This is a genomic window from Streptomyces caatingaensis (assembly GCF_001187435.1).
GTDB classification, from domain to species: Bacteria; Actinomycetota; Actinomycetes; order Streptomycetales; family Streptomycetaceae; genus Streptomyces; species Streptomyces caatingaensis.
Genome location: NZ_LFXA01000008.1, coordinates 1 through 56311, shown reverse-complemented (window position 1 = coordinate 56311; position 56311 = coordinate 1). Strand labels below are relative to the sequence as shown.

Sequence of the window (56311 nt, the reverse complement as noted above, 5' to 3'; positions counted from 1 at the left end):
TTCCACGGCCTAGGCTGGTCGGCATGAGGAGCTTGCACGGTCGCGTCGGTCCCGTCGGTCTGCCGGAGTGGGGCCGCTGCGCGGTGATGGGCGTGGTCAACGTCACGCCGGATTCGTTCTCGGACGGCGGCCGCTGGTTCGGCACCGCCGCGGCCGTCAAGCGCGGTCTGGACCTCGTCGCCGGCGGTGCGGACCTGGTGGACGTGGGCGGCGAGTCCACCCGGCCGGGCGCGCTGCGGGTCGACGAGGCCGAGGAGCGCAGGCGGGTGATACCGGTGGTGCGCGAGCTGGCCGGTGAGGGCGTGGTGGTCTCCGTGGACACCATGCGGGCCTCGGTCGCCGAGGCGGCCCTGGAGGCCGGCGCGGGGCTCGTCAACGACGTCAGCGGGGGTCTCGCGGATCCGGCGATGGTGCCGATGGCGGCGCAGGCCCGGGTGCCGTTCGTGGTGATGCACTGGCGCGGTTTCAGCGAGGACATGAACAGCCGGGCGGTCTACTCGGACGTCACCGGCGAGGTCGTCGACGAGCTGCGGCGCCGGGTGGACGCGGTGGTCGCCGGCGGCGTCGAGCCGGACCGGCTGGTGGTGGACCCCGGTCTGGGCTTCGCCAAGAACGCCCAGCACGACCTCGAACTGGTCGCCCGGCTCGGCCTGCTCCGCGCCGAGCTGGGGCTGCCGCTGCTGGTGGCGGCCTCCCGCAAGCGTTTCCTGGGCCGGGTGCTCGCCCGGCAGGACGGTGCCCCGCCGCCGGCCCGCGAGCGCGACGCGGCCACGGCCGCCGTCTCCGCGCTGGCGGCGCGTGAGGGCGCGTGGGCGGTGCGCGTGCACGAGGTGGGCGCGAGCGCGGACGCGGTGCGCGTGGTGCGCGCCGTCGAGCGGGCGGCGGCCGGCGAGGAGGCGGTGTGAGCCGGGCCCGGACGGACGGCGAGCGGGTCGAGGAGGCCAACACGGCGCTGTACGAGGCGGTCGAGCGGGGCGACACCGAGGCCATGAGCCGGCTGTGGCTGGACGACCCGGACACCGAGGTCTCGTGCGTCCACCCGGGCTGGCCGGTGCTGCGCGGCCGGGGCGAGGTGCTCCGCTCGTACGCGCTGATCATGGCGAGCACCGACTACATCCAGTTCTTCCTGACCGACGTCGAGGTGTCGGTGGCCGGTGACACGGCGCTGGTGACCTGCACGGAGAACATCCTCAGCGGCGCCCCGGCGGAGGCCGAGGGCGAGCTGGGGCCGCTGGTGGGGCAGCTGGTCGTGGCGACCAACGCCTTCCGGCGGGTGGGCTCGGAGTGGAAGGTGTGGTCGCACCACGGCTCGCCCGTGCTGGCCGGCCGGGAGGACGAGGAGGAGGGGCCCGAGGGGCCGGGCGCCGCGGCGTGAGGGATTCGTGGCCGTTCGTTCGAGCCGTGCGCCGGGCGGGTATGGGTGCCCTTGCACCGGCCGGACGGACCGCGGGCGCACCCCGGACGGGCCGTCGGACGGGACCGGCCGTCGCCGGTGACCGGTCGCCCGGCACGGACCGGCACGGGCACCCGAGGACGGGTGCTGTCGGTGGTCGCAGGTAGATTCGACGTCGGGCATCCCGGTCGAAGGCCGGGGACGGGAGTTTCGTTCCTCTGCCGCCGCCCCGGCACGGGCGGTGCCCCCATCGACGACCAGCAGGAGTGATTCGTGTGGATCGTGTCGCGCTGCGCGGCCTGAAGGCTCGTGGGCACCACGGGGTCTTCCCGCGAGAACGCGAGGAGGGCCAGACCTTCATCGTGGACCTCGTGCTGGGCCTGGACACCCGGCCCGCCGCCGCCTCCGACGACCTCACGAAGACCGTGCACTACGGCGTGGTCGCCGAGGAGGTCGTGGCCGTCGTGGAGGGCGAGCCGGTCGATCTGATCGAGACGCTCGCCGAGCGGATCGCCCAGCAGTGCCTCAAGCACGACGCCGTCCGGGAGGTCGAGGTCGTCGTGCACAAGCCGGACGCCCCGATCACCGTGCCCTTCGACGACGTGACCGTCACGATCACCCGGAGCCGAGTATGAGCAGCAGCGACCCGACCGTGCAGCCGGTGCCCTCCTCCGTGACGGAGCAGGTGGACGCCGCCGATACGACGCTGAGCAATCCGCAGTGGGCCGTGCTGTCCCTCGGCAGCAACCTGGGCAACCGGCTGGAGACGCTCCAGGGCGCGGTCGACGCCCTGGAGGACACCCCCGGTGTGCGGGTCAAGGCGGTCTCCCCGGTCTACGAGACGGATCCCTGGGGGGTCGATCCGGGCTCCCAGCCCACGTATTTCAACGCGGTCGTGCTGGTGAGGACCACGCTGCCGCCGGCCTCGCTGCTGGAGCGCGGCCATGCGATCGAGGAGGCGTTCGAGCGGGTGCGCGACGAGCGCTGGGGCCCGCGGACGATCGACGTCGACATCGTCACCTACCAGGACGTGGTCTCCGACGACCCGCGGCTCACGTTGCCGCACCCGCGGGCGCACGAGCGTGCCTTCGTGCTGGTTCCGTGGTACGACGTGGATCCGGAGGCGGTTGTTCCGGGGCGCGGTCCGGTGGCCGAGCTGCTGGCCGGACTCGACCGGGCCGGTGTCCGGGCCCGGGCGGACCTGGAACTCCGGCTGCCCGAATAGGCGTTGAGGGTACGGCGTTGAGGGTACGGACGATCAGATGACGACGAGGGGCGACGGCTCGGTGAAGCAACTTCGGATCGGGGTGCTGATCGGCCTGTTCGTCGCGGCCGGGGTGCTCTCGTGGGCCGGTGCCCGGCTGTGGGACGCCTTCGGCACGCTGCCGGGTGTGCCGGTCGCCGCGCCGATCGTCCTCGCGGTCATCGCCGTCGTGCTCTTCGCGACCGCGCTCTCGATCCGGGCCCGGCTGCGGGCCCAGCGCGAGCGCCGGCCCGGCGCGAAGGGCGTCGATCCGCTGCTCGCGGCCCGGGCCGTCGTCTTCGGCCAGGCGAGCGCGCTCGTGGCGGCCCTGGTGTCGGGGGCGTACGGCGGTGTGGGCGTCTTCCTGCTGCTCGACGGGCTGGAGTCGGACGTGCGGCGGGATCAGGCGATCTACGCCGGTGCCTCCGTGCTGGCGGGGGCGTGCGTGGTGGCGGCGGCGTTCTTCATGGAGCGCGTGTGCAAGCTGCCCGAGGACGAGGACGAGGGGCCGCCCACGGCGGGGTCGGCGGCGTAGGGGTCGCTTCCCCGCCCCGCCCTCATCCGTTTGCGCGGGGGCTGCGCCCCTGGGCGCGCGGTGCGCGCCGGGACGCGGGGGCTTCGCCCGGGCGGGGGCGGGATCACCCCTTGGACGACACCGTCCGGAGATCGACGTCGGCCCGTTCCGAGCCGGCCGCGTCCGCGCCGATCGAGCGGCGCAGCGCCTCGTGGAGGCTCGCGGGTGTGAGGACGCCGAGGAAGTGGTCGGCGCGGGAGCCGTCCACGACCGCGATCCACCCCGCGTCGTGCTGCAGCATCGTGCTGAACGCCTGCTTCAGCGAGGCCCCCAGCGGCAGCCAGGCGTCCATGCGGCGGGCCCGGTCGCGGACGGTGCCCGCCCCGCCTCCCGGCCGGGCGATCGCGTCCGCCGCGACCCACCCGTGCAGCCGGTCCGCGTCGTCCAGGACGACCGCCCAGTGGGCGCGCTCGCGGGCGAGCCGCTCGGCCGCCGCGGGGAGCGGGTCGTCGAGGTGGACCACGGGCGGGAGCTCCAGGTCGCCCCGCTCGATGGGGGTGACGGACAGCCGTTTCAGGCCCCGGTCGGCCCCGACGAAGTCCGCGACGTACGGCGTGGCCGGCGCGCCCAGCACCGCCGTCGGCGCGTCGAACTGCTCGATGCGCCCGTGCCCGTAGACCGCGATGCGGTCCCCGAGCCGGACGGCCTCCTCGATGTCGTGGGTGACGAAGAGGACCGTCTTGCGCACCTGCGACTGGAGGCGCAGGAACTCGTTCTGCAGGTGCTCGCGGACCACCGGGTCGACCGCGCCGAAGGGCTCGTCCATGAGGAGCACCGGCGGGTCGGCGGCCAGGGCCCGGGCGACGCCGACGCGCTGGCGCTGGCCGCCGGAGAGCTGGCCGGGGTAGCGGTCGCCGTGGACGGCGGGGTCGAGGCCGACCAGCTCCAGCAGCTCCGCCGCCCGCGCCCGGGCCTTCTTGCGCGGCCAGCCGAGGAGGTGCGGGACGGTCGCGGTGTTGTCGAGCACCGTCCGGTGCGGGAACAGGCCGACCTGCTGGATCACGTAGCCGATGCGGCGGCGCAGGGCGACCGGGTCACCCTCCGCGATGTCCTCCCCGTCCAGCAGGATCCGGCCGCTCGTCGGCTCCTCGAGGCGGTTGACCATCTTCATGGTCGTCGTCTTCCCGCAGCCCGACGGCCCGACGAGGGTGACGATCTCACCCTCGGCGACCTCGAAGGACAGGTCGTCCACGGCGGTCGTGCCGTCGGCCCAGCGCTTGGTCACGTGCTCGAAACGGATCACGTCGTCCATTGTGCGGGTCGGGTGTGACAGGCGCGGGTCCGCCCGCGGGCGATTGTCAGTGGCCGGGGTTAGGGTCGCTGGTGACCGTCGGTGAAGGCCCAGGGGGAGGTGAGCGCACATGGCGGGGGAGACCGGCAACTGCCTGATCCGCAACGACTGGATCTGCGCCGAGTACGTGCGCACCAGAGGACAGGAGCTGACGGACGCGACGCTCCAGCACGTCGGCATCACGGTGGTGTCCGTGGCCGTCGGCCTGCTGATCGCCTTTCCGCTGGCGCTGGCCGCGCGCCGGCGGCGGGGGGTGGCGGGCCCGGTGCTCGGGCTGACGACGGTGCTCTACACGGTTCCGTCGCTGGCGATGTTCTCGCTGCTGGTGCCGGTCTTCGGGCTGTCGGCGGCGGTCGTGGTCACCGGGCTGGTGCTCTATTCGCTCACGATCCTCGTGCGCAACATCCTGGCCGGTCTGGCCGCGGTGCCCGAGGAGGCCCGGGAGGCGGCGCGGGGCATGGGCTACGGCCCGGTGCGGCTGCTGCTCACGGTGGAGCTCCCGCTCGCCCTGCCCGCGGTGATGGCCGGCGTGCGCATCGCCACGGTGTCCACCGTGTCGCTCACCACGGTGGGCGCGCTCACCGGCTACGGCGGCCTGGGCAACCTCATCTACGAGGGACTGCACAGCATCTTCAAGGCCGAGGTCCTCACCGCGTCCGTGCTGTGCGTCCTGCTGGCCGTCGTGGCCGACATGCTGCTGCTGGGCCTCCAGCGGCTGCTGACGCCGTGGACGAGGGCCGGCCGGAAGCGGAAGGCGGCGGTCGCCCGATGGACGTGATCTCCCGCACCTGGGCGTGGCTGGCCACGGGGGCGCACTGGTCCGGCCCGGACGGGGTGTGGCACCGGCTCGCCGAGCACCTGGAGCTCACCGCGGTCTGCCTGGCCCTCTCGTGCGCCGTCGCCCTGCCCCTGGCCGTCGTCCTGGGCCACACCGGCCGTGGCGGCGCCCTCGCGGTCAACCTGTCCAACGCGGGCCGGGCGGTGCCCACCTTCGCGGTGCTGGTGCTGCTCACCCTGGGGCCGCTGGGGGCGTACGAGCCGTGGCCGACCGTCCTGGCCCTCGTGCTCTTCGCGATACCCCCGCTGCTGACCAACGCCTATGTGGGCATGCGGGAGGTCGACCGCGACGTCGTCGAGGCGGCCCGGGGCATGGGCATGTCGGGCCGTCAGGTGGTCGGCCGGGTCGAACTCCCGCTGGCGCTGCCGTTGGTGATGACCGGGGTGCGGTCCGCCGCCGTCCAGGTGGTGGCCACCGTCTCCATCGCCGCGATGGTGGGCGGCGGCGGCCTCGGCCGGATCATCACGGCGGGGTTCCGGCTCACCGACACGGCGCAGGTGGTCGCCGGGGCGCTGCTCGTGGCCGCGCTGGCGCTGCTGGTCGAGGGCGTGTTCGTGGCCCTGGAGCGGTGGCTGGGCCGGGCGCGGCGGCGCCGCGGTCCGGTGGCCCCGGGCCCCGGGCCGGGGCCGGAGGAGTCCGCCGAGCGCACGTCACCCGTCCCGAACGAATGGAGCGCCGTATGACCGGCACCGTCCCGCGCCGTCCGCGCACCGCCCGCACCGTCCTGGGGCTGGCGGGAGCCGCCACCCTGACGGCCGGTCTGGCGGGCTGCGCCGGGGACAGCCTGGAGAAGTCCGGCGGGGGAGGAGGTTCGGCCGCCTCCGGCCGGGGAACGCTGGTGATCGGTTCCGCCTCGTTCACCGAGTCGAAGGTGCTCGCTGAAATATACGCGGGGCTGTTGAAGGACGCCGGATATTCCACCTCGATCAAGACCGTGGACGCCCGTGAGCTGTATGAACCGGCGCTGGAGAAGGGGCAGATCGATGTCGTGCCGGAGTATGCGGCCACCCTCGCCGAATTTCTGAACAAGAAGCAGAACGGGAAGGACGCGCCGCCCGTCGCCTCCGCCGACCCGGCCGTCACGGTGAAGGCCCTGCGGAAACTCGCCGAACCGCGCGGGCTCGCGGTGCTCGACCCCGGCCGCGCCGTCGACCAGAACGCCTTCGCCGTGACCGCGGACTTCGCCGAGGAACACCAGCTCACGACGCTTTCCGACCTCGGGAGGGCGAAGGAGCCGGTGCGGCTGGCGGCGGGTGACGAATGCCGTGCGCGGCCCTTCTGCGCACCGGGGCTGCGGAGCGTCTACGGCATCGACGTCACCGCGATAGACCCGCTGGAGGTGGGCAGCACCCAGGCCAAACAGGCGGTCAGGAACGGCAAGGACCAGATGGTCCTGACGACCACGACGGACGGCACGCTGGAGCAGTTCGGTCTGGTCGTGCTCGACGACGACAAGAACTTGCAGAACTCCGACAACGTGTTGCCGGTGGTGAATGCGCGGAAGGCCGGTTCGCGGCAGGTCGTGGAAGCGCTCGGCAAACTCAACAAGGTGCTGACCACGGACGACCTCACCGATCTCAACAAGAAGGTGGACGCCGAGCGGCTCAAGCCGGCGGATGTCGCCGCGCGGTACCTCAAGGAGAAGCGACTGCTGAGGAAGTAGGGACAACATAAGATCAAGGGAACGGTTTGGTGGTCGGGTCACACTTTCGAGGCGACGCACGGTAAGTTTCTGGCCATGCCACGAGGACGCCACCGCCATTCCACTTCCCTGCACCGGCTTCTTCCCCCCTCTCTGGTCGCCGCGACGTCCGTCGCCTGCGCGGCCGGCGCCTGGACCGTGGGCGAACCGCTCGTCATACGCGGCCTGGCCGCCGGGGCGGCCGCCGCGGCGGTGGTCGGGTCGGTCCTGATGCGCCGTTGGGACCGGTCCGCCGGCAAGCAGGTGGCCCGGCTCACCGCGGCCCGTACGCGGGACGAGTGGAAGACGGACGAGCGCCTCGCCGAGCTGGAGACGGACCTGGAGGAGACCCGCCAGGCCCGCACCCGGCTGGAGGCCAAACTGCGCGGCAAGCGCGCCGAGTTGGCGCGGCTGCGCACGGAGCACGCGGATCTGCTGCGGCGGTACGCGACGGCGGAGACGGGGCGGGCGCGCCTGCTGGAATCCGCGGCGTCGGGGGCCGCCGGGGCGGACGCGGACGGGGCCTCGTCCGCGTCCGGTGCCCGGCCCGCGCTCGCGGCCGGGGTGCCGCGGGTCGCCAAGGCGCTGGAGTCGGCGATGCAGGCGCGGGCCGAGCGGCGGGTGTCGCCGGAGGCGTATCGCAAGGCGGCCGAGGCGCTGGAGCATTTGGGACGGCGTGAGGCGGAGCCGGCGGAGACGCCGCAGGCGTCGCAGGCACCGGAGGCGCCGGAGGCCGCGGAGACCGTGGAGGCCCCCTCGACCCCCTCGGCCCCTTCGGCCGCCGAGGCCGTCGAGGCTGCTGAGGCCGCCGCTCCGGCCGCTGAAGAGAAGCCGATCGCTCCGGCCGCGCCGATCGCTCCGGCCGCGCCCGCGGCCACCGCCACGTCCGCCGAAGTGGTGCCGGCCGCGGCCTCGGCGCCGCCGGCCGGAGCCCTGCCCGTGCGGCAGCCGTCGGTGCCGGTGCCGCGGCAGCAGGGCGGCTTCGACTTCTTCGGGAACGCGAAGGGGAAGCCGGCGGCGAAGGCGGAGCCCCCGACGCCCGTCGAGGAGCAGGATCTCGCCGATGTCGTCGGCGAGGAGGCCCTCGCGGAGCGGGTCATCGACCTGACGGCGCACGACGAGACGGAGCAGATCGACGTGGCGGAGCTGCGCAGCGCGATCTAGAACTCGCGGGAGGGGGTGGGAGGCTCGCGCCCCCTCCCCGTCCTTTCACCGCCCCTCCCCGGGGCAACCCCCGTCCCCCGGCGGCTACTTGTCGATGTCGCCGACCACGAAGAACATCGAGCCCAGGATCGCCACCATGTCGGCGACCAGCGTGCCGGGCAGCAGCTCGGTCAGGGCCTGGATGTTGTTGAAGGAGGCGGAGCGGAGTTTGAGGCGGTAGGGGGTCTTCTCGCCCTTGGAGACGAGGTAGTAGCCGTTGAGGCCGAGGGGGTTCTCGGTCCAGGTGTAGGTGGCGCCCTCGGGGGCCTTGAGGACCTTGGGGAGGCGCTGGTTGACCGGGCCGGGAGGCAGGTCGGCAAGGCGGTCGAGGCACGCCGTGGCCAGGGCGAGCGAGTTGTGGGTCTGGGCCAGGAGGCACTCGAAGCGGGCCAGGCAGTCGCCCTCCTCGCGGGTGACGACCTCCAGGACGTCGCCGAGTTCGCCGTAGGCCAGGTACGGCTCGTCGCGGCGCAGGTCGAAGTCGACGCCCGAGGCCCGCGCGATGGGGCCGCTCACGCCGTACGCGTGCACCGTCTCCGGGGAGAGGACGCCGACGCCCCGGGTGCGCCCGCGGAAGATCTCGTTGCCGAGGACCAGGCGGTCGTGGACGTCCATGCGGGAGCGGACCTCGGCCACCGCCGAGCGGGCCCGGTCCAGCCAGCCGGCGGGAAGGTCCTCCTTCAGGCCGCCGACGCGGTTGAACATGTAGTGTATCCGGCCGCCGGAGACCTCCTCCAGCACCCGCTGGAGCACCTCGCGCTCGCGGAAGGCGTGGAAGACCGGGGTGATGCCGCCCAGTTCGAGGGGGTAGGAGCCGAGGAACATCAGGTGGTTGAGCACCCGGTTCAGCTCGGCCAGCAGCGTGCGCAGCCACACCGCCCGCTCGGGCACCTCCATGCCCAGCATCCGCTCGACGGCCATGACGACGCCGAGCTCGTTGGAGAAGGCGGAGAGCCAGTCGTGCCGGTTGGCGAGCATGACGATCTGCCGGTAGTCGCGCGCCTCGAAGAGCTTCTCGGCGCCCCGGTGCATGTAACCGATCACGGGCTCGGCGCTGCGCACGCGCTCGCCGTCGAGGACGAGGCGCAGCCGCAGCACCCCGTGGGTGGAGGGGTGCTGAGGGCCGATGTTGAGCACCATGTCGGTGCTCTCCGCCGCGCCGCCGATGCCGACCGTCGTCTCCGTCATGGGAACAGTTTCTCAGCCGGCGGCAGCAGGTCCGCGCACTCGTCCCCCACCGGCTGGAGCAGCCAGCCGAAGGAGCCGAGGCCGCCGGGGGCGGTCAGCTCGCCCGCCTCGCCGGCCGTGCCCAGGGCCCGGACGTACGCGGCGGGGTCGGCCGAGGCGAGGGAGAGCGGCGGGCGGCCGCCGTCCACGCCGAGGGCGCGCAGGGCGTCCCGCTGGGTCGTCAGCCGGGCGCCCGGCCCGGCGCACGCGTCGAGCGCGACGTGCGCGGTGATGTCGCACGAGCCGTCCGGCACGGGCCGCACCTCGCGGCCCTCGCGGAAGCCGGTCAGGGTGCCGAAGGGCGGGCGGGAGCCGCGTTCGTGCGCGTAGTCGACGGCCACGGCGAGGCCGGCCCGCAGGGTGCCGACCGCCGCGGCCCACGCCTCGTCCCGCGTCCGCCCGATCTCCGCCCGGGTGCCGGGCGGGGCGTCCCGCACCGGCCACCAGCGGGCGAGCCACGCGGCGTCGGCGCCGGAGACGGGGTCGCCGGGCAGCTCCTCGCCGTCCTCCTGGACGAGCACCTGCCGCGGCGTCCCCGCGCCGTCGGTCTCGACGACGTCGAGCGGGACGTTGTCGAGCCACTCGTTGGCGAAGAGCAGGCCGGTCACCCCTTCGGGTGGTGCGTCCTGCCACCGGATCCGCTCGTCGAGGCCGGCCGGGCGGGCGGCGCGCTCGACGGCGTACGGGCGCAGCCGCGCGGCCAGTCCGGGCGGGCAGTGCGCGAGGACGCCGGTGACCAGCTCGCCGCGGCCCGCGCCGAGGTCGGTGAAGGTCAGCTCCGGGGGGTGGCCGAGGGCGTCGTCGACGCGGCGGAGCAGTTCGGCGACGGCGCCCGCGTAGAGCGGGGAGGCGTGGACGGAGGTGCGGAAGTGGCCCGCGGGGCCCTCGGGGCGGTGGTAGAAGCCGCCCGGGCCGTACAGGGCGGCCTCCGCCGCCGCCCGCCAGGTGCGCGTCCCGGGAGTCGTACCGGATGTCATGTGCCCACGCTAAGCGCCCCCGGCGGTGCCGGAGCCTCCACCTTGCGGAGTAGGCGCGGTGGGGCGGGATCGATCGCCGGGCGGACCCCGGCGGGCGTCATGCGTGCCTACGCTGGGTGACGTGCACCGCCTCTACGACTTCCTCCGCAGACACCCCACAGGTGTGGACAGCTTCTGGGCCGTGTTGCTGCTGGGGCTGTGCGCCCTCACGGTGTCCGAGGAGCCGACGGCCACGGCGGCCCACCGGATCGCCGTCGTCGTGATCTCGCTCGCCCTGTGCCTGGTGCTCGCGCTGCGGCGGCGGTGGCCCGAGAAGATGCTGCTGCTGGCGGCGGCCGCGGGGCTGGCGCAGCTCGCGCTGGACGTCCAGTTCAACGTCTACGACATCCCGATGCTGGTCGTCGTCTACACGGCCGCCTCCGGGACCACCCGCTGGGCGTCCCGGTTCGCCCTGGTCGGCGGGCTGGCGGCGCCGTTCCTGTACTGGTGGCGCTGGCCGGACGTGACCAGCGACAACCTCACGCACGAGATCCTCAATCACGCCTTCGGGGCCCTGCCGTTCCTCCTCGCCTGGGTCCTCGGCGACCGGATGCGCACCCGCCGGGCCTACTGGGCCCAGCTGGAGGAGCGCGCCGAGCGGCTGGAGAAGGAGCGCGAGCAGCAGTCGAAGATGGCGGTCGCCGCGGAGCGCGCCCGCATCGCCCGCGAACTGCACGACGTCGTCGCGCACAACGTGTCCGTCATGGTCGTGCAGGCCGACGGCGCCGCGTACGTCATGGACTCCTCGCCCGAGACGGCCCGGCAGGCGCTGGAGACGATCTCCGGCACCGGGCGGCAGGCCCTCGCCGAGATGCGCCGCCTGCTGGGCGTGCTGCGCTCGGAGGAGGGCGCCCCGGCCGGCGGCGAGTACGTCCCGCAGCCGGACGTGGAGCAGATCGAGGAGCTCGTGGAGCAGGTGCGCGGGGCCGGGCTGCCGGTCGAGTACAAGATCGAGGGCAGCGCCCGGCCGCTGCCCAGCGGGGTGGAGCTGACCGCCTACCGGATCGTCCAGGAGGCGCTCACCAACACCCGCAAGCACGGCGGTCCGGACGCCGGCGCCCGCGTGCGGCTCACCTACTTCGACGACGGGCTCGGGCTGCTCGTCGAGGACGACGGCCGGGGCGCGCAGCACGAGCTCTACGAGTCGGGCGGCGCGGACGGGATGGGGCACGGCCTCATCGGGATGCGCGAGCGGGTCGGCATGGTCGGGGGCACGCTGGATGCGGGGCCGCGGCCGGGTGGTGGCTTCCGCATCAGTGTGCTGTTGCCGGCGAAGCCGGGGCGTTGACCCCGCTTGCCGCGCTTACGTTTCTGTGGATGTGTGGAAAGGGACTCTTGCATGGCGATCCGCGTGATGCTCGTCGACGACCAGGCGCTCCTGCGCACCGGTTTCCGCATGGTGCTGGCGGCCCAGCCGGACATGGAGGTCGTCGCCGAGGCGGGGGACGGCGCGGAGGCGCTGGAGGTGGTGGCCACGACGGCGGTGGACGTCGTGCTGATGGACGTCCGCATGCCGCGGCTGGACGGGGTCGAGGCGACGCGGCGCATCTGCGCCCGGGAGGACGCGCCCAAGGTGCTCATCCTGACCACCTTCGACCTGGACGAGTACGCCTTCTCCGCGCTGAAGGTCGGGGCGAGCGGCTTCATGCTCAAGGACGTGCCGCCGACGGAGCTGCTCGGCGCGATCCGCGCCGTCCACAGCGGGGACGCGGTCGTGGCCCCGAGCACGACGCGGCGGCTCCTCGACCGCTTCACCCCCATGCTGCCGGGCGCCGCCCCGTCGGCCGCCGCCGACGACCGGATCGGGCGGCTGACCGACCGGGAGCGGGAGGTGATGCTTCTGGTGGCCCAGGGGCTCTCGAACGGGGAGATCGCGGGGCGGCTGGTGCTGTCGGAGGCGACCGTGAAGACCCATGTGGGGCGGATCCTGACGAAGTTGGGGTTGCGGGATCGGGTGCAGGTGGTCGTGCTGGCGTACGAGAGCGGGCTCGTCCGGGCGGGCGGCGCCGGCCTGTAGGCCCGGCCCCCTGCCCCTGCCCCACCCCAACCCTCTTCCACAGGGGGCTCCAACCCTCTTCCACAGGGCGCTCCGCCCCTGCGCGACCCTGACGGGTGGCCGCGGCGCGCGGTCCCGGCGCGCGAGCCCGGCGCGCGAGCCCGTGTTCCGCGCGAAGGCGGGGCTCCGCCCCTGCACCCCGCCGGGGGCTGCGCCCCTGGGCCCCGCTTGGGGAAGCGTGCTCCGGTCCGTGCGTCGGGGTTGGGCTACGGGGTGGCCGCCAGGCGTCGTACCGCTGCCAGGAAGGCGTCCGTGCCGGGGTGCGTGGGGTGCGCGGGGTAGGCGAGGTGCACCGCCACGGCGGGGGCGTCCACGACGGGGACGTAGCGCACACCGGGGTGCGCATGACTCTCGACCGTCCCCGCCGACGCGACACCGACCGCCTCGCCGGTGCAGATCGCCCCGAGCCACTCGTCCACGTTCCGCACCTCCAGCAGGCGGCGCGGCCGCCGCTCCGAGGGCCACAGGTCGGGGCTTGCGGTGCTCAAGTCGCGGCAGAGGACGAGGGTTTCGCCGGTCAGGTCGGCGAGCGCGAGACGGTCGCGGGCGGCGAGGGGGTGGTCGTCGGGGAGGGCGGCGAGGCGGTCCTCCCAGTAGAGGGCCTCGGTCCGGATGCGCGGATCGCCGGGGAGGGTGCGGATCACCGCCACGTCCACGTCCCCGGCGGCCAGCCCGGCGCTGCGGTTGTCGCGCCGGCGCAACTCCAGTGGAACATGCGGGTGTTCGCGCCGCCAGGACCGCAGCAGCGGGACGGTGCGCCGGCCCAGGACGGCGCAGTTGTAGCCGACGCGCAGCGGCCGCGAGACCGCGGCGGTGTCGGCGAGCGCCGCGTCGAGGTGGGCGAGGATGGCTCGGCCGTGGTCGTGCAGGGTGCGCCCGGCGGGGGTGAGGGCCAGCCGGCGGGACGAGCGGTCCACGAGCCGGACCCCGACGCGGTGTTCGAGCTGGGCGAGGGTGCGGGAGAGCGCGGGCTGTGTCATGTGCAGCGCACCGGCCGCGGCGGTGATGGTGCCCAGGTCGGCTATGGCGACGAGGGCCTTGAGGTGGCGCAGTTCCACATCCATGCGTGCGGAGCATAGTGACTGACCAGACGGCATTTCCGCGGGAGGAGCCGGCTCCGTACGGTCGGGTGGGAACGCCCCAGCAGATCCGCAGAAAGGCTCCCGCCATGAAGATCCTCCTCGTCGGCGCGTCCGGCACCCTCGGCAGCGCGGTCGCCCAGGCGCTGGACGCGCGCGGCCACGAGCTCGTCACCGTCGGCCGCGGCAGCGGCGACGTCCGGCTCGACGTCTCCGACCCGCAGGCCGTCGGCCGCCTCTACGAGCGCGTGACCGGCCTGGACGCGGTGGCCGTCGCCGGCGGCGAGGCGGTCTTCAAGCCGCTGGACGCGCTGAGCGGGGACGACTTCACGGCGACGCTGCGGACCAAGGCGCTCAGCCAGATCGAACTCGTCCGGCAGGGCGCCCGGCACCTCGCGCCGAACGGTTCCTTCACCCTCGTCACCGGGATCCTCTCGGAGGAGCCGGTGGCCGGAGGGGCGGCGGCGTCGGCCGCCAACGGCGCGGTCGAGGCGTTCGTCCGCGCCGCCGCGATCGAACTGGCGCCGCGGCGCGTCAACGCGGTCAGCCCGACCCTGCTGACGGAGTCGGTGGAGGCGTACGGCGACATCTTCGCGGGCTACGAGCCCGTACCGGCGGCGTCGGCGGCGGCCGCGTACGTCCGCTCGGTCGAGGGGCGGCACACGGGGCGGGTCTACCGGGTCGGATTCTGACCGGCCGCTCCCGGCTGCGCCCGGCCGCCAACGGCCGCTAACGGAGCACGCCCTCCAGGAAGTCGCTCCCCAGCCGGGCCACCACCGTCAGGTCCAGCTGGTGGAGCACGTAGCGGCCGCGGCGCCGGGTGGTGAGCAGGCCCGCCTTCTTCAGCACCGCGAGGTGCCGGGACGCCTCCGGCGCGCTGATGCCGTGCTCGGTGGCCAGCTCGCCGGTCGTGCAGGCGCTGCGTGCCAGCCAGCGGCACATGCGCAGCCGCATCGGGTGGGCCAGGGCCTCCATGCGCAGCTTGATCAGGTCCAGCGAGGCCGGCTCGGGCAGGCCGGGCGTCGCGACGGGGTAGTGGATCACCGGCCGCCAGCCCGGCGCGGACAGGACGAGCAGGTGGGGCCAGCCCAGGGAGGACGGGACGAGCGTGATGCCGGGGCCCACCGCGGGATCGAGCGCCGTGGTCCGGCCGGAGGTCAGCTTGTCGACGGTGATGCGGGTCCCGCGGTCGTCCACCGACACCGCGGGCGACACCTCGGCCAGCGCCTCGCGCAGCCCGCGCCGGCGCAGCACCTCCGTCTTGTGCCGGGCGTCCGTCGCGAGCTGGACGCCGACCCGGCGCCAGACGTCCCCGAAGAACGCCTGCTCGCAGTCCTCCATCAGGCGCCGCACCCAGGCCCGTACGCCGGGCGGGTCCTCCAGCAGCCGGCGGGCGAAGACCACGTTCCGCGGGCCGCGGGCCGCGGCGCGCTCCAGGGTGAGGGCGCGGGAGCGCGCGTCGTGCAGCGGCGAGCCGATGGAGGCGTCCGCGTAGTAGCCGGAACAGGAGACGTCGAGGGCCGCCTCGACGAACCGCTCGTCGTCCAGCCGGTCGAGCATGTCGAGTTCGTCCGTGAGCGTGGTGCCCGCCCGGCCCTCGGCCGACGGCAGGGCCGCCAGCGGCAGGAAGATGTCGGAGAAGACCGGCCCCCACAGGAAGTCCGCCTCGCACAGCCGGTCGGCGAGGTCGGGCTTGAGCCCCGCGGCCGTCGCCGTCACCCAGCCGTGCAGCCCGGGGTGGTGCGAGGGCTCGGCGAGCACGTGCAGGGCGTGGCCCAGCTCGGCCAGGGGCGACGCGGCGAACAGGACACGCTCAGGCGGCAGGCCCGCGATGTCGATCGTCACGCTCATGCGTCTCATTCTCCGTGCCCCGCCGCCCCGGTGATGATCATTTGACGGTCCTCGTCAATCCATGGGCAGGGGGTGCCGCGCGGGGCGCACGGTGGGGGCATGAACGTGATCCAGCAGCACATGTTCGACAGCTACCGGGCTCTTCGACAGGGTGTCGCGGCGCCGCCGGCGCCGGGCACGGACGAGGTGCGGGTGGCCCGGGAGATGCATGAGTGGCGGCAGTTCCGGCGGGTGCTGGCGGGGCGTCCGGCGCGGTGGTGGCGACGGCGTCCGGCCGTGCGGGTGGTCGCTCCCGCCCCCGGGGCGGCCGCGGCGCGAGTGCCGCAGCGCTGCCGCTGAGGCGGTGGAGGCGCCCCCGCCGGGGAGGGACCGGGGCAAAACTCCGCCCACCGGGGCCGCCCGGCGCGAGCGCGTAGCATGACAGCGGAATCGTCCGGTACCCCCGCGGACTGGAACGGAAGGCATCCCGCCGCGTGAACGCACACCACCCCCCCGGGCAGACCGCCCCGCAGGACCGCCCCGCCCGCCTCACCGTGGGCGTCGTCGGCGCGGGCCGCGTGGGCCCCGTGCTCGCCGCCTCGCTCGCCCTCGCAGGGCACCGGCCCGTCGCCGTCTCGGCCGTCTCCGACGCCTCGCTGCGCCGGGCCGCCGAGATCCTGCCGGGCGTCCCCGTCGTCCCCCCGGCCGAGGTGCTGGCCCGGGCCGAACTCGTCCTGCTGACCGTGCCGGACGACGTCCTGCCGGGGCTGGTGGCCGGGCTCGCCGAGACCGGGGCCGTCCGCCCCGGCCGGATCCTGGTCCACACCTCCGGGCGGCACGGCGCCGCCGTCCTGGACCCCGCCACGCGGGCCGGGGCCCTGCCGCTCGCCCTGCACCCGGCCATGACGTTCACCGGCACGAGCGTGGACGTCCAGCGGCTGGCCGGCTGCTCGTTCGGCGTCACCGCCCCCGAGGAACTGCGGCTGGCCGCCGAGGCGCTGGTCATCGAGATGGGCGGCGAGCCCGAGTGGATCGACGAGTCCGCCCGGCCGCTCTACCACGCGGCCCTCGCCATCGGCGCCAACCACCTGGTGACCCTGGTGGCGCAGGCCATGGAACTGCTCGGCACGGCGGGCGTCGCCCACCCGGCCCGCATGCTCGGCCCGCTGCTCGGCGCCGCCCTCGACAACGCGCTGCGCAGCGGTGACGCGGCCCTGACCGGCCCGGTCGCGCGCGGCGACGCCGGCACCGTGGCCGCGCACGTCGCCCAGCTCCGCGCCCACGCCCCGCAGGCCGTCGCCGGCTATCTGGCCATGGCCCGCACCACCGCCGACCGCGCCCTCGCGAGCGGCCTGCTCAAGCCCGGACTCGCCGAGGACCTGCTCGGCGTCCTCTCCGACACCGCGAACGCGGCGAGCGCGACGGACCCGGCGGACGCGTCGGAGGGCCCGGAGGCGACGGACGACGGCGCGGACGGAGGAGACCTGTGACCGACCTGCTGATCAGCGACGCGGCGGCGCTCCGCGCACTGCCGCGCCCCGGCGCGGGCACCGGCCCGCGCGCCGTCGTGATGACCATGGGCGCCCTGCACGAGGGCCACGCCACCCTGATCCGCGAGGCCCGCCGGATCGCCGGGGCGGACGTCCAGGTCGTCGTCACCGTCTTCGTCAACCCGCTCCAGTTCGGCCCGCACGAGGACCTCGACCGCTACCCCCGCACCCTGGACGCCGATCTCGCCCTCGCGGAGGAGGCCGGCGCCGACGCCGTCTTCGCGCCCTCCGTCGCCGAGGTCTACCCGGGCGGCGAGCCCGAGGTGCGCGTCACCGCCGGGGCCATGGGCGGGCGCCTCGAAGGCGCCCACCGCCCCGGGCACTTCGACGGCGTCCTCACCGTCGTCGCCAAGCTGCTCCACCTCACCGCGCCCGACACGGCCCTCTTCGGGCAGAAGGACGCCCAGCAGCTCGCGCTGATCCGCCGCATGGCGCGCGACCTCAACTTCCCCGTGGAGATCGTCGGCGTCCCCACCGTCCGCGAGGGCGACGGCCTCGCGCTCTCCAGCCGCAACCGCTACCTCTCGGCCGCCGACCGCGCCTCCGCGCTCGCCCTCTCCCGCGCCCTGCGGGCCGGGCTGGAGGCCGCGCCGCAGGGCCCGGAAGCCGTGCGCCGCGCCGCCCGGGCCGTCCTCGACGCGGCGGCCGCGGCCGAGCCGCCCGTCGTCCTCGACTACCTGGCCCTGGTCGACCCGGCCGACTTCACCGAGGCCGCCGGCGACCACACCGGCGAGGCGATCCTGGCCGTCGCCGCCAGGGTGGGCACCACCCGCCTCATCGACAACATGCCGATCACCTTCGGCACCAAGGAGCGGCAATGAGTGGCATACGCCTCGCGGCACCCGGCCCCGGCTGGTCCGTCGACGCCGACGTCGTCGTCATCGGCTCCGGCGTCGCCGGCCTCACCGTGGCCCTGCGCTGCGCCGCCGGCGGCGCGCGGGTCGCGGTCGTCACCAAGGCCCGCCCGGACGACGGTTCGACCCGCTGGGCCCAGGGCGGCATAGCGGCCGCGCTCGGCGAGGGCGACACCCCGCGGCAGCACCTCGACGACACCCTCGTCGCGGGCGCCGGACTGTGCGACGAGGAGGCCGTGCGGACGCTCGTCACCGAGGGCCCCGACGCCGTCCGCCGGCTCGTCGCCACCGGCGCCCGCTTCGACACCGACGCCACGACCGGCGAGATCCTGCTGACCCGCGAGGGCGGCCACCACCGCCGCCGCATCGCCCACGCCGGCGGCGACGCGACCGGCGCGGAGATCTCCCGGGCGCTGGTCGCGGCCGTGCGCGAGGCCGGGATCCGGATCATCGAGCACGCCCTCGTCCTCGACCTCCTCAAGGACGCCGGCGGCCGGGCCGCCGGCGTCCTGCTGCACGTCATGGGCGAGGGCCAGCACGACGGCGTCGGCGCCGTCCGGGCCGGGGCCGTCGTGCTGGCCACCGGCGGCATGGGCCAGGTCTTCTCCGCGACGACCAACCCGTCCGTCTCCACCGGCGACGGCGTCGCGCTCGCGCTCCGTGCCGGCGCGGAGGTCTCCGACCTGGAGTTCGTCCAGTTCCACCCGACGGTGCTGTGGCTGGGCCCGGACGCCGAGGGCCAGCAGCCGCTGGTGTCGGAGGCGGTACGCGGCGAGGGCGCGCACCTGGTGGACGCCGACGGCGTCCGCTTCATGCTGGGGCAGCACGAACTCGCCGAGCTGGCCCCCCGCGACATCGTCGCCAAGGCGATCACGCGGCGCATGCAGGAGACCGGCGCCGACCACATGTACCTCGACGCCCGGCACTTCGGCGCCGCCATGTGGGCCGAGCGCTTCCCCACGATCCTGGCCGCCTGCCGCGCCCACGGCATCGACCCGGTCACCGGGCCGATCCCCGTCGCCCCGGCCGCGCACTACGCGTCCGGCGGCGTCCGCACCGACCTGTACGGCCGGACGACCGTCCCCGGCCTGTACGCGTGCGGCGAGGTCGCGTGCACCGGCGTGCACGGCGCGAACCGGCTCGCCTCCAACTCCCTCCTGGAGGGCCTGGTCTTCGCCGAGCGCATCGCGGCGGACATCGGCGGCGCGCCCGGCCCGGCGGGGGAGGGCGTCCCGGCCGCGCGGACCGGGCGCCTCGTCCCGCCGGAGACCCGCTTCGCCGTCCAGCGCGTGATGACGGCCGGCGCCGGCGTGCTCCGCTCCCGGCAGAGCCTGGAGCGGGCGGCCGCCGAGCTGGCCCGCATCGAGGAGGAGGCGGCCGACAAGGCCGTCGAGCCCGGCACCGACGCCTGGGAGGCCACCAACCTGCTGCTGGTCGCCCGCGTCCTGGTCGCCGCCGCCCTGTTCCGCGAGGAGACCCGGGGCAGCCACTGGCGCGAGGACCGGCCCGACCGGGACGATGCCGCCTGGCGCAGGCACGTTCTCGTCACCCTCCGCCCGGACCGTACCCTTGCGGTCTCCACCACCGCGACGGCCGCCTTCCCGCCGGCGGCCCCGCCTTCCGCAGCACCGAGGAGCACCGCGTGAGCACCCCCGAGAACCTCCAGTACCGGCTGGGCACCTTCGTCGACGAACCGGGCTGCGGCGACGGCTGCGCCTGCGGCGAGGGCCCGTCCGCCTACGAGTGCGGGCTCGACGAGTCCCTCGCCGCGCTGCTGGCCGAGGCCGGGCTGGACCCGGTGCTCGTCGAGGAGATCGCGCACATGGCCGTCGAGGAGGACCTGGACGGCGGCGTGGACGTCACCTCCGTCGCGACCGTCCCCGAGGACGCCGTCGCCACCGGCGACTTCACCGCCCGCGAGGCCGGCACGGTGGCGGGCCTGCGGGTCGCCGAGGCGATCCTCTCCGTGGTGTGCACCGACGCCTTCGAGGTCGAGCGGCACGTCGAGGACGGCGACCGGGTCGCCGCCGGGCAGCGGCTGCTGTCCGTCCGCACCCGCACCCGGGACCTGCTGACCGCCGAGCGCAGCATGCTCAACCTCCTCTGCCGCCTCTCCGGCATCGCCACCGCCACCCGCGCCTGGGCGGACGTCCTGGAGGGCACGGGCGCCGCCGTCCGCGACACCCGCAAGACCACCCCCGGCCTGCGGGCGCTGGAGAAGTACGCGGTGCGCTGCGGCGGCGGCGTCAACCACCGGATGTCGCTGTCGGACGCCGCGCTGGTCAAGGACAACCACGTCGTCGCCGCCGGCGGGGTCGCCGAGGCGTTCAAGGCCGTCCGCGAGCGCTTCCCCGACCTGCCGATCGAGGTCGAGGTCGACCGGCTCGACCAGATCCCGCCGGTGCTCGCCGAGGGCGCCGACCTGATCATGCTCGACAACTTCACCGTCGAGGCCACCCGCGAGGCCGTCGCCCTGGTCGCCGGCCGCGCCCGGCTGGAGTCCTCGGGCCGCCTCACCCTCGACAACGCCCGCGCCTACGCCGCCACCGGCGTCGACTACCTGGCGGTCGGCTCGCTCACGCACTCCTCGCCGATCCTCGACATCGGCCTGGACCTGCGCGAGGAGGCCGTCTGATGCTCCTCACCATCGACGTCGGCAACACCCAGACCGTCCTCGGCCTCTTCGACGGCGAGGAGATCGTCGAGCACTGGCGCATCTCGACGGACGCCCGCCGCACGGCCGACGAGCTCGCCGTGCTCTTCCAGGGGCTGATGGGCCGCCACCCGCTGCTCGGCGACGACCTGGGCGAGGGCATCGGCGGCATCGCCATCTGCTCCACCGTCCCGTCCGTGCTGCACGAGATGCGCGAGGTGACCCGCCGCTACTACGGCGACGTCCCCGCCGTCCTGGTCGAGCCCGGAGTCCGGACCGGGGTGCCGATCCTCATGGACAACCCCAAGGAGGTCGGCGCCGACCGCATCATCAACGCCGTCGCCGCCGTCGAGCTCTACGGCGGCCCGTGCGTCGTCGTCGACTTCGGGACGGCGACGACGTTCGACGCGGTGAGCGCGCGCGGCGAGTACGTCGGCGGGGTCATCGCGCCCGGCATCGAGATCTCCGTCGAGGCGCTCGGCGTCAAGGGCGCCCAGCTCCGCAAGATCGAGCTGGCCCGGCCGCGGAGCGTGATCGGCAAGAACACCGTCGAGGCGATGCAGTCCGGCATCATCCACGGCTTCGCCGGCCAGGTCGACGGCGTCGTCAACCGCATGGCGCGGGAGCTCGCCGACGACCCCGACGACGTCACCGTCATCGCCACGGGCGGCCTCGCCCCCCTCGTCCTCGCCGAGGCGACCGTGATCGACGAGCACGAGCCCTGGCTGACGCTGATCGGCCTGCGCCTGGTCTACGAACGCAACGTGGCCCGGACGTAGCGCCGCGCCCGGGAGCGGGAAAGGGGCGGGGCGAGGGGCAACGCGGGCGGAAAAAGGAGTCGCCGCGCCACACAGCACCGGTAGGCGAAAATTGTCCGTTTAGCACTTAAAGTCGCCCCATGCCAACGCCCTATGGATCCCGCGGCGGCATGGCGTTCAGCGCGGACGAACTGCGCGTCCTGCGCCGTGCCCTCGCCATCGCCCTCCAGCCCCGCACCGAGCCCACCGGGACGCACGAGATGCACGACGAGCACCGCGATCACCGCGAGACGCGCGACCGGCAGAAGTGCCTCCGGCTCGCCGAGGCCGTGGACGAGGCCGCCCGCGAGAGCGACCGGCTGAGCGCCTTCCTCCGCGCGGACCTCGACCGCTACCGCGCCGCCCTCCCCGGCACCGCCCCCGGCTACCTGGCGCGGCTCCAGGACGCCCTGGCGGCCGGGCACCGGCCCGGCCCCGAGGACCTGGCCGCCCTCCGCGCGCTGTGCGCCGCCCCGGCCGGCCCGGCCGAGACCGTCCGCCGGCACGCCCTGCTCCGCCGCTGCGAGCGCGAGGGGCGGCGCGCGGGGGCCGCCGTGCCGCACTCCCGCGCCACCCGCGCGGCTGAGCCCCCCAAGCCGGGCGCCAAACCGGGCGCCAAGCCAGGGGCCAGGCCGGGGGCCAAGCCCGCCCCCGGGCCCGGCACGCCCCCGGCCCCGGAGCGGCCCAAGGCGCCGCCCGCCGCACCCCGGCCCGAGCGCCCCATCCCCACCCCCGGCGAGGTCTTCCCGCCCCGCCGCAAACCGGCACCGCCGCCCGGGGGCCGGGTCCCGCAAGGGCCGCCCCTGGCGCACGCGTAATCTGGACGGGTCGTCCACCCGATTCCGGAACAGAAGGAGCCGACGGCCATGGACTATGTCGCCGCGCTGGTCCCGCCCGTGGTCATGGCGGTCGCTTTCACCGCACTGGTCGTGACGATCGTCAAGAGCCAGGGCGGTGCGAACAAGGCCAAGGAGGACGCCCTCGTGGACGCGGCACTCGCCCGCGCGGAGGCGTCCTCGGCGGAAGCCCGGACCCCCCGGGCCTGAACCCGAGCGGAAACCCGCGCCCCGGGGCGCGCGGCCCGGTGAACATTTCCGGGCCGCGCGCCCTTTTCCGTGTCCGCCGTCTTCCGGCCCGCCTTGCCGCCGTCCCGCGATAAACCGGCATTCGAGACATCTCCCACTATTATTCGCGTGTGGTTCGACGCCTCGGTGATCTGGAAGACGCCGTCATGACGCGCGTGTGGGAGTGGAACCGGCCGGTCACTGTTCGAGAAGTCCTCGAAGACCTTCAGCAGGAACGGTCGATCGCCTACACCACCGTGATGACCGTAATGGACAACCTGTATCAGAAGGGCTGGCTGCGGCGGGAAGCGGAAGGCCGCGCCTATCGATATGAGGCGGTCTCCAACCGGGCCGCCTACTCGGCCGCACTGATGAACGAAGCGTGGTCGGTCAGCGACAACCCGGCGGCCGCTCTCGTCGCCTTCTTCGGCATGATGTCGGCCGAACAACGCGAAGCCCTCCGCGACGCGATCCGGGTCGTCCAACTCGACGGACCCGCGGACGGGGCGCCGCCCCCCGGGCGATAGCGTCCGGTTATGCCCGCTGCAACCGACCGGCCCGCCCCCGCAAAAGTCGTCACCGTCCGCCGGGCCCGGACCGCCGACGTGCCCGCCGTGCGCCGGCTCATCAACGCCTACGCCCGCGACGGGATCCTCCTCGACAAAGCCACCGTGACCCTTTACGAGGACATCCAGGAGTTCTGGGTCGCCGAACGGGACGAAGACGGTACGGTCATCGGATGCGGTGCACTGCACGTGATGTGGGAAGACCTCGCGGAGGTCCGCACCCTGGCCGTCGACCCGGCGGCCAAGGGCGGCGGAGTCGGCCACGCGCTCCTCGACAAGCTCCTGCAGACGGCGCGCTGGCTGGGGGTGCGGCGCATTTTCTGCCTCACCTTCGAAGTCGAGTTCTTCGCCAAGCACGGCTTCGCCGAGATCGGTGAGACCCCGGTGGACCGTGATGTCTACAGCGAGCTGCTGCGCTCCTATGACGAGGGCGTTGCCGAGTTCCTGGGTCTCGAACGGGTGAAGCCGAACACCCTTGGCAACAGCCGGATGCTTCTGCATCTGTGATGGCCGGGCCCTATGTCCGAATGTCCGAATCGCGCCCCTGTTGTGCCGCCCTGGAAGCCATCGTTCCCGTGCGGAAGGGCGGCTGAACCTTCCCCGGGGGTTTGTGTTTTTCCGGGAAAGGCGGTTTGCTATTCCTCCGTAATCCCTTTTCTGCCGATGAAAGGAATCCCCCCGTGGCGCAGAAGGTTCAGGTCCTTCTTGTCGACGACCTCGACGGCGGCGAGGCGGACGAGACGGTGACGTTCGCCCTGGACGGCAAGACGTACGAGATCGACCTCAACACCGCCAACGCCGACAAGCTGCGCGCGGCGCTGGAGCCCTACGCCAAGAACGGCCGCCGCACCGGTGGCCGCTCGACCGGCCGGGCCCGGGGCCGGGCCGCCTCCGCCGGCAGCCCGGACACCGCCAAGATCCGCGCGTGGGCCAAGGAGAACGGCTACAACGTCAACGACCGGGGCCGTGTCCCGGCCGAGATCCGTGAGGCGTACGAGAAGGCCAACGGCTGACCCCCGTCGGCACCCTGCGCGGCCGTCCGGCGCGCAGCAACCGGGCACGGTGGCACTCCGTGGCCGCCGCGCTCACGAGCCGTACGAGATCGGGGGCGTCGGTGCCGCCCCCGAGGCCGGTCACCGGAAGGGTCGGCTCCAGTGCGCACCCAGACCGGGGAGGCCGCACCCACACGGCCTCCCGCGGATCCGGCGGGCCACCGCCGGGGAGCCCCGCGGCCCGCACGGGCCGCACCGGGGCCGGAGCGACGATCCGGCCGCCCGGGCCCCGCGCCGTGAGGTCCAGGGCGATCCCGCCCCACTCCAGCCACCGGAGGAGCTCCGGCAGCTCCTCCGCGGTGCCCGTGGCGGTCAGGAACCAGAGCGTTCCGCTCCGCCGGTCCAGCGCGGCCGGGCCCACCGGGCGCACGCGGCGGAGCACGGCGAAGCCCGGCGCGGCGGGCATGCCCAGGGCGTCGAAACGCACTCCGGTCGGCAGGCAGGGGGGCGTCCCGTCCGTCACGGTCCAGCCCAGTTCGTCCTCGTACCAGCGGTGCAGCTCCGACCGGGCGCCGGCCTGCGGCGCGGCGGCCAGGGGGGTGCGGGGGCCGGGCAGGACGGCAGTCATGAACGGTGCAACTGTGCCGGGGCCGCGAGGTTACGCACCGTCCGGCGACGGGCACGCTCCGTATAGGACTTGAGGGGCGCACAGGCGCTCCCGGTGGCGCGAGGGTGTTCGCCCATAGCGGAGTGCGCGGGGTCGCGCCGCATGGAGTGTCCGTGCCGGAGGGTAGGACATTCCCCGTGGGGAGAGGCGATACCGCAGGGCTTTGGGGGCATTCGCCGGGAAGATCCCGGGGTGTTGCGGACCGTGCCGGGCAGGGAGTGCGTTCGCCATCGGCGTAGTGGTGGTGAGCGTATATGCCTGGCCTGCGGGAACATCGTCTCCCACCATCGGGTTGGAGGAGTTGTCGGCTGTTCGGCAGCAGGTTTCCCCGTCGACGCGGGGGTGATCCGGACGGATGTCGGCAGTTGGAATGAGCTGTCCCGTCCTGCGGGACTAGCATGCGGAAGGACAGGGAGGGGACCGCCCCCTTACTTGCCTGACCGCTCTGAGGAGCGATTAACGATGTTCGAGAGGTTCACCGACCGTGCGCGGCGGGTTGTCGTCCTGGCTCAGGAAGAAGCCCGGATGCTCAACCACAACTACATCGGCACCGAGCACATCCTCCTGGGCCTGATCCACGAGGGTGAGGGTGTCGCCGCTAAGGCCCTGGAGAGCCTCGGGATTTCGCTCGAGGCGGTCCGCCAGCAGGTGGAGGAGATCATCGGCCAGGGCCAGCAGGCCCCGTCCGGGCACATCCCCTTCACCCCCCGTGCGAAGAAGGTCCTGGAGCTGTCGCTCCGCGAGGCCCTTCAGCTCGGCCACAACTACATCGGCACGGAGCACATCCTGCTCGGCCTGATCCGCGAGGGCGAGGGCGTCGCCGCCCAGGTCCTCGTGAAGCTGGGCGCCGATCTCAACCGGGTGCGGCAGCAGGTCATCCAGCTGCTCTCCGGCTACCAGGGCAAGGAGGCCGCCACCGCCGGCGGCCCGGCCGAGGGCACGCCCTCGACCTCGCTCGTCCTGGACCAGTTCGGGCGCAACCTCACGCAGGCCGCCCGCGAGTCCAAGCTCGACCCGGTCATCGGGCGCGAGAAGGAGATCGAGCGGGTCATGCAGGTGCTGTCCCGCCGCACCAAGAACAACCCCGTCCTGATCGGCGAGCCCGGCGTCGGCAAGACCGCCGTCGTCGAGGGGCTGGCCCAGGCCATCGTCAAGGGCGAGGTGCCCGAGACCCTCAAGGACAAGCACCTCTACACCCTGGACCTCGGCGCCCTGGTCGCCGGCTCCCGCTACCGCGGTGACTTCGAGGAGCGCCTGAAGAAGGTCCTCAAGGAGATCCGCACCCGCGGCGACATCATCCTGTTCATCGACGAGCTCCACACGCTCGTCGGCGCGGGTGCCGCCGAGGGCGCCATCGACGCCGCCTCGATCCTGAAGCCGATGCTGGCCCGCGGCGAGCTCCAGACCATCGGTGCCACGACGCTCGACGAGTACCGCAAGCACCTGGAGAAGGACGCGGCCCTGGAGCGCCGCTTCCAGCCCATCCAGGTCGCCGAGCCGTCGCTGCCGCACACGATCGAGATCCTCAAGGGTCTGCGCGACCGCTACGAGGCGCACCACCGCGTCTCCATCACGGACGAGGCCCTCGTCCAGGCCGCCACCCTGGCCGACCGCTACATCTCCGACCGCTTCCTGCCGGACAAGGCCATCGACCTCATCGACGAGGCCGGTTCCCGGATGCGCATCCGCCGGATGACCGCGCCGCCGGACCTCCGTGAGTTCGACGAGAAGATCGCCGACGTGCGCCGCGAGAAGGAGTCCGCGATCGACTCGCAGGACTTCGAGAAGGCCGCCTCCCTGCGCGACAAGGAGAAGCAGCTCCTGGCCGCCAAGGCCAAGCGGGAGAAGGAGTGGAAGGCCGGCGACATGGACGTCGTCGCCGAGGTCGACGGCGAGCTGATCGCCGAGGTCCTCGCCACGGCCACCGGCATCCCGGTCTTCAAGCTGACGGAGGAGGAGTCCTCCCGCCTGCTGCGCATGGAGGACGAGCTCCACAAGCGCGTCATCGGCCAGAAGGACGCCATCAAGGCGCTCTCCCAGGCCATCCGGCGCACCCGTGCGGGCCTCAAGGACCCCAAGCGCCCGGGCGGATCGTTCATCTTCGCCGGCCCCTCGGGTGTCGGTAAGACCGAGCTCTCCAAGACGCTCGCCGAGTTCCTCTTCGGCGACGAGGACGCGCTGATCTCCCTCGACATGTCGGAGTTCAGCGAGAAGCACACGGTCTCGCGGCTCTTCGGTTCCCCGCCCGGATACGTGGGGTACGAGGAGGGCGGCCAGCTCACCGAGAAGGTGCGCCGCAAGCCGTTCTCCGTCGTCCTCTTCGACGAGGTCGAGAAGGCCCACCCGGACATCTTCAACTCGCTGCTGCAGATCCTGGAGGACGGTCGCCTGACCGACTCCCAGGGCCGGGTCGTGGACTTCAAGAACACGGTCATCATCATGACGACCAACCTCGGCACCCGGGACATCTCCAAGGGCTTCAACCTGGGCTTCGCGGCGCAGGGTGACGTCAAGACCGGCTACGAGCGGATGAAGGCCAAGGTCAACGAGGAGCTCAAGCAGCACTTCCGGCCCGAGTTCCTCAACCGTGTCGACGACACGGTCGTCTTCCACCAGCTCTCCCAGGAAGACATCATCCAGATCGTCGACCTGATGATCGCCAAGGTGGACGAGCGCCTGCGCGACCGCGACATGGGCATCGAGCTCAGCGCGGACGCGAAGCAGCTGCTCGCGAAGAAGGGTTACGACCCGATCCTGGGTGCGCGGCCGCTGCGCCGCACGATCCAGCGGGAGATCGAGGACATCCTGTCCGAGAAGATCCTCTTCGGCGAGCTGCGCCCGGGCCACATCGTGGTCGTCGGCACCGAGGGCGAGGGTGAGGAGAAGAAGTTCACCTTCCGCGGTGAGGAGAAGACGGCGCTGCCGGACACGCCGCCGGTGGAGTCGGCGGCGGGTAGGGCGGGGCCCAATCTGTCGAAGGACGCGTGAGGGACGGCGCGTAGCGCCTGTCCGTCGATACGGGGTTCGGCCCCCGGGACCGCGGATGCGGGCCCGGGGGCCGAACCCTTTGTCACGCCAGGAGGTCTCCCTTGACGGTCAGTCGGTCGCCGAAGCGGTCGGCGTCGACGACTGTGCTGTGGGGGCCCCAAAGCTCCACCTGGAGGCCGGACACGGCGTGTGCGACGCGGAGGTCCAAGGGGCCGGGCCCCGGCGTCTGGTCGTAGATCCGAAGGCGTCGGAGCCCCGGAAACAGCCGCTGCACCGGCATGGTCGGCGTGTGCCGGCGCAGGATCAATGTCAGGGTCCGGACGGCCGGGAGCGGGGGTACGTCCGCGCCGTCGAGCACGTCCTCCCTCAGCCCCAGCCGGTGCAGGCCGGGGAGAGCGAGCAGGAGGCCGAGGGATTCCGGGTTCGCCAGTTCGGTGTTGAGGAAGAGCGTGCGCAAGCCCGTCCAGCGTTCGATGCCGTGGAGATCGACCGTGTAGTCGGGGCCGCTGAGGCTCAAGTCGGTGACCTGGAGCAGTGGGTCGGGGAGTTCTTTGGCAGCGGGCCCCGCGTCGTCGTGCGGGGCCAGGGACAGGTCCCGCAGGCGAGGCAGTCGCGCAAGTGTGCGCAGCGCTTCGCCGGACAGCCGGTGATTCAGCAGGGCCAGTACCGTCACATCCGTCTCCGGCAACGCCGAGATGTCCCTGAGCGCGTGGCAGCCGACGGCCCTCAGGAGGTCGAGTCGTGGGTGCGCCCGGAGGAATTCCAGGTCGGTGAGCCGGTAGTTGTTGCCGGAGAGAGTCAGCTGTTTCACCAGCCTGCCGTGCAGGGCGGAACCGAGCTCCTCCGGACCGAAGTCGCCGAAGAAACGGATCGAGCCAATGGGTCCGAGACGCGGAAGGCGTTCCAGGTGTTCGGGACGGGTGAGCAGCACCTCGGTGTCGTCGAGCCGCATAGGGGTGAGGACTTCCTCCGCGAACCGGTCCGCGGGCATGAACCGCCATGCCTCGGCGACCTCCCGGCGGGCCTTTGGGGAAGAGAGCTGTCCATAGCGCTGGAGGAGCGGGATCGCCCCCTCTCCCAGCGTGCGGAGGACGCGTACGTAGCCCCGCGCCGCCTCCCCGTCCAAGCCCTCCGGCCCGGGAACGACCCGCAGGGCCTCCGGCCCGAGTGAGGACAGGTAGTCGACTTCTCTCTTGCGCCGAGGCGCGCCCAGTTCCGCGAGCCGTTCCCATGCCGCGTCGTGGACGTCGTCGTCCAATGCCGGCGCGCTCGACGCGCATTCGGCGGCGAGGGTGCGCAACGCCCACTGGGCGCCGCGGTCCTCGGTCGAGTCGCCGAGGGTGATGAGGCCCTTGACGACGTGGCGGACCTCGCCGCGGTTGCAGTGGCCGATGACCAGGCGGATGACGTCCTGCCACTGCTCCTCCGCGGCGTGGGCGAGGAGTTCGTGGAGGCTGTCGGAATCCTGGAATTCCTTCGCGGCCAGATAGTCCTGGAAAGTGCGGTGGATGAACTGGATGGAATCCGTGGCGCGTTCCTGGAGGAGGCCGCTGCGGTTCAGGAGATGGTCCATGAGGGCGTCGGCGGAATACCGCCGGACGTGGCGCAGGCCGCGCATCGCCAATTCGATCTGCCGGACGGCCTGTTTGCGAGTCAATTCCGTGCGGTCGTTGCGGACGAGCCAGATCGCGATCCGCTGGAGGAGCTGCTGGGCGTCCTCGGCCTCGATCTCTATGCCCTCCGGGGCGCCGATGCGGCGGTGCGCGTCGCGCTGGCCCAGCAGCATCGCCAGGGCCGCCTTGTAGAGGGACCACCGGGTGTGGGGGAGCAGGCCGCTGCGGCGGCGGTGGAGGGCGCAGATCACGGCGCAGAGCAGGGGCGTGCGGGCCAGGTCGCGCAGCGTCGCGTTGCGCTGGAACTCCTGGATGAGTTCCTCGCCGAGGCGGCCGATGTCGCGGTGCCGCAGCCGCACCGCGTCGTGCCAGGCCCGCACGAACGACTCGATGTCCGCGTCGCTCATCGGCAGCAGGCGTAACTCCTCGAAGCCCTGCCAGTCCAGCCAGTCGTCCTCGACCGCCCTCGGCCGGACCGTGACCAGGCAGCGGGTCTCCGGATAGCGGCGCAGGAGTTCGTCCAGCCAGGCGCGGGCGGGGGAGCGGTCCGCGCGGGGGAGTTCGTCCAGGCCGTCGACCAGGAGGAGCGCCCGGCCCGCGTCCAGGACGCGGCCCGCCCAGCCGTTCGGCGGGTCGTCCTCCAGCAGCCCGGCCAGGGTGGGCAGTTGGGACGGCGAGGGCCTGGAGATGTTCTGTGCGGCCAGGCGGCGCATGGGGACGACGAAGGGGACCAGGCCGTTGAGGGCGGACAGCTGCTCCGGGAGCGACTGGCACGCGGCGTGCGAGGCCAGCCACCACACGAGCGTCGTCTTGCCGGCGCCCGCCTCGCCGCGCAGGACCGCCCGCGGGCGGGAGGACAGCAGGTCCTCCACGCGCTGCGGGCCCGTGCGCTCGCGGGCGGATTCGCCCTCCAGGCTCAGGTACGCCGTGTCGAGGTCCCAGCGCTTCTCGTGCTCGCCGAGGTCGTCCAGGCCGAAGACTTCGAGCTGGCTGTAGCGGGCCTTGATCGCTTTCGCGTACCGGTCTTCGTACGCGAAGTCGTGGGCGTGGGGGGAGCGCAGCGGAACGGGGTCCGGTACGGCGTGCCAGTGCTGTCGGACGGTCTCCGCGATGCCGGAGGTCAGCGGGACGGCCTCGATCGCCGAGTGCTGCCAGCCCCGTACGTCCTCCGCCACGATCCCTACGAGCAGCGGGCCCGCGAAGACCGGGCCGCCGGACAGGCCCGCCCAGGGCGACCCGTCGCCGTCGGGCGGGGCCGGCGGGTGGTGATCGGTGCGCAGGACGCAGCGGCCGCGCAGGCGGGCGGCGCTGGGGACGAGCGTGCCCGGGACCTGGGCGACGTCCAGTTCCCCGGCGGAGCGGGACACCTCGGGGAAGCCCAGGGCCTGGCAGTTGGGGATGGGTTCCCGGGTGGCGAGCGTGGCCCAGCGCAGGGGCGGAAGTTCTGCGTCCACCAGGGGGCGTCGCGCCCGCAGGAGGGCCGCGTCACAGGTGCCGGTGTCGTACCAGAGGATCTTGCAGGCGGTCGGTTCGGTGTGGCCGGGGGCGATCGCATAGGAAGCGCCGAACAGTAAGTGCGCGCTGGTCAGCACCAGTTCCGGTGTCAGCAGCACCCCGCTGCCCTGCCGTTCCCCCAGCACCGCCACCACCCGCTCCTCCGGGCTCACCGATCACCGCCCGCCGGGCCGCCCGGGCCGAAGTTCGCGATTCCGCCGGGGCGTTGGTTGCCCACCTTCCAACCGCCGCCGGTGCGCAGGTCCTTCGGGGTCAGGGTGAAGGTCACCTTGTGGGTGCGGGAGGAGCCGCGGGAGGCGTCCGTGCCCGCTTCGACGACCCAGGCGCGGACGCGGCCCTCGCCGCGGACGTCCTTGCGCATCTCGATGCCGAACTCCATCGTGATCTCGCCGACGTCGAAGGCCAGTTCCTGGCCCTCGCCGGCCGCCGCGGCGCCGGTCAGGCCCGTGCGGATGGCCTCGACCGCCTCCGCCAGCTCGATTCCCTCGAAGAACGATTCGTCTGCCATCAGTCCTCGCAGCTCACAGTGGGTGTGCGGGTGATGACCCGGAGCGTACTCGCGGGGGCGGGGCTTTGGTCCCGGAACGGACGAGGCGGAGGTCCCGTCGCCGGTGACAAGCCACACAGGGTCCTGGCGGGCTACTAGGCGCATTAGCAGGAATTCTCGCCAGTAATGGGCAGGGGGCGGGCGAATTCCCTTTGCGTGCGTTACTAGGAAGGGTCGTAGAAAGGCCACTTGGACCCTCCCGGAAAGGCCGCTATCAAGGTAGGGCGATCCCGGTCCGCAGCCGGGATCTTTCCCTGTCTGGAGGTTTTTCTTCATGTCGAAGCGCACCGCTTTCCGTACCCGCCGCAGCACCACCGCCCTGGCCGTCGGCCTGGGCGCGTCGCTGGCACTGGGTGCGGGCGTGGCGCTGGCCGCGGAGCCCGCCGTCAGCGCGCTCGTGCTGTCGGACGCGTCCCCCGCCGCCCTGGGCGGGTCGCTCGTGGCGCAGGCCGAGACGCAGAAGCACGCCGCGGAGAAGGAGAAGGCCGCGAAGGAGAAGGCGGAGAAGGACGAGAAGGCCGCGGCGGACAAGGCCCGGGCCAGCCGGTCCGAGGCGCGGACGAACCTCGCCGACGCCTGGGTGAAGCCGGTCGACGGCTACGTCGTCGGCCAGCCCTTCGGGGCCTCCGGGAACATGTGGGCCAACAAGCACAGCGGCCAGGACCTGGTCGTGCCCACCGGCACCCCGGTGAAGGCCGTCCACCGGGGCGTCGTCGTCAAGGCGGGCCCGAACGGCGGCGGCGACGGCGCCGCGTACGGCAACGCCATCGTCATCAAGCACGACGACAACACGTACTCGCAGTACGCGCACCTGTCGTCCATCGCCGTCCAGGTCGGCCAGAGCGTGACCGCCGGCCAGCAGATCGGGCTGTCGGGCTCCACCGGCAACTCGTCCGGTCCGCACCTGCACTTCGAGATCCGGACGACGCCGGACTACGGGACCGCCGTCGAGCCGGTCGGCTTCCTGGGCGCCCGCGGCGACCGGCTCTGATCCACCCTGGACCCATGGATCTCGCGCACATCCGCAGGCTGCGGCTGGCCAAGGACGCCATGGACCGCGACTGGGCCGCCCCGCTCGACCTCGACGCGGTGGCGGCCGCCGCGGGCTACTCGCGGTACCACTTCGTCCGCGCCTTCAAGGCGCTCTACGGGCGGACGCCCGGCCAGTACCTCAGCCGGCGCCGCGTCGAACGCGCCCAGGAACTGCTGCGCACCGCGAACCTCTCCGTGACGGAGATCTGCGTCCTGGTCGGCTTCAGCAGCCTCGGCACGTTCTCCGCCCGCTTCAAGCGGCAGACGGGGATGACCCCGAGCGAGTACCGCGCCGCGCACGCGCCGCGCGGGGCCGGTCACATCCCGGGGTGCTACGCCCTGCTCCACAATGGCGCCTTCCCCGAGATGAAGGACCGCAATTCTGGAGAAGCCGGGTAGCGGGGGGCGTGCCTACGGTGACACCGAGACATTCCGACCGAGTCACCGGAGCACGACATGATCAAGGGCATCGCCATCACCACCGTCTGGGTCCTGGACCAGGACCGGGCGAAGGAGTTCTACACCGAGAAGCTCGGGCTCGAGGTCCGTACCGACATGACCATGGGCGGTGACAAGGGCATGCGCTGGCTCACCGTCGGCGCCAAGGACCAGCCCGACGTCGAGCTGACCCTGATGGTGCCGGGCGGGCCCGCCATGGACCCGGAGTCCGCCGAGGCCGTGCGCAGGCTCGTCGCCAAGGGGGCGCTGGGGGCCGGTGTGCTGGCCACGGACGACGTCCGCCGGGACTACGAGACGTTCAAGGCGCGGGGCGTGGAGTTCCTCCAGGAGCCGCAGGAGCGGCCGTACGGCACCGAGGCGATCTTCCGGGACGACTCCGGCAACTGGTTCTCGCTCACCGAGCGCCGGGCGGAGATGGACTTCGGCAAGGAGTGGGGGGAGTGCGTCGGGCCTCAGTGACCCGCATACCCGCCTCCCCGCTTGACCGGCGCGGCGTTCTGACCGGCGAGCGGGTCAGTCCGGGACGCGGATGATCGGGAACGTACCCGTGCTCGTCGGGGACGACTCCGGCAGCCACAGCACGGCGATCGCCCCGCCGCCGCCCTCCGCCTCGGGATCCGCGTTGCGGAAGCTGAGGCGGGCGCCGAGCACGCGGGCCTGGCCGGAGGCGATGGTCAGGCCGAGGCCGTGGCCCTTGCCGGCGCGGTCCTCGCTGCCGGTGCGGAAGCGGCTCGGGCCCTCGCGCAGCAGGTCCTCGGGGAAGCCCGGCCCGTGGTCGCGGACGCGGAGCACCCGGCCCTCGACGGTGACGTCGACGGGCCCCCGGCCGTGCTTGGCGGCGTTGGCCAGCAGATTGCCGAGGATGCGCTCCAGCCGGCGCGGGTCGGTGGAGACGTAGGCGCTGCGGACGACCGTGACGCGGGCGTCCGGCGAGAAGGTCCGCACCCGGCGGCGGACGAAGTCGCCGAGTTCGATCTCCTGCATCTCGGCCCGCTCGGCGAAGCCGTCCAGCCGGGCCACCTCCAGCACGTCCTCGACGAGGGTCCGCATGGCCTGGGCCCGGTCGCGGACGAGCTCGGTCGGGCGGCCCGGCGGCAGCAGCTCGGCGGCCGTCAGCAGGCCGGTGACCGGGGTGCGCAGTTCGTGCGCGATGTCGGCGGTGACCCGCCGTTCGGCCTCCAGCCGGTCCTGGAGTGCCTGGGCCATGCCGTCCACCGCCCGCGCCAGGTCGTCGGTCTCGTCCCGCACCCGGCCGCCGATGGCCTCGCGGACCCGTACGTCCCGGTCGCCGTCGGCGAGCTTGCGGGCGGCGGCGGAGGCCTTGCGGAGCCGGCTGGAGAGCTGGCCGCCGATGAGGACGCCCAGCGCGCAGCCGCCGAGGACCACCGAGATCGAGCCGATGATCAGCGCCTTGTCCAGGTCGTCGAGGATCTTCAGCCGGTCCTGGAACGGCTGGTGTATCGAGAGGATCTTGCCGTTGTTGAGCGGCACCGAGGCCCACACCTGCGGGGCGCCGCCGCTGTCCTGGACGAAGGTGGCGCGCTGCCCGATGGCGGCGGCCTCGCGGAGCTGCTTGGGCAGCGCGGGGTCGTCGACCTTGGCGTGCAGCACCGTGCGGCCGTTGGACTGGTAGTAGCGCTGGGCGAGCTGGATGCGCTGGTCCATCGTGTCCCGGCTGCTGTTGATCATCGAGGCGCGGGCGGCGTTGTGGACGACGAGGCTCAGCGCCACCGCGACCAGCGCGCCGACGCCGGCGATGGCGAGGCTGACCTTCCAGCGCAGTCCGCTGCGGAGGGTGAACTTCACCATGACCGGCGTGACCGGGGGGTGTGGGGGGACGTCACGGGAGGCTCAGCCTCTGAGCTTGTAGCCGAAGCCGCGGACCGTCTCGATCCGGTCCTGGCCGATCTTGCCGCGCAGCCGCTGGACGTGGACGTCGACGACCCGGGTGTCGCCGCCCCAGCCGTAGTCCCAGACCCGCTCCAGCAGCCGGTCGCGGGAGAGCACCGTGCCGGGCGCCGCGGAGAACTCCAGCAGCAGCCGCATCTCGGTGGGGGTGAGGGCCACGTGCTCGCCGTTCTTGCGGACCTCCATGCCCTCCGTGTCGACCTCCAGGTCGCCGAAGCGCAGCAGGCCGCCGCCCGCTATGCCCTCGGGGGCGTCCCCGGTGCCCGCCGCGCCGCTCGCGTGGCCGAAGCGGCGCAGCACGGCCCGGATGCGGGCGACGAGGACGGCGCCGTCGAAGGGCTTGGTGACGTAGTCGTCGGCCCCGGCCTCCAGGCCCAGCACGACGTCGATGCTGTCCGCACGCGCGGACAGCATGATCACGGGGACGGTGGACTCGTCGCGGATGCGCCGGCAGAGGCTGACGCCGTCCAGGCCGGGGACCATCACGTCCAGCAGCGCGATGTCGGGCCGCTGGGCGCGGAACCGCTCCAGCCCCAGCAGGCCGTCGGGCACCGCGGTGACGACGAAGCCGTCACGTTCCAGGGCGAGCTGCGTCGCCTCGCGGATCACATCGTCGTCCTCGACGAAGAGCACATGCGTATCGGCCACGCTGCTCTCAGCCCTCCTATCCCGAGCCCTCGCTCTTGGCGGTCGTGCCGCCGACCTTGCTGAAGTCGGTGTGGGTCCGCCCGGTCTCCCGGAACCTGCCGTCCGTCCAGTGGTACGTCACCACATCCTCGCCGGACGGGTCCGCGACCGGGTCGCCGGAGCCGTAGATCTGCGTCGTGACCTGGAGGTCCCCGCGGTCGATGTCGGCGTAGACCGGCGACGTCTCGGACGAGAACACATTCTCGTACGAGTCACCCTTCGCACGGTACACATACGAGCCGATGCCGATGGCGTCCCCGCACGTCAGGATGTTCACCACGACGTCGTCGCGGGAGGCGCCGGTCAGCTGGCCGTAGATGACGTCGACCGGGTACTGGTCCTTCACACAGGGCTTGAAGTTCTTCTTCACCGCGTCGCTGATCCTGGGGTCGCCCTTGATCAGCGCGGCGGCGTCCACCTTGGTGCGGCTCGCCGACGGCGAGGCCGTCGGCGCCTTGCCCCCGGCGGACTCGGCGGTGGACCGGGTCTGGGCGGGGCCCTCCTTGCGGACGCCCTCCGTGCTGGTGCTGCACCCGGCGAGCAGCAGGCCGGCGGTCGCGGCGGTCGCCGCGACCACGCCACCCGTGATCAGCACCGGTCGTGCCGGGCCCGCGGTGCCGTCCGTCCGCCGGTCCCGTCGTGCGGCGATCGCCTTGGTCAGGCCGCGCACCGTTCCTGCCCCCGCTCGTTGCGCTCGAGCGCGTGGAAGTCCAGGTCGCGGCTCTCCAGCTCCTGGCGGAGCCTGGCCAGCGCCCGGTGCAGGGTGCTCTTGACCGTGCCGGTCGACATCCCGAGCGCCTCCGCCGTCTCCTCGGTGCTCATCTGCTCCCAGTGTCGCAGCACGACGACGCTGCGCTGCTTGGGTGCCAGGACTCCGAGGATGTCCATCAGCAGCGCACGGTCGGCGTGCTGCTCGGTGCCGTCCTCGACGCTGGCGTCGGGGAGCTGCTCGGTGGGCACCTCGTCCAGCTTGCGGGCGCGCCACCACTCCGTACGAGTGTTGATCATGACACGGCGCAGATAGGCGTCGGCAAGCGACTTGTCGGCTATGCCGTCCCAGCGGCCGTAGGTGCGGACCAGAGCGGTCTGGAGCAGGTCCTGCGCGTCGATGGGGTCCGGGACCAGACGGCGGGCGCTGCGCAGGAGTGCGTCCTGACGGTTGCGAACGTACTCTTCGAAGTCCAGAACCTTGCCGCTGCTGGCCATACTCGCAGCCTCCATTCCGCTTGCGTCCCCGTGCCTGCTGTCCCGTGCCGGACGCGTTCGTCCAGCACGGAGAGGACGCTACGGAGGAGCTGTTGCGACGTGATGTGCAGCAGCCCTGCGGCTGGAACACAGCTATCCATAGGTTGTGTAACAGCAGGGGAGAAAGAGCGGCTCTGTCCGGTTCGCAGGCCCGCCGCTAGGTGAGCGGGAGGCGGTACCGGGCCCCCTCCAGGGGCTCCACGAGGCCGTCCGCCACCAGCCCGTCCAGGGCACGGGCGCGCTGCACGGGCTCGTCCCACACGGCGTCCAGCGCCGCCTGCGGGACGGGGCCGTGCGCCTCGCGCAGCACCGCCAGCAGCCGGCCGCGGACCTGCCGGTCCGTGCCCGCGTACGTCTGGCCGCGGCGCGGCGGGCCGTCGTGGGCCGGTGAGCCCGCCGCCCGCCAGGCGCAGTCCCCGGCGATCGGGCAGCGTCCGCACTCCGGGGAGCGGGCCGTGCACACCAGCGCGCCCAGCTCCATCGTCGCCGCCGCCCAGCGGGCGGCCACCGCCTCCTCGCCGGGCAGCAGCTCGCGGGCGAGGCGGCGCTCGGCGGCCGTCGTGGCGTTCGGCGGGTACTCGACGCCGGTGACGGCGCGGGCGAACACGCGGCGGACGTTCGTGTCCAGCACGGCGTGCCGGCGGCCGTACGCGAACGAGGCGACGGCCGCCGCCGTGTACTCGCCGACGCCCGGCAGGGCCAGCAGCTCGGCGTGGTCGTCGGGGACCTCGCCGCCGTGCCGCTCGGTGATCGCCGTCGCGGCGGCGTGCAGGCGCAGGGCGCGCCGGGGGTAGCCGAGGCGGCCCCAGGCGCGGACCGCCTCGCCCGGCGGCTCCGCCGCCAGGTCGGCCGGGCGCGGCCAGCGGGCCAGCCACTGCTCGTACATCGGCAGCACCCGGTTGACCGGCGTCTGCTGGAGCATGAACTCGCTGACCATCACGCCCCACGCGCCCGCTTCCGGGCGCCGCCAGGGAAGGTCCCGGGCGTGGGCCTCGAACCAGGCGATCACGGGGGTGTGGAGGGGATGGGCCGTCCCGGCCGTCGTAGCCGCCGGGGGCGTGGCGGACGTCGTCGTAGTCATGGCACGGCCGATCCTACGGGCCGGTGGGGGCTTCCCGTACGGGTGAAGCGGACGCCGGTGTGCTCCGGCGCGGGGCGTCTCCCCCGACGATGGCCCTGTGGAAGGCCGCCGTGAAACCCCGCCCCTGGTCCGGTGCCGGGCCTGTGCGCATCCGCTGTGGTGGGACATGACCCCCGTGCCCGGGCTCGCTCCTGGCTGGTACTGCTCGTCGTGCAAGCACCCGCCGGAGCGGTACCGGAACACGGCCGCGGCGGCGCCGGTGTGCCCGGAGGGGTGCGCGAGCGCGATCGTGGAGACGGGCGGGGGCGGGGAGCGGAGGTTCGTCTGCCACCGGTCGTGATCGGACGGGCGTGATCGGGCGGGCGTGATCGGGCGGGCGGGTTCGTTCGGCTGTCTTCGTGTGGCCGCGTCCGTGCGGTCGTGTTGGGGCGGGGCCGGGGCCGAACCCCACCCCACCGTGCCCACCCTCCGCCGCCAGGAGGTGGAATGGGGGTATGGACCCGGAGATCCGCGCCGCCCTCGACGCGCACAGCACGCTCACGCTCGCCTACGTCGACGCCGACGGCCCGCAAGCCTGCGCCGTGTTCTACGCGGTGTTCTGTCCGGTCACCGAGGCCTCAGGAGCAACAGGCGCACCGGCATTGGTATTTGTCACTTCTCCCACCACCCGCCACGGCCGTGCCCTCCTCCCCGGCGACGTCCCCGTCGCGTTCACCGCCCAGCGTGACGGCCAGGAGTGGACCGGACTCACCGGCGTGCAGGGCCGGGGCCTCTGCCGGCGGCTGGCGGGGGCGGAGCGCGCGGCGGCCCTGGAGGCGTACCGGGAGCGCTTCCCGTACGTGGAGCACGACGAGCGCCTGCGACAGGCGATGGAGCGCGCGGACCTGTGGGAACTGAGGCCGCGTTGGCTCCGACTCGTCGACAACGGGCGGGGGTTCGGGCACAGGACCGAGTGGTCCGAGGGCGGGTGAATTCGCGGTCCCGAACGGCATGGACGCCCTCACCACCGGGCAGATGATGAGAAAAGTAGGCACTCATACGGCGGGTACGGGGTGGAGCCCGGCGGGATCTCTCGTAGAGTTTTCGCGTGGGATCACTGCGCAATCCGATCGGGCCGCTTCCCTCGTCCATCTACTGGCGACGGAGGGGAGTTGCGCTTGCCGTGCTCGCCGTCCTCGTCGTGCTGGTGGTGTGGCTGCTCAGCCTCGGCGGTGAGGACACCTCCTCCGACGCCAGGAACGGCGGCCCCCGGAGCGGGGACTCGGGAGGTGCCACCATCACCCCGGGCCCGACCCCGTCCGGGCCGCACTACACCCAACGGCCCGGCGGCCGCGACGAGTCGGGCACCGGGGGCGGCTCCGGCGGCACGGGCGACGCCGGCGGCTCCGCGGGGTCCGGCGGTGCCGGGCAGGGCAGTGTCGGTGGCCTGGGGAGCGTGGGCGGCGGTACGGGTGCCGCGCGCGGCTCCGGGGGCGGCTCCGGGGGCGGAAGCGGCGCCGGGCCCGCCGCGGGTGTGCTGGGCGCCGGGAGCGGCACGGTCCTGGCCCACGACACCAAGGTTCCTGACTGCACGTCAGGAAGCGTCCGTGTGGCCGTGCGCAGCGTCAAGGCCGCCTACGGGCCGGGCGAGCGGCCCAAGTTCGAGATCGTCGTGAGGAACTCCGGCGGCAGCGCCTGCAAGGTCAACCTCGGCTCCCCCGCAGCCGTTCTGAAGATCACCGACGCCTCGGGAACGCAGCACGTGTGGGCGTCCGACGACTGCCCGCGCGGCCGCGGCGACGTCCTCGTCGAGGTGCCGGCCTCCGGCGAGACCCGGCGCACCGTGGAGTGGGACCGGGCGCACAGCGCCCCGCAGTGTGCCACCGCGAACGCGGGCGGCCCGGCGCACGCCGGTTCGTACCGGGTCGAGGTGAAGATCGCGGGAGTCACCGACCGGGCGGAGTTCGCCCTGGACAAGGGCTGAGCGCCGTCCTGGGCAAGGCCGGACGGCACGGGTGACGGGGAGGGGCCCACCGCGGTGGGCCCCTCCCCGTCACCCGTGTTACACGTACCGCTCCAGGATGGACGACTCCGCCAGCCGCGAGAGGCCCTCGCGGACCGAGCGGGCGCGGGCCTCGCCGACGCCGTCCACGGTCTGGAGGTCGTCCACGCTGGCGGCCAGCAGCTTCTGCAGCCCGCCGAAGTGGTCCACCAGCCGCTCGATGATCGCGCCGGGCAGCCGCGGCACCTTGGCCAGCAGCCGGTAACCGCGCGGGGAGACCGCCGAGTCGAGCGTCTCGGGGGAGCCGCTGTAGCCGAGCGCCCGTGCCACGATGGGCAGTTCGAGCAGCTCGCTGTGGGTGAGCGAGTCCAGCTCGGAGAGCGCCTCGGCGACCGTGCGGGTGCGCTTGGCGGTGGGCTCGGGCACGTAGTCCCGCACGACCAGCTCGCGCTCCGGCTCGACGCCGGCGATCAACTCGTCGAGCTGGAGCGAGAGGAGACGGCCGTCGGTGCCCAGCTCGACCACGTACTCCGCGATCTCGGTGGCGATCCGGCGGACCATCTCCAGGCGCTGCGAGACCGCCGTGACGTCCCGGACGGTGACCAGGTCCTCGATCTCCAGGGCGGAGAGCGTGCCGGCCACCTCGTCCAGCCGCAGCTTGTAGCGCTCCAGCGTCGCGAGCGCCTGGTTGGCGCGGGAGAGGATCGCGCCGGACTCCTCCAGCACCCGCCGCTCCCCGTCCACGTACAGCGCGATCAGCCGCATCGACTGGCTCACGGAGACGACGGGGAAGCCGCACTGGATCGAGACCCGCTGCGCGGTGCGGTGCCGCGTGCCGGTCTCCTCGGTGGGGATCGAGGCGTCGGGGACGAGCTGGACGCCCGCCCGGACGATCTTGGTGATGTCCTTGTCGAGGATCAGCGCGCCGTCGAGCTTGCACAGCTCGCGGAGTCTGGTCGCGGTGAACTCGACGTCGAGGACGAAACCGCCGGTGCACATCGAGTCGACGGTCTTGTCCATGCCGAGGACGATGAGCCCGCCGGTGTTGCCGCGCAGCACGCGCTCCAGCCCGTCGCGCAGGGCCGTGCCGGGCGCGACGGCGCTCAGCGAGGCGCGCATCAGGGCGTCGGCATGGGAGCCACCGGAGCCGCCCCCGGCCCTGCCGGGGCCCGATGCCCGGTCGTTGGCTGCCACTGCACTCCTCCGGTCGCATGGTCAACGGTGGCCGCGAACCGCCCACCCCGCGTGCTCGCGCACCCGGTCGCGTGCTGGGGGCACCCCCGGCGCGTACCGGGAGGCGGGACCAGGGAAAGTCTACTGGCGTCGGGCCGCTCGAAGGGGGGCGTCCTCCGGCCGGGCCCCGTCCCGCTCCCCGCCGGCGGCGCTCCCGCCACCCGCGCCCCTCCTGCTCCGGGGCAGTACGCGCAGCGCATCCGCTATGTCGGCCACCTCCAGCACCCGCATTCCCGCGGGCACCTTGCCCGGGTCGCCCGGCACCAGGGCGTGGGTGAAGCCCAGCCGGTGCGCCTCGGCCAGCCGGCGCTGGACGCCCGTGACCCGGCGGACCTCGCCGGCCAGGCCGACCTCGCCGATGGCCACCAGGTTCTTCGGCAGCGGGGTGTCGCTCGCGGCGCTGGCCAGGGCCAGCGCGACGGCCAGGTCGGCGGCGGGCTCGGAGAGCTTCACGCCGCCGACGGTCGCGCTGTAGATGTCGCGCTTGCCCAGGGCGCTGATGCGGCCGCGCTGCTCCAGCACCGCCAGCATCATCGAGACGCGGGAGGTCTCCAGGCCCGAGGTCGTGCGCCGGGGCGAGGGGATCTGCGAATCCACCGTCAGCGCCTGCACCTCCGCCACCAGCGGGCGGCGGCCCTCCAGGGTGACGGTCAGACAGGTGCCGGGGACGGGCTCGTCGCGGCGGGTCAGGAAGAGGCCGCTCGGGTCGGCCAGGCCGGTGATGCCCTCGTCGTGCAGCTCGAAGCAGCCGACCTCGTCCGTCGCCCCGTAGCGGTTCTTCACGCCGCGGACCAGGCGCAGGCGGGCGTGCCGGTCGCCCTCGAAGTGCAGCACGACGTCCACCAGGTGCTCCAGCAGGCGGGGGCCGGCGATCGCGCCGTCCTTGGTGACATGGCCGACGAGCAGCGTTGACATCCCGCGCTCCTTGGAGGCGCGGATGAGGGCGCCCGCGACCTCGCGCACCTGGGCCATGCCGCCCGGGGCACCGTCGATCTCCGGGGAGGCGACCGTCTGCACCGAGTCCAGGATCAGCAGGGACGGCTTGACCGCGTCGAGGTGGCCGAGAACCGCCGACAGGTCCGTCTCCGCCGCGAGGTAGAGGTGCTCGGAGAGCGCGCCGATGCGGTCGGCCCGCAGCCGGACCTGGCTCGCCGACTCCTCGCCCGTCACGTACAGCGTCCGGTGCTCGGCGGAGGCGGACTTCGCGGCGACGTCCAGCAGCAGCGTCGACTTGCCGACGCCCGGCTCGCCCGCCAGCAGCACCACCGCGCCGGGCACCAGGCCGCCGCCCAGCACCCGGTCGAGCTCCGGGACGCCCGTGCCGCGGGCCGTCGCCTGCCGGCCGTCCACCTGGCCGATGGGCAGGGCGGCGGACGTGACCCGGCCGGCGGCCGTGGTGCGCACGGCGGGCGCGCCGTACTCCTCGACCGTGCCCCACGCCTGGCACTCGGGGCAGCGGCCGAGCCACTTGGCGGTGGTCCAGCCGCACTCCGTGCAGCGGTAGGAGGGGCGGTCCTTGGACGAACGGGAGGTACGGGCAGCAGCCATGCGGGTCACCGTAGCGGTAGCCACTGACACCCGGGGGCCCGGTGCGGCGGCGCTGGTGCGGAGGGTGTTGCGGCGGGGGGTGTGGCGGGTGTGGTGCGGGGGTGTTGTGGCGGGGCGCGGGCGTTGCGGTGGGCACATCCCCCGTACGGGGTAAAACCGGGTGAGTGGCGCGAATGGGTCGGGCCGTCGGCCTACGGTCGCCGGGATGACGACGCGCAGCCACGTCCCCTGGGCGCCGCACCTCGACGGCCTCTACACCTACTGCCTGTCCGCGCTCGGCGACCCCGCGGCCGCCACGGCGGCCCTCGGCGAGGCCCTGGCCCACGCCGAGCGGCGCGCCGACCGCGCGCCCGCCGGGCCGGAGCTCCGGCCCTGGCTCTACGCCCTGGCCCGCTGGGCCTGTCCGGTCCCGCGCGACCCCGACTGGCCGGAGGCCTTCGAACTCGCCGTACGGCACGGGCTCGCCCCCAGGGAGGTCGCCGCCGTCCTGCGGGCCGAGCCCGGCGCCGCCCGCGCGCTCATCGCCAGCGGCGCCTGCGAGGTCGAGCGCGCGCGGGTCGCGCTCGCCGTCGCCGCGCGGGGCGGCTGTCCGGGGCTCGCGGGCCTCGCGGACGGCCCGCGCCGGGCGCTCGTCCGGCACGTGGACGAGTGCGCCCGCTGCCGCCGGGCCGCCGAGCGGGCCGCCGCGGGCTCCTGGCCGGGGACGTCGGCGCCGGTGCCGCCGCTCGTCCGCGCGCCCCTCGCGGACGTGGGCGCCGCGGTGGCCCGGGCGCGCGGGGCCCGGGGGCCGCGAGGCCCGCGCTACGACCGGGACGGCTTCCCCCGGCCGCCGCGGGACCGCGCCGGGCGGTGCGGGCGGCTGCGGCACCGGGCCGTCACCACCACCGTCGTCGCGGCGGTCGTCGCCGCGCCGGTGCTGGCCCTGTGGGCGGTGTGCCGGGGGGTGCCGGCCGGGGTGCCCGAGGGCGCCTCGGCGCCCTTCGAGGACACCGGTGACGTCCTCGGCCCCGGGCGCTCCCGCGGCCGCCTCACCGTCACGGCGCGGCAGCACGGGGACGACACGCTCGTCACGCTCACCGCCGTCGGCGGGGAGGTCCGCTGGTCCGCGACGGCGGACGCGCCGTGGCTGCGGCTGAGCGGGGTGGGCGGGGTGCTCCGGCCCGGCCGGAGCGTCACGGTCACCGTCTCCCCGGACACGGACGACGCGGATCCGGACCGGGGACGGGGGTGGGGATGGGGGCGGGTCGTGCTGATGCCCGGGGGTGCGGTGGTGAGACTGCCCCAGCCCCGCCCTTCCACCGTTTCCTGACGCCCGCCCGGGCGCCTCCGGCTTCCCCTTCGCGCGGCACGCGCGCCAGGGGTCGTGCAGGGGCTCCGCCCCTCAGCGGCCGGCCGCCGCCGCCCCGCCGTCCGCCGGGTGCGGAGCCACCGGCAGCAGCGCAGCCATCCGCTCCTCGCACAGCTCGACCAGCCGCGCGTACGCCTCCGGCCCCATCATCTCCACCAGCTCGGCCCGGTAGCTCTCGTACACCGGCTTCCCCGCCCCGTGCGCCGACCGCGCCGACGTGCACCACCAGTGCAGGTCGTGGCCGCCCGGCCCCCACCCCCGCCGGTCGTACTCGCCGATCGAGACCTGGAGGACGCGCGTGTCGTCGGGCCGGTCGATCCACTCGTACGTCCGCCGGACCGGGAGCTGCCAGCACACGTCCGGCTTGGTCTCCAGCGGCTCGCGCCCCTCCCGCAGCGCCAGGATGTGCAGGGCGCAGCCCGCGCCCCCGCCGAACCCGGGGCGGTTCTGGAAGATGCAGGAGCCCTTCCAGCGGCGCGTCTGCCGCTCGCCGTCCTCGTCGACCTGCGTCCACCCGTCCCCGTCCGGGTCCGTCCCCACCTCGTGGAACTGCCAGATCTCCGGCGTCAGCCGGGCCACGTGCCCGGCCACCCGCTCCTCGTCCTCCTCGTCCGAGAAGTGCGCGCCCAGCGTGCAGCAGCCGTCGTCGGCCCGCCCGGCCTTGATCCCCTGGCAGCCGCTGCCGAAGACGCAGCTCCAGCGGGACGTCAGCCAGGTCAGGTCGCAGCGGAAGACCTGTTCGTCGTCGGCCGGATCGGGGAACTCGACCCACGCCCGGGCGAAGTCCAGCCCGACCTCGTCAGGGATCACCGGCTGCTTCGCCTTCTTCGTCTTTGCCACACCTCAAGCCTATGTGTCCCCACGGGCCCCAGTAGCGTTCCCCGCATGAGACTCGGTGTCCTCGACGTGGGTTCGAATACCGTCCACCTGCTGGTGGTGGACGCGCATCAGGGCGCCCGCCCCCTGCCCGCCCACTCCCACAAGGCCGAACTGCGCCTCGCCGAGCTCCTCGACGACTCCGGCGCCATCGGCGACGAGGGCGTCGAACGCCTGGTGCGGGTGATCCGCGAGGCCCTGGAGGCGGCCGAGGACAAGGGCGTCGAGGAGGTGCTGCCCTTCGCCACCTCCGCCGTCCGCGAGGCGGCCAACGCGGACGCCGTCCTCGCCCGCGTCCGCGAGGAGACCGGCGTCGCCCTGCCCGTGCTCAGCGGCGAGGCGGAGGCGCGGCTCACCTTCCTCGCCGTCCGCCGCTGGTTCGGCTGGTCGGCCGGCCGGCTGCTCGTCCTCGACATCGGCGGCGGCTCCCTGGAGATCGCCTACGGCATGGACGAGGACCCCGACGTCGCCGTCTCCCTCCCGCTCGGCGCCGGCCGGCTGACCGCCGCCCTGCTGCCGGACGAACTCCCCGGCCCCGAGGACGTCCGCGCCCTGCGCCGCCACATCCGCACCGAGATCGCCCGGGTGGTCGGCGGCTTCTCCCGCGCCGGCTCCCCCGACCGCGCCGTCGCCACCTCCAAGACCTTCAAGCAGCTCGCCCGCTTCGCCGGCGACGGCCCCCGCGACCGCCGCACCCTCAGCCGCAAGTCGCTCGCCGAGTGGGTGCCCCGCCTCGCCGCCATGACCCCCCAGCAGCGCGCCGCCCTCCCCGGCGTCCCAGCCGGCCGCGCCCCCCAGCTCCTCGCCGGCGCCCTCGTCGCCGAGGCGGCGATGGACCTCTTCGGCGTGGACGAGACCGAACTCTGCCCCTGGGCCCTCCGCGAGGGCGTCATCCTGCGCCGGCTGGACCATTTGCCTACGGGGTGAGGCACGGGGGGAGGAGGGGGACGAGGTCCCGGAGGGAAGAGGCTTTGGCGAGGTGAGGCGCCGGTGCGGTGCGGCGCCGGCGAGACGAGGCCCCCCGGGGCGCGGCCCCGACCGGCCGCCGCCCCCGCAAGGGCGAGGCGCCACAGCACCGAGGCACCAGCAGCCGCAGGCACCACCTGCACGCCGCGCGAGGGGCGGTCGTACGCTGTCCCTCGTGACAGAGCCAGTGGTGCGGATCCCGGACGCGAAGGTCGCCCTGTCCACCGCCTCGGTCTACCCCGAGTCCACGGCGACGGCGTTCGAGATCGCCGCCCGGCTCGGCTACGACGGCGTCGAGGTCATGGTGTGGACGGACCCGGTCAGCCAGGACATCGACGCCCTGCGCCGGCTCTCCGACTACCACCGCATCCCCGTCCTGGCCGTCCACGCGCCCTGTCTGCTGATCACCCAGCGCGTCTGGTCCACCGACCCCTGGGTCAAGCTCCAGCGGGCCCGCGCCGCGGCCGAGCGGCTGGGCGCCGGCACCGTCGTCGTCCACCCGCCGTTCCGCTGGCAGCGCTCCTACGCCCGCGACTTCGTCCGCGGGATCTGGCGCATGGCCGACGAGACCGACGTCCGTTTCGCGGTCGAGAACATGTACCCCTGGCGCTACCGCGACCGCGAACTGCTCGCCTACGCGCCCGACTGGGACGTCACCCAGGACGACTACCGGCACTTCACGGTCGACCTCTCGCACACCGCCACCGCCCGCACGGAGGCGCTCGACATGGTCGCCCGGATGGGCGACCGCCTCGCCCACGTCCACCTCGCCGACGGCAACGGTTCCAACAAGGACGAGCACCTCGTCCCCGGCCGCGGCAAACAGCCCTGCGCCGAGCTCCTCGAACAGCTCGCCGTCAGCGGCTTCGACGGGCACATCGTCGTCGAGGTCAACACCCGGCGCGCCATGTCGGCCGCCGAACGCGAGGCCGACCTCGCCGAGGCGCTCGCCTTCACCCGGCTCCACCTCGCCTCCCCGACCGGCGCGGCCCGGCCGTGACCCCGCCGGAGACCCCGCCCCGCCGCCGCGGCCGCCCGCCCCGCGCCGAGGCCGGCGACGGCCCCGGCGCGCGGGAGCGCATCGTCGCCGCCGCCCGGGCCGAGTTCGCCGAGCGGGGCTACGACGGGGCCTCCATCCGCGCCGTCGCCAAGGGCGCGGGCGTGGACCCGGCCCTCGTCCACCACTACTTCGGCCCGAAGGAACGACTCTTCGCCGCCGCCGTCGAGGCGGGCCTGGCCCCCGCGCTGGCCGCCGCGGCCGCCCTGCCCGAGGGCGGACGGGACGACGTGGGCGAGCGGATGACCCGCTTCGTCCTCGGCCTGTGGGAGGACCCGGCCACCCGGGAGCCGCTGCTCGCGGTCGTCCGCTCCGCCGTCGCCAACGAGACCGCGGCCGCCGTCTTCCGCGAACTCGTCACCGACCGGCTGATGCTGCCCGTCGCCGGCCTCCTCGGCGTCGCCGACGCCCGGCTGCGCGCCGAACTGGCCGCGGCCCAGCTGGTGGGCACGGCCATGCTCCGCTATGTGATCAAGGTGGAGCCGCTGGCGTCGGTCGGCTTCGAGACCGTCGTGGCGAGGGCGGCCGCGGCGGTACGGGCGCACCTGACCGGCTGAGACGCCCGGACCGTCTCGCATCGCGGAAACCCTGTCCGGATCTTGGATCCTGAGCGTAGGCTCGGAGGACCCACCGCATCCGTAAGGAGTGGAGCACATGCGCCAGCTGAGGTCCCGCACCGTCACCCACGGCCGCAACATGGCGGGCGCCCGCGCCCTCCTCCGCGCCTCCGGGGTAGCGAGCGAGGACATCGGCAAGCCGATCGTGGCCGTCGCCAACTCCTTCACCGAGTTCGTCCCCGGCCACACCCACCTCGCGCCCGTCGGCCGCATCGTCTCCGACGCGATCCGCGCCGCCGGCGCCGTGCCCCGCGAGTTCAACACCATCGCCGTCGACGACGGCATCGCCATGGGCCACGGCGGCATGCTCTACTCCCTGCCCTCCCGCGACCTGATCGCGGACAGCGTCGAGTACATGGTCGAGGCCCACTGCGCCGACGCCCTGATCTGCATCTCCAACTGCGACAAGATCACCCCGGGCATGCTGATGGCCGCGCTGCGCCTCGACATCCCCACGGTCTTCGTCTCCGGCGGCCCCATGGAGGCCGGCCGGGCCACCCTCGTCGACGGCACCGTCCGCAAGCTCGACCTGATCAACGCGATCGTCGACGCGTCCGACGAGAGCGTCTCCGACGAGGACGTCCTCCGCATCGAGGAGAACGCCTGCCCCACCTGCGGCTCCTGCTCCGGCATGTTCACCGCCAACTCGATGAACTGCCTCACCGAGGCCATCGGCCTCTCCCTCCCCGGCAACGGCTCCACCCTCGCCACCCACACCGCCCGCCGCGCCCTCTACGAGAACGCGGGCCGCACGGTCGTCGAGATCACCAGGCGCCACTACGAGCAGGGCGACGACTCCGTCCTCCCCCGCTCCATCGCCACCCGCGCCGCCTTCGACAACGCCATGGCCCTCGACATCGCCATGGGCGGCTCCACCAACACGATCCTGCACCTGCTCGCCGCCGCGCAGGAGGCCGGGCTGGACTACGGCCTGAACGACATCGACGCCGTCTCCCGCCGCGTCCCGTGCCTCGCCAAGGTCGCCCCCAACGTCGCCCCCGGCGGCACCTATTACATGGAGGACGTGCACCGCGCCGGCGGCGTCCCCGCCATCCTCGGCGAACTCCACCGCGCCGGCCTCCTCGACGAGGACGTCCACTCCGTCCACTCCGCGTCGCTCGCCGAGTGGCTCAAGTCCTGGGACGTGCGCGGCGGTTCGCCCTCCCCGGAGGCCGTCGAACTCTTCCACGCCGCCCCCGGCTGCCGGCGCTCGGCCACCGCCTTCTCCCAGTCCGAGCGCTGGGAGAGCCTGGACCTCGACGCGGCCGGCGGCTGCATCCGCTCCGTCGAGCACGCCTACTCGAAGGACGGCGGACTGGCCGTCCTCAAGGGCAACCTCGCCGTCGACGGCTGCGTCGTGAAGACCGCCGGCGTCGACGAGTCGATCTGGACCTTCGAGGGCCCGGCCGTCGTCTGCGAGTCGCAGGACGAGGCCGTCGAGAAGATCCTCGGGAAGCAGGTCAAGGAGGGCGACGTCGTCGTCATCCGCTACGAGGGCCCGCGCGGCGGCCCCGGCATGCAGGAGATGCTCTACCCCACCTCGTTCCTCAAGGGCCGCGGCCTCGGCAAGGCGTGCGCCCTCGTCACGGACGGCCGCTTCTCCGGAGGCACCTCCGGCCTCTCGATCGGACACGCGTCGCCCGAGGCCGCGGCCGGCGGAACGATCGCACTCGTGCGCGACGGGGACCGCATCCGCATCGACATCCCCGCCCGCTCCATCGAACTCCTCGTCCCCGAGGAGGAGTTGACCGCCCGCCGCGCCGCCCTCGGCGGCGTCTACGCCCCCACCGGCCGCAACCGCAAGGTCTCGGCGGCCCTGCGGGCCTACGCGGCGATGGCGACGAGCGCGGACAAGGGCGCGGTGCGGGACGTGAGCCGTCTGGGGTGAGGCGCACCTCTCCCGACAAGGCGACAAGGGGGCTTGGGGGGCGAAGCCCCGCCACCGCGCGGAGCGCGGCCCGGGGCCGGAGGGGGCGGAGCCCCCGGAAGAAACGGTGAAACGGGGATGCCCCCTCTGGGGGAGGGTCCGGGGCAAACCCCCTACCGCCACCGCGCAGGCTCCCGCACCCCCACCCCGAACACCACCCCGTCCGGCGCCGAACCGAAAACCTTCCCCCGCCCCACCACCGGCGCCGGCACCTCCCCCGCGAACCCCCTGTCCGGCCCCGCCGGCCGCGCCCGCGTCTGCCCGAGCAGAGCCCCCCGCTCCGCGTCCACCGCCGTCAACCGCCCGTCCGCGGCCAGGAAGTACACCCGCCGCCGGTCCGCCACCGGCACCGACGCGTTGGACACCGACGTCTCCAGCTTCCACAGCCGCCGCCCCCGCTCCGTGTCCACGGCCGTGAGCCCGCCGTCCCCCGCCAGGAGATAGACGGCGTCGCCGCGCGCCATCGCGGTGGCCGTGTACAGCGGCACGTCCAGCGGCACCCGGCGCTCCCGCCGCGCCGCCGGGTCGTAGCGGACGACGGCGGTCACCCGGTTCTCCCCGTCCGTCGCCGTCAGATGGAGGGCGCCGTCCGTACGCGCCCCCACCGCCTGCAGCGTCCCGTCCGCCGTCCACTGCCAGAGCGTGTTCCCGGTCGCCGGATCGACGGCCGCCACCAGCGTCCGCCGCCCGCCGTCCGCCGGACCGAGCGCGTAGACGGGCCCGGTGCCGTACGAGGAGAGGACGGGGGTGCCCAGCCCGGCGATCCGGTGCCGCCAGAGCTCCCGGCCGCTCCCCGCGTCCAGCGCGGCCACCGTCCCGTCCCGGGCGGCCAGCAGGAGCGCGTCGCCCCCGGGATAGACCCGCGCCAGGTACCGCGACACGTCCCGCGTCCGGCGCGTGCCGCCCGACTCCGGGTCGAGCGCGAGCAGTTCGCGCCCGTCCGCCGACAGGACGTGCACCAGCCCCCCGCCCACGACGGGCGCCCTCGGCGACGCGACACCGCCGGACCGCGCCGGCGCCGCCGCCGTCCGCCGCCAGACCACCCGCCCGTCGACGGGATCGATGCGGACCGCGAGCAGCCCGGGCGCCGAGCAGTAGAGGTCGCCCTCCGCGTAGGCGCAGGAGGCCGCCGCCCGGGTCCTCCCGAGGGACGTCTGCCAGGGCTGCTGCCACTTCGTCCACGCCGAGGAGGACGGCCGCGTCTGCAGCGGCTCGCTCCCGGGCCCCGCCCGGTTCACCGCCCAGCCGGCGCCGACGCCCAGCGCGACCACGACGGCCGCCCCGAGGGCGAACCACGAGGCGCGCCGCCGGCGCGAAGCCGCGGTGACCGGATCCCCGGGCGGCCTTCCGGGCGGCTCCCCGGGCGGGGCGCCGGGACCCGACCGCGAGTGCGTCACCGGCGTGTCCGCCCGCCGCGGCCTCCGCCGGGGCACCCGCCGCCGGGGCGGCGGGAGCGCGGGCGGCACGGACGACACGTCCGGCAGCCGCGGCACGGTCGGCCGCTCGTGCTCCTCCAGGGCCGGCAGCCGCGACATGATCGCGTCCGGCGTCGGCCGGTCCTCCGGCTCCTTCGCCAGACAGTCCCGCAGCAGCGGCACCAGATCGGCCGGCACCCCCGCCAAGTCCGGCTCGTCGTGCACCACTTGGTACGCGACCAGATAAGGACTGTCCGACTCGAACGGCCCGCGCCCCGTCGCCGCGTGGACCAGCAGCGACGCCAGCGCGAACACATCCGCCGCCGGCCCCACCTCGCGCGGCCGCTGGAACTGCTCCGGCGCCATGAACGGCGGCGTGCCGACCAGCTTGCCCGTCTCCGTCCGCAACTCGCTGTCGTACGGCCGCGAGATGCCGAAGTCGATGACCTTGGGCCCGTCCTCGGCGAGCAGGACGTTGCTCGGCTTGAGATCCCGGTGCACGACCCCGGCGCGGTGGATGTCGCGCAGCGCCTCCGCGAGCCCCGCCGCCAGCCGCCGCACCGCGTCCGGGGCGAGGGGACCGTTCTCCTTGATGTACGAGGCGAGGGTCGGGCCCGCGATGCACAGCGTGGCCATCCACGGCCGCTCGCAGTCCGGGTCCGCGTCCACGACCGGCGCGGTGAACGCCCCGCTCACCCGGCGGGCGGCCGCCACCTCCTGCCGGAACCGCGCCCTGAACTCGGGATCGGCCGCGTACTCGGCGTGCACCACCTTGACCGCGAGGCGCAGCCCCGACGGCGAGTGCGCCAGGTGCACGACACCCATGCCGCCCGAGCCGAGGCGCCCTTCCAGGCGGTACCGACCGGCGTACCCGGGATCCTCCGCTCCCAGTCCGCTCCCGGTGTCGCGCAGCGGCGGCATTACCCCACCCCCGTTGTCCTCTCGGCCGCATAGGCGGCGTGCGGAGCCTAGTCGATGGGGCGCCCGATCCCCGGGAGGGCGTGCCGGGACCTTGCTAGCCTGCGCATGTCATTCAGCCGTCAACAACAGTCTGCTGACGGTCGATTCGGAACGGGGGAAGACGCTCCATGACCAATGAAGAGACCCTCCAGGCCGCCGGCCTCGCCTCGTACGCCATCGCTCCCGGCTACCAGGTGAACGTGCGCAGCGGCCCCGGTACCGACAGCCCGGTGGTCAGGGTCCTCCCAAGAGGCTCCCGGGTCCAGATCCGCTGCCAGACCCGCGGCGAAACGGTCACCGGCCCCTGCGGCACGACGAACATCTGGGACAACATCGGACCGGGACAATACGTATCCGACTCCTACGTCAAGACGGGCAGCGGCGGCTTCGTGACGGGCAGCTGCTCCTGACGCCGGATCCGCCACGGCGCTGCGTCCGTGAAGGAACGGCACAATCGGCACATGAGCGGACAGCACCCCCGGACCCCGCAACCGATCCGTTTCTTCGGCACGACCTGGGTCGAGCACGACGGCGGCTACGCCCTGCGCCGCGCCGGCGTCGCCGTGGGCGGCCTGCTGGCCGCCGTGGCCGGCGCCCTCCTCCTGCGCCTCGGCTACGAGGGCCTGGCCATCGCCAAGGTCGGCGGCGTGGTGAACGTCCTGGTGGCCGGCGCCGTCGCCATCTGTACGGCGCTGGCCTTCCGCCGCACCTGGGAGGGGTTCGTCCGCCGCCCGGACCCGGCACGGGAGGGGGCCGAGGCCGCGGAGCGCCCGTCGTCCGGACTGCTCGCCATCGGCTTCGTCGGCGTCTTCCTCGCCTGGTCCCTGCGGGCCCTCCAGGAGGCGCCGGGGGAGCGACTGCACCGGCGGGAGTACGAGGAGGGGGGCGGGCGCGAGCACCCCTGAACCTCGTGTAGAGTTCTTCGAGTTGCCGCGGCGTCCGTGAGGAGGCCGGGGCGGCGTTTCACGCCAGTCGGCGGGATTCCTACTGCACGGCCCCTGAACGGGATGGATTTCGGCATGCCGGAATTCGGTTCCGGACTCCGATTAGGAGTCGCCGGGGAAATCCGCTAAAGTAGTGATCACGCCGGGCCGCGAAAGCGGAAAGGCGGGAAAGCCCCGATCCAGCAGGGGGCCGGAAACGAGAAATCGGATCTGGTAAGGTTGGAAACAACGAAGGGAAGCGCCCGGAGCGCCTGGTGAAACAGGAGCGAAGGAAGCGTCCGTTCCTTGAGAACTCAACAGCGTGCCAAAAGTCAACGCCAGACTATAAAACAACCCCGTTCCGGCCGGTTTGACCGGTTGGGATGAGGTTCCTTTGAAAAACACAGCGAGGACGCTGTGAACGGCCGGGCTTATTCCGCCTGGCTGTTCCGCTCAACGCGAGTGTTGAACCGGTATGAGTCCGGTAAGCATTCACGGAGAGTTTGATCCTGGCTCAGGACGAACGCTGGCGGCGTGCTTAACACATGCAAGTCGAACGATGAAGCCGCTTCGGTGGTGGATTAGTGGCGAACGGGTGAGTAACACGTGGGCAATCTGCCCTGCACTCTGGGACAAGCCCTGGAAACGGGGTCTAATACCGGATATGACCTGCCGAGGCATCTCGGTGGGTGGAAAGCTCCGGCGGTGCAGGATGAGCCCGCGGCCTATCAGCTTGTTGGTGGGGTGATGGCCTACCAAGGCGACGACGGGTAGCCGGCCTGAGAGGGCGACCGGCCACACTGGGACTGAGACACGGCCCAGACTCCTACGGGAGGCAGCAGTGGGGAATATTGCACAATGGGCGCAAGCCTGATGCAGCGACGCCGCGTGAGGGATGACGGCCTTCGGGTTGTAAACCTCTTTCAGCAGGGAAGAAGCGCAAGTGACGGTACCTGCAGAAGAAGCGCCGGCTAACTACGTGCCAGCAGCCGCGGTAATACGTAGGGCGCAAGCGTTGTCCGGAATTATTGGGCGTAAAGAGCTCGTAGGCGGCTTGTCGCGTCGGATGTGAAAGCCCGGGGCTTAACTCCGGGTCTGCATTCGATACGGGCAGGCTAGAGTTCGGTAGGGGAGATCGGAATTCCTGGTGTAGCGGTGAAATGCGCAGATATCAGGAGGAACACCGGTGGCGAAGGCGGATCTCTGGGCCGATACTGACGCTGAGGAGCGAAAGCGTGGGGAGCGAACAGGATTAGATACCCTGGTAGTCCACGCCGTAAACGTTGGGCACTAGGTGTGGGCGACATTCCACGTCGTCCGTGCCGCAGCTAACGCATTAAGTGCCCCGCCTGGGGAGTACGGCCGCAAGGCTAAAACTCAAAGGAATTGACGGGGGCCCGCACAAGCAGCGGAGCATGTGGCTTAATTCGACGCAACGCGAAGAACCTTACCAAGGCTTGACATACATCGGAAACGGCCAGAGATGGTCGCCCCCTTGTGGTCGGTGTACAGGTGGTGCATGGCTGTCGTCAGCTCGTGTCGTGAGATGTTGGGTTAAGTCCCGCAACGAGCGCAACCCTTGTTCTGTGTTGCCAGCATGCCTTTCGGGGTGATGGGGACTCACAGGAGACTGCCGGGGTCAACTCGGAGGAAGGTGGGGACGACGTCAAGTCATCATGCCCCTTATGTCTTGGGCTGCACACGTGCTACAATGGCCGGTACAATGAGCTGCGATGCCGTGAGGTGGAGCGAATCTCAAAAAGCCGGTCTCAGTTCGGATTGGGGTCTGCAACTCGACCCCATGAAGTTGGAGTTGCTAGTAATCGCAGATCAGCATTGCTGCGGTGAATACGTTCCCGGGCCTTGTACACACCGCCCGTCACGTCACGAAAGTCGGTAACACCCGAAGCCGGTGGCCCAACCCTTGTGGAGGGAGCCGTCGAAGGTGGGACTGGCGATTGGGACGAAGTCGTAACAAGGTAGCCGTACCGGAAGGTGCGGCTGGATCACCTCCTTTCTAAGGAGCACATAGCCGACTACGAGCGAATGTCTCGTACGGTTGCTCATGGGTGGAACGTTGACTACTCGGCACAGTGACAGAGGGATGTTCGTTAGTACTGCTTCGGCGTGGAACGCGAGGGTCTCGAGTCGCTGGGCCGGGCACGCTGTTGGGTGTCTGAGGGTACGGCTGTATGGCTGTCCTTCGGTGCCGGCCCCAGTGAACTCGATGCTTCGGTGTCGGGGTGGTGGGTGGCTGGTCGTTGTTTGAGAACTGCACAGTGGACGCGAGCATCTGTGGCCAAGTTTTTAAGGGCGCACGGTGGATGCCTTGGCACCAGGAACCGATGAAGGACGTGGGAGGCCGCGATAGGCCCCGGGGAGCTGTCAACCGAGCTGTGATCCGGGGTGTCCGAATGGGGAAACCCGGCAGTCGTCATGGGCTGTCACCCGCTGCTGAACACATAGGCAGTGTGGAGGGAACGCGGGGAAGTGAAACATCTCAGTACCCGCAGGAAGAGAAAACAACCGTGATTCCGGGAGTAGTGGCGAGCGAAACTGGATGAGGCCAAACCGTATGCGTGTGGATACCCGGCAGGGGGTTGCGTATGCGGGGTTGTGGGATCTCTCTTTCATAGTCTGCCGGCTGTGAGACGAGTTAGAAACCGTTGATGTAGGCGAAGGACATGCGAAAGGTCCGGCGTAGAGGGTAAGACCCCCGTAGTCGAAACGTCAGCGGCTCGTTTGAGAGACACCCCAAGGTAGCACGGGGCCCGAGAAATCCCGTGTGAATCTGGCGGGACCACCCGTTAAGCCTAAATATTCCCTGGTGACCGATAGCGGATAGTACCGTGAGGGAATGGTGAAAAGTACCGCGGGAGCGGAGTGAAATAGTACCTGAAACCGTGTGCCTACAAGCCGTGGGAGCGTCGCACATCAAGCTTGCTTGGTGTGTCGTGACTGCGTGCCTTTTGAAGAATGAGCCTGCGAGTTTGCGGTGTGTTGCGAGGTTAACCCGTGTGGGAAGCCGTAGCGAAAGCGAGTCCGAAGAGGGCGACCTAGTAGCGCGCCCAAGACCCGAAGCGGGGTGATCTAGCCATGGGCAGGTTGAAGCGGAGGTAAGACTTCGTGGAGGACCGAACCCACCAGGGTTGAAAACCTGGGGATGACCTGTGGTTAGGGGTGAAAGGCCAATCAAACTCCGTGATAGCTGGTTCTCCCCGAAATGCATTTAGGTGCAGCGTCGTGTGTTTCTTGCCGGAGGTAGAGCACTGGATAGGCGATGGGCCCTACCGGGTTACTGACCTTAGCCCAAACTCCGAATGCCGGTAAGTGAGAGCGCGGCAGTGAGACTGTGGGGATAAGCTCCATGGTCGAGAGGGAAACAGCCCAGAGCATCGACTAAGGCCCCTAAGCGTACGCTAAGTGGGAAAGGATGTGGAGTCGCAGAGACAACCAGGAGGTTGGCTTAGAAGCAGCCACCCTTGAAAGAGTGCGTAATAGCTCACTGGTCAAGTGATTCCGCGCCGACAATGTAGCGGGGCTCAAGCGTACCGCCGAAGTCGTGTCACTGCAGCATGAGACCTAACGGTTGTTGTGGTGGGTAGGGGAGCGTCGTGTGCCGGGTGAAGCAGCGCCGGAAGGTAGTTGTGGACGGTTCACGAGTGAGAATGCAGGCATGAGTAGCGAATACCACGTGGGAAACGTGTGCGCCGATTGACTAAGGGTTCCTGGGTCAAGCTGATCTGCCCAGGGTAAGTCGGGACCTAAGGCGAGGCCGACAGGCGTAGTCGATGGACAACCGGTTGATATT

At 72.8% G+C, this 56311-nt stretch carries 54 protein-coding genes and 2 rRNA genes; 39 read left to right on the top strand and 17 right to left on the bottom strand.

The features are described from left to right. The first annotated feature begins 23 nt into the window (after nt 1–23). From folP to AC230_RS12930, 5 genes are all read left to right on the top strand, one after another. Entirely contained in the window at nt 24–905 is an 882-nt protein-coding gene (gene folP / locus AC230_RS12950) for a dihydropteroate synthase (protein ID WP_078871208.1), read from the top strand. Next, nucleotides 902–1375: a nuclear transport factor 2 family protein gene (locus AC230_RS12945; protein WP_049716330.1), complete on the top strand. Its 474-nt coding sequence runs from the start codon at nt 902–904 to the stop codon at nt 1373–1375. Before folP ends, AC230_RS12945 begins: the two co-directional genes overlap by 4 nt. A gap of 293 nt (nt 1376–1668) precedes the next feature. Beyond that, nucleotides 1669–2028 carry a dihydroneopterin aldolase gene (gene folB, locus AC230_RS12940; RefSeq protein WP_049716329.1) on the top strand — a complete coding sequence of 120 codons (360 nt, stop codon included), beginning with the start codon at nt 1669–1671 and terminating at the stop codon, nt 2026–2028. Further along, the gene (gene folK, locus AC230_RS12935; RefSeq protein WP_049716328.1) at nt 2025–2618 is read left to right on the top strand and encodes a 2-amino-4-hydroxy-6-hydroxymethyldihydropteridine diphosphokinase; all 594 of its coding nucleotides are present in this window, start codon (nt 2025–2027) and stop codon (nt 2616–2618) included. The genes folB and folK overlap by 4 nt, the downstream gene beginning before the upstream one ends. Nucleotides 2619–2679: 61 nt before the next feature. Then, nucleotides 2680–3171, top strand: a complete 492-nt coding sequence (locus tag AC230_RS12930; RefSeq protein ID WP_049716386.1) for a DUF3180 domain-containing protein — start codon at nt 2680–2682, stop codon at nt 3169–3171. A 103-nt stretch (nt 3172–3274) separates the two neighbouring features. Here the strand turns inward: AC230_RS12930 and AC230_RS12925 are convergent, their stop codons facing one another. Beyond that, complete coding sequence (locus AC230_RS12925) at nt 3275–4453, bottom strand: ABC transporter ATP-binding protein (RefSeq protein ID WP_049716385.1); 1179 nt, start codon at nt 4451–4453, stop codon at nt 3275–3277. 118 nt (nt 4454–4571) lie between these two features. On the opposite strand from AC230_RS12925, the gene AC230_RS12920 reads away from it, so the two are divergent. From AC230_RS12920 to AC230_RS12905, 4 genes are all read left to right on the top strand, one after another. Beyond that, on the top strand, nt 4572–5279 hold the full coding sequence (locus tag AC230_RS12920; RefSeq protein ID WP_049716327.1) for an ABC transporter permease: 708 nt from the start codon (nt 4572–4574) through the stop codon (nt 5277–5279). Continuing rightward, complete coding sequence (locus tag AC230_RS12915; protein WP_049716326.1) at nt 5270–6022, top strand: ABC transporter permease; 753 nt, start codon at nt 5270–5272, stop codon at nt 6020–6022. The genes AC230_RS12920 and AC230_RS12915 overlap by 10 nt, the downstream gene beginning before the upstream one ends. Continuing rightward, nucleotides 6019–7002 carry an ABC transporter substrate-binding protein gene (locus AC230_RS12910; protein WP_078871205.1) on the top strand — a complete coding sequence of 328 codons (984 nt, stop codon included), beginning with the start codon at nt 6019–6021 and terminating at the stop codon, nt 7000–7002. Before AC230_RS12915 ends, AC230_RS12910 begins: the two co-directional genes overlap by 4 nt. Nucleotides 7003–7077: 75 nt before the next feature. Further along, the gene (locus tag AC230_RS12905; protein WP_049716325.1) at nt 7078–8184 is read left to right on the top strand and encodes a hypothetical protein; all 1107 of its coding nucleotides are present in this window, start codon (nt 7078–7080) and stop codon (nt 8182–8184) included. 84 nt (nt 8185–8268) lie between these two features. Here AC230_RS12905 and AC230_RS12900 read toward each other — a convergent pair whose 3' ends face one another. Beyond that, entirely contained in the window at nt 8269–9411 is a 1143-nt protein-coding gene (locus AC230_RS12900) for an NADH-quinone oxidoreductase subunit D (RefSeq protein ID WP_049716324.1), read from the bottom strand. Then, complete coding sequence (locus tag AC230_RS12895) at nt 9408–10427, bottom strand: SAM-dependent methyltransferase (RefSeq protein ID WP_049716323.1); 1020 nt, start codon at nt 10425–10427, stop codon at nt 9408–9410. The genes AC230_RS12900 and AC230_RS12895 overlap by 4 nt, the downstream gene beginning before the upstream one ends. Nucleotides 10428–10548: 121 nt before the next feature. Between AC230_RS12895 and AC230_RS12890 the strand changes: the two genes are divergently transcribed. After that, entirely contained in the window at nt 10549–11754 is a 1206-nt protein-coding gene (locus AC230_RS12890) for a sensor histidine kinase (protein ID WP_049716383.1), read from the top strand. 51 nt (nt 11755–11805) lie between these two features. Continuing rightward, nucleotides 11806–12483 carry a response regulator gene (locus tag AC230_RS12885; protein WP_049716322.1) on the top strand — a complete coding sequence of 226 codons (678 nt, stop codon included), beginning with the start codon at nt 11806–11808 and terminating at the stop codon, nt 12481–12483. 245 nt (nt 12484–12728) lie between these two features. On the opposite strand, the gene AC230_RS12880 is transcribed toward AC230_RS12885, so the two are convergent. Beyond that, nucleotides 12729–13586 carry a LysR family transcriptional regulator gene (locus AC230_RS12880; protein ID WP_049716321.1) on the bottom strand — a complete coding sequence of 286 codons (858 nt, stop codon included), beginning with the start codon at nt 13584–13586 and terminating at the stop codon, nt 12729–12731. Between the two features lie 104 nt (nt 13587–13690). On the opposite strand from AC230_RS12880, the gene AC230_RS12875 reads away from it, so the two are divergent. Next, on the top strand, nt 13691–14293 hold the full coding sequence (locus AC230_RS12875) for a short chain dehydrogenase (RefSeq protein ID WP_049716320.1): 603 nt from the start codon (nt 13691–13693) through the stop codon (nt 14291–14293). Nucleotides 14294–14330: 37 nt separating this feature from the next. On the opposite strand, the gene AC230_RS12870 is transcribed toward AC230_RS12875, so the two are convergent. Further along, the gene (locus tag AC230_RS12870) at nt 14331–15452 is read right to left on the bottom strand and encodes a DUF5937 family protein (RefSeq protein ID WP_049716319.1); all 1122 of its coding nucleotides are present in this window, start codon (nt 15450–15452) and stop codon (nt 14331–14333) included. 99 nt (nt 15453–15551) lie between these two features. Here AC230_RS12870 and AC230_RS12865 point away from each other — a divergent pair, with 99 nt between their 5' ends. The 11 genes from AC230_RS12865 to AC230_RS12815 all read left to right on the top strand — a co-directional run bounded on the left by AC230_RS12865 (nt 15552) and on the right by AC230_RS12815 (nt 23928). After that, nucleotides 15552–15791, top strand: coding sequence for a hypothetical protein (locus AC230_RS12865; protein ID WP_049716318.1), 240 nt, complete (start codon nt 15552–15554; stop codon nt 15789–15791). 134 nt (nt 15792–15925) lie between these two features. After that, the gene (locus AC230_RS12860; RefSeq protein WP_049716317.1) at nt 15926–16921 is read left to right on the top strand and encodes a Rossmann-like and DUF2520 domain-containing protein; all 996 of its coding nucleotides are present in this window, start codon (nt 15926–15928) and stop codon (nt 16919–16921) included. After that, nucleotides 16918–17802 (top strand): pantoate--beta-alanine ligase, encoded by an 885-nt coding sequence (gene panC, locus AC230_RS12855; RefSeq protein WP_049716316.1) that lies wholly within the window; start codon nt 16918–16920, stop codon nt 17800–17802. Before AC230_RS12860 ends, panC begins: the two co-directional genes overlap by 4 nt. Continuing rightward, complete coding sequence (locus AC230_RS12850) at nt 17799–19481, top strand: L-aspartate oxidase (RefSeq protein ID WP_049716315.1); 1683 nt, start codon at nt 17799–17801, stop codon at nt 19479–19481. Before panC ends, AC230_RS12850 begins: the two co-directional genes overlap by 4 nt. Beyond that, nucleotides 19478–20470: a carboxylating nicotinate-nucleotide diphosphorylase gene (gene nadC / locus AC230_RS12845; RefSeq protein ID WP_049716314.1), complete on the top strand. Its 993-nt coding sequence runs from the start codon at nt 19478–19480 to the stop codon at nt 20468–20470. The genes AC230_RS12850 and nadC overlap by 4 nt, the downstream gene beginning before the upstream one ends. Then, on the top strand, nt 20470–21267 hold the full coding sequence (locus AC230_RS12840) for a type III pantothenate kinase (RefSeq protein ID WP_049716313.1): 798 nt from the start codon (nt 20470–20472) through the stop codon (nt 21265–21267). Before nadC ends, AC230_RS12840 begins: the two co-directional genes overlap by 1 nt. A 119-nt stretch (nt 21268–21386) precedes the next feature. After that, entirely contained in the window at nt 21387–22103 is a 717-nt protein-coding gene (locus AC230_RS12835; RefSeq protein WP_241833207.1) for a hypothetical protein, read from the top strand. 48 nt (nt 22104–22151) lie between these two features. Next, nucleotides 22152–22331 (top strand): hypothetical protein, encoded by a 180-nt coding sequence (locus tag AC230_RS12830; RefSeq protein WP_049716311.1) that lies wholly within the window; start codon nt 22152–22154, stop codon nt 22329–22331. A 149-nt stretch (nt 22332–22480) separates the two neighbouring features. Then, nucleotides 22481–22876: a BlaI/MecI/CopY family transcriptional regulator gene (locus tag AC230_RS12825; RefSeq protein WP_078871204.1), complete on the top strand. Its 396-nt coding sequence runs from the start codon at nt 22481–22483 to the stop codon at nt 22874–22876. A gap of 9 nt (nt 22877–22885) precedes the next feature. Then, nucleotides 22886–23422 (top strand): amino-acid N-acetyltransferase, encoded by a 537-nt coding sequence (locus tag AC230_RS12820; RefSeq protein WP_078871203.1) that lies wholly within the window; start codon nt 22886–22888, stop codon nt 23420–23422. A 173-nt stretch (nt 23423–23595) separates the two neighbouring features. Further along, nucleotides 23596–23928, top strand: a complete 333-nt coding sequence (locus AC230_RS12815) for a histone-like nucleoid-structuring protein Lsr2 (RefSeq protein WP_049716308.1) — start codon at nt 23596–23598, stop codon at nt 23926–23928. Here the strand turns inward: AC230_RS12815 and AC230_RS12810 are convergent. Continuing rightward, complete coding sequence (locus AC230_RS12810) at nt 23867–24535, bottom strand: SCO3374 family protein (protein ID WP_241833206.1); 669 nt, start codon at nt 24533–24535, stop codon at nt 23867–23869. The genes AC230_RS12815 and AC230_RS12810 overlap by 62 nt on opposite strands. A gap of 501 nt (nt 24536–25036) precedes the next feature. Here AC230_RS12810 and AC230_RS12805 point away from each other — a divergent pair. After that, entirely contained in the window at nt 25037–27562 is a 2526-nt protein-coding gene (locus tag AC230_RS12805) for an ATP-dependent Clp protease ATP-binding subunit (protein ID WP_049716307.1), read from the top strand. Between the two features lie 82 nt (nt 27563–27644). Here AC230_RS12805 and AC230_RS12800 read toward each other — a convergent pair whose 3' ends face one another. Then, nucleotides 27645–30842, bottom strand: a complete 3198-nt coding sequence (locus AC230_RS12800) for a serine protease (RefSeq protein WP_078871202.1) — start codon at nt 30840–30842, stop codon at nt 27645–27647. Next, nucleotides 30839–31198: a trypco2 family protein gene (locus AC230_RS12795; protein ID WP_049716305.1), complete on the bottom strand. Its 360-nt coding sequence runs from the start codon at nt 31196–31198 to the stop codon at nt 30839–30841. Before AC230_RS12795 ends, AC230_RS12800 begins: the two co-directional genes overlap by 4 nt. A 313-nt stretch (nt 31199–31511) precedes the next feature. Between AC230_RS12795 and AC230_RS12790 the strand changes: the two genes are divergently transcribed. Genes AC230_RS12790 through AC230_RS12780 form a run of 3 tightly spaced genes read left to right on the top strand, consistent with a single transcriptional unit; the run spans nt 31512 to nt 33187 of the window. Beyond that, complete coding sequence (locus AC230_RS12790; protein ID WP_049716304.1) at nt 31512–32228, top strand: M23 family metallopeptidase; 717 nt, start codon at nt 31512–31514, stop codon at nt 32226–32228. Nucleotides 32229–32242: 14 nt separating this feature from the next. After that, nucleotides 32243–32668 (top strand): helix-turn-helix transcriptional regulator, encoded by a 426-nt coding sequence (locus AC230_RS12785; RefSeq protein ID WP_049716303.1) that lies wholly within the window; start codon nt 32243–32245, stop codon nt 32666–32668. 57 nt (nt 32669–32725) lie between these two features. Beyond that, on the top strand, nt 32726–33187 hold the full coding sequence (locus AC230_RS12780) for a VOC family protein (RefSeq protein WP_049716302.1): 462 nt from the start codon (nt 32726–32728) through the stop codon (nt 33185–33187). Between the two features lie 54 nt (nt 33188–33241). On the opposite strand, the gene cseC is transcribed toward AC230_RS12780, so the two are convergent. The 5 genes from cseC to AC230_RS12755 all read right to left on the bottom strand — a co-directional run bounded on the left by cseC (nt 33242) and on the right by AC230_RS12755 (nt 37649). Further along, nucleotides 33242–34537: a two-component system sensor histidine kinase CseC gene (gene cseC, locus AC230_RS12775; RefSeq protein ID WP_049716301.1), complete on the bottom strand. Its 1296-nt coding sequence runs from the start codon at nt 34535–34537 to the stop codon at nt 33242–33244. A 42-nt stretch (nt 34538–34579) separates the two neighbouring features. Continuing rightward, nucleotides 34580–35284, bottom strand: a complete 705-nt coding sequence (gene cseB, locus AC230_RS12770) for a two-component system response regulator CseB (RefSeq protein WP_049716300.1) — start codon at nt 35282–35284, stop codon at nt 34580–34582. Between the two features lie 16 nt (nt 35285–35300). Further along, nucleotides 35301–35993, bottom strand: coding sequence for a hypothetical protein (locus AC230_RS12765; RefSeq protein WP_078871201.1), 693 nt, complete (start codon nt 35991–35993; stop codon nt 35301–35303). After that, the gene (locus AC230_RS12760) at nt 35981–36529 is read right to left on the bottom strand and encodes a SigE family RNA polymerase sigma factor (RefSeq protein ID WP_087926908.1); all 549 of its coding nucleotides are present in this window, start codon (nt 36527–36529) and stop codon (nt 35981–35983) included. Before AC230_RS12760 ends, AC230_RS12765 begins: the two co-directional genes overlap by 13 nt. Before the next feature lie 196 nt (nt 36530–36725). Beyond that, the gene (locus tag AC230_RS12755) at nt 36726–37649 is read right to left on the bottom strand and encodes an HhH-GPD family protein (protein WP_049716298.1); all 924 of its coding nucleotides are present in this window, start codon (nt 37647–37649) and stop codon (nt 36726–36728) included. Nucleotides 37650–37815: 166 nt separating this feature from the next. Between AC230_RS12755 and AC230_RS32535 the strand changes: the two genes are divergently transcribed. The 3 genes from AC230_RS32535 to AC230_RS12745 all read left to right on the top strand — a co-directional run bounded on the left by AC230_RS32535 (nt 37816) and on the right by AC230_RS12745 (nt 39612). After that, entirely contained in the window at nt 37816–37989 is a 174-nt protein-coding gene (locus tag AC230_RS32535; protein WP_157868564.1) for a hypothetical protein, read from the top strand. 154 nt (nt 37990–38143) lie between these two features. Further along, entirely contained in the window at nt 38144–38620 is a 477-nt protein-coding gene (locus tag AC230_RS12750) for a pyridoxamine 5'-phosphate oxidase (RefSeq protein WP_049716297.1), read from the top strand. Between the two features lie 191 nt (nt 38621–38811). Further along, nucleotides 38812–39612, top strand: coding sequence for a hypothetical protein (locus AC230_RS12745; RefSeq protein ID WP_338399794.1), 801 nt, complete (start codon nt 38812–38814; stop codon nt 39610–39612). Between the two features lie 78 nt (nt 39613–39690). Here AC230_RS12745 and disA read toward each other — a convergent pair whose 3' ends face one another. Further along, on the bottom strand, nt 39691–40824 hold the full coding sequence (gene disA / locus AC230_RS12740) for a DNA integrity scanning diadenylate cyclase DisA (protein ID WP_049716295.1): 1134 nt from the start codon (nt 40822–40824) through the stop codon (nt 39691–39693). Between the two features lie 120 nt (nt 40825–40944). Continuing rightward, the gene (radA, locus tag AC230_RS12735; RefSeq protein WP_049716294.1) at nt 40945–42411 is read right to left on the bottom strand and encodes a DNA repair protein RadA; all 1467 of its coding nucleotides are present in this window, start codon (nt 42409–42411) and stop codon (nt 40945–40947) included. A 205-nt stretch (nt 42412–42616) separates the two neighbouring features. Between radA and AC230_RS12730 the strand changes: the two genes are divergently transcribed. Further along, a complete protein-coding gene (locus AC230_RS12730) occupies nt 42617–43720 on the top strand; it encodes a hypothetical protein (RefSeq protein WP_049716293.1) in 1104 nt (367 codons plus the stop codon). Nucleotides 43721–43792: 72 nt separating this feature from the next. Here the strand turns inward: AC230_RS12730 and AC230_RS12725 are convergent, their stop codons facing one another. Next, on the bottom strand, nt 43793–44599 hold the full coding sequence (locus tag AC230_RS12725; RefSeq protein ID WP_049716292.1) for a DUF3109 family protein: 807 nt from the start codon (nt 44597–44599) through the stop codon (nt 43793–43795). A gap of 45 nt (nt 44600–44644) precedes the next feature. Between AC230_RS12725 and AC230_RS12720 the strand changes: the two genes are divergently transcribed. The 4 genes from AC230_RS12720 to ilvD all read left to right on the top strand — a co-directional run bounded on the left by AC230_RS12720 (nt 44645) and on the right by ilvD (nt 49163). After that, a complete protein-coding gene (locus AC230_RS12720) occupies nt 44645–45562 on the top strand; it encodes a Ppx/GppA family phosphatase (protein ID WP_049716291.1) in 918 nt (305 codons plus the stop codon). A gap of 214 nt (nt 45563–45776) precedes the next feature. Then, nucleotides 45777–46601: a sugar phosphate isomerase/epimerase family protein gene (locus tag AC230_RS12715; RefSeq protein ID WP_078871200.1), complete on the top strand. Its 825-nt coding sequence runs from the start codon at nt 45777–45779 to the stop codon at nt 46599–46601. Beyond that, nucleotides 46598–47215, top strand: coding sequence for a TetR/AcrR family transcriptional regulator (locus tag AC230_RS12710; RefSeq protein WP_049716289.1), 618 nt, complete (start codon nt 46598–46600; stop codon nt 47213–47215). Before AC230_RS12715 ends, AC230_RS12710 begins: the two co-directional genes overlap by 4 nt. A gap of 97 nt (nt 47216–47312) precedes the next feature. Then, entirely contained in the window at nt 47313–49163 is a 1851-nt protein-coding gene (ilvD, locus tag AC230_RS12705; protein WP_049716288.1) for a dihydroxy-acid dehydratase, read from the top strand. 152 nt (nt 49164–49315) lie between these two features. Here ilvD and AC230_RS12700 read toward each other — a convergent pair whose 3' ends face one another. Then, nucleotides 49316–51538 (bottom strand): outer membrane protein assembly factor BamB family protein, encoded by a 2223-nt coding sequence (locus AC230_RS12700; protein WP_049716287.1) that lies wholly within the window; start codon nt 51536–51538, stop codon nt 49316–49318. 167 nt (nt 51539–51705) lie between these two features. On the opposite strand from AC230_RS12700, the gene AC230_RS12695 reads away from it, so the two are divergent. The 4 genes from AC230_RS12695 to AC230_RS12680 form a co-directional block, all read left to right on the top strand. Further along, nucleotides 51706–51987, top strand: a complete 282-nt coding sequence (locus tag AC230_RS12695; RefSeq protein ID WP_049716286.1) for an SH3 domain-containing protein — start codon at nt 51706–51708, stop codon at nt 51985–51987. A 51-nt stretch (nt 51988–52038) separates the two neighbouring features. Continuing rightward, entirely contained in the window at nt 52039–52482 is a 444-nt protein-coding gene (locus AC230_RS12690; RefSeq protein ID WP_049716285.1) for a hypothetical protein, read from the top strand. Between the two features lie 509 nt (nt 52483–52991). Next, a 16S ribosomal RNA gene (locus AC230_RS12685) occupies nt 52992–54517 on the top strand. A 280-nt stretch (nt 54518–54797) separates the two neighbouring features. Continuing rightward, nucleotides 54798–56311 (top strand): 23S ribosomal RNA (locus AC230_RS12680); the annotation flags it as partial.

Coding starts and splice junctions, on each gene's coding strand:
- folP (WP_078871208.1), top strand. CDS start 24: ATGAGGAGCTTGCACGGTCGCGTCGGTCCCGTCGGTCTGCCGGAGTGG.
- folK (WP_049716328.1), top strand. CDS start 2,025: ATGAGCAGCAGCGACCCGACCGTGCAGCCGGTGCCCTCCTCCGTGACG.
- AC230_RS12920 (WP_049716327.1), top strand. CDS start 4,572: ATGGCGGGGGAGACCGGCAACTGCCTGATCCGCAACGACTGGATCTGC.
- AC230_RS12915 (WP_049716326.1), top strand. CDS start 5,270: ATGGACGTGATCTCCCGCACCTGGGCGTGGCTGGCCACGGGGGCGCAC.
- AC230_RS12910 (WP_078871205.1), top strand. CDS start 6,019: ATGACCGGCACCGTCCCGCGCCGTCCGCGCACCGCCCGCACCGTCCTG.
- AC230_RS12905 (WP_049716325.1), top strand. CDS start 7,078: ATGCCACGAGGACGCCACCGCCATTCCACTTCCCTGCACCGGCTTCTT.
- AC230_RS12900 (WP_049716324.1), bottom strand. CDS start 9,411: ATGACGGAGACGACGGTCGGCATCGGCGGCGCGGCGGAGAGCACCGAC.
- AC230_RS12895 (WP_049716323.1), bottom strand. CDS start 10,427: ATGACATCCGGTACGACTCCCGGGACGCGCACCTGGCGGGCGGCGGCG.
- AC230_RS12885 (WP_049716322.1), top strand. CDS start 11,806: ATGGCGATCCGCGTGATGCTCGTCGACGACCAGGCGCTCCTGCGCACC.
- AC230_RS12880 (WP_049716321.1), bottom strand. CDS start 13,586: ATGGATGTGGAACTGCGCCACCTCAAGGCCCTCGTCGCCATAGCCGAC.
- AC230_RS12875 (WP_049716320.1), top strand. CDS start 13,691: ATGAAGATCCTCCTCGTCGGCGCGTCCGGCACCCTCGGCAGCGCGGTC.
- AC230_RS12870 (WP_049716319.1), bottom strand. CDS start 15,452: ATGAGCGTGACGATCGACATCGCGGGCCTGCCGCCTGAGCGTGTCCTG.
- AC230_RS12865 (WP_049716318.1), top strand. CDS start 15,552: ATGAACGTGATCCAGCAGCACATGTTCGACAGCTACCGGGCTCTTCGA.
- AC230_RS12850 (WP_049716315.1), top strand. CDS start 17,799: ATGAGTGGCATACGCCTCGCGGCACCCGGCCCCGGCTGGTCCGTCGAC.
- AC230_RS12840 (WP_049716313.1), top strand. CDS start 20,470: ATGCTCCTCACCATCGACGTCGGCAACACCCAGACCGTCCTCGGCCTC.
- AC230_RS12835 (WP_241833207.1), top strand. CDS start 21,387: ATGCCAACGCCCTATGGATCCCGCGGCGGCATGGCGTTCAGCGCGGAC.
- AC230_RS12830 (WP_049716311.1), top strand. CDS start 22,152: ATGGACTATGTCGCCGCGCTGGTCCCGCCCGTGGTCATGGCGGTCGCT.
- AC230_RS12820 (WP_078871203.1), top strand. CDS start 22,886: ATGCCCGCTGCAACCGACCGGCCCGCCCCCGCAAAAGTCGTCACCGTC.
- AC230_RS12810 (WP_241833206.1), bottom strand. CDS start 24,535: ATGACTGCCGTCCTGCCCGGCCCCCGCACCCCCCTGGCCGCCGCGCCG.
- AC230_RS12805 (WP_049716307.1), top strand. CDS start 25,037: ATGTTCGAGAGGTTCACCGACCGTGCGCGGCGGGTTGTCGTCCTGGCT.
- AC230_RS12795 (WP_049716305.1), bottom strand. CDS start 31,198: ATGGCAGACGAATCGTTCTTCGAGGGAATCGAGCTGGCGGAGGCGGTC.
- AC230_RS12790 (WP_049716304.1), top strand. CDS start 31,512: ATGTCGAAGCGCACCGCTTTCCGTACCCGCCGCAGCACCACCGCCCTG.
- AC230_RS12785 (WP_049716303.1), top strand. CDS start 32,243: ATGGATCTCGCGCACATCCGCAGGCTGCGGCTGGCCAAGGACGCCATG.
- AC230_RS12780 (WP_049716302.1), top strand. CDS start 32,726: ATGATCAAGGGCATCGCCATCACCACCGTCTGGGTCCTGGACCAGGAC.
- cseC (WP_049716301.1), bottom strand. CDS start 34,537: ATGGTGAAGTTCACCCTCCGCAGCGGACTGCGCTGGAAGGTCAGCCTC.
- AC230_RS12760 (WP_087926908.1), bottom strand. CDS start 36,529: ATGGCCAGCAGCGGCAAGGTTCTGGACTTCGAAGAGTACGTTCGCAAC.
- AC230_RS12755 (WP_049716298.1), bottom strand. CDS start 37,649: ATGACTACGACGACGTCCGCCACGCCCCCGGCGGCTACGACGGCCGGG.
- AC230_RS32535 (WP_157868564.1), top strand. CDS start 37,816: ATGACCCCCGTGCCCGGGCTCGCTCCTGGCTGGTACTGCTCGTCGTGC.
- AC230_RS12750 (WP_049716297.1), top strand. CDS start 38,144: ATGGACCCGGAGATCCGCGCCGCCCTCGACGCGCACAGCACGCTCACG.
- radA (WP_049716294.1), bottom strand. CDS start 42,411: ATGGCTGCTGCCCGTACCTCCCGTTCGTCCAAGGACCGCCCCTCCTAC.
- AC230_RS12730 (WP_049716293.1), top strand. CDS start 42,617: ATGACGACGCGCAGCCACGTCCCCTGGGCGCCGCACCTCGACGGCCTC.
- AC230_RS12720 (WP_049716291.1), top strand. CDS start 44,645: ATGAGACTCGGTGTCCTCGACGTGGGTTCGAATACCGTCCACCTGCTG.
- ilvD (WP_049716288.1), top strand. CDS start 47,313: ATGCGCCAGCTGAGGTCCCGCACCGTCACCCACGGCCGCAACATGGCG.
- AC230_RS12700 (WP_049716287.1), bottom strand. CDS start 51,538: ATGCCGCCGCTGCGCGACACCGGGAGCGGACTGGGAGCGGAGGATCCC.
- AC230_RS12695 (WP_049716286.1), top strand. CDS start 51,706: ATGACCAATGAAGAGACCCTCCAGGCCGCCGGCCTCGCCTCGTACGCC.
- AC230_RS12690 (WP_049716285.1), top strand. CDS start 52,039: ATGAGCGGACAGCACCCCCGGACCCCGCAACCGATCCGTTTCTTCGGC.